Here is a 57671-nt window from a genome sequence, read left to right as displayed (position 1 = left end):
GGATGACAAATGCACTCCTGGAAAAAGAAACTTGTAGTCTCACAATTAGCACTGGCCTGCACTCTGGCAATCACCTCTCAGGCAAATGCTTCTACGGATATTTCTGGAACCACCTACACAACATTCAACCACTATAACGACGCAACCTACGCTGATGGTGTTTATTATGATGGTTACGTAGGCTGGAACAACTACGCGACCGATAGCGTTTATAACGGTGATATTTATCCGGTTATCAACAACGCTACCGTTAACGGCGTAATCTCAACCTACTATCTGGATGATGGTCTTTCTACCAACACCAACAGTAATAGTCTGACAATCAAAAACAGCACCATTCACGGGATGATCACCTCTGAGTGCATGACCACTGATTGCGTGGGTCGTGATGCGACCGGTTATGTTTATGACCGTCTGGCGCTGACTGTTGATAACTCAACCATCGATGATAATTACGAGCATTATACCTATAATGGCACGTACACTGATGGTACGGCGGATACGCATGTTGTTGACGTTTACAACCTGGGTACTGCGATTACGCTGGATCAGGAAGTTGACCTGGTCATCAAAAATAATTCCCACGTTGCGGGTATTACGCTGACTCAGGGTTATGAGTGGGAAGACATTGACGATAATACCGTTAGCACCGGCGTCAACAGCGCTGAAGTGTTCAACAACACCGTCACGGTGACTGACTCTACGGTGACCTCTGGCTCATGGTCAGATGAAGGGACTTCCGGTTGGTTCGGTAATACCAACAACGCGAGCGATTACAGCGATTCTTATACTGCTGATGACGTGGCGATTGCGGCGATTGCGCATCCGAATGCGGATAACGCAATGCAGACCACTGTTAACCTCAGCAATTCTACCCTGATGGGCGACGTTGTTTTCTCCAGCAACTTTGACGAAAACTTCTTCCCGAACGGGGCGGATACTTATCGCGATACGGACGCTGACCTGGACACCAACGGCTGGGATGGCACTGACCGTATGGATGTTACGCTGAACAACGGCAGCAAGTGGGTTGGCGCGGCAATGTCCGTACATCAGGTCGATTCTGATGGTGACGGCGTGTACGACAGCTTTGCTGCGGGCACCGATGCCACTGCGACGCTGATCGACATTGCGGCTAACAGCCTGTGGCCTTCCTCTACTTACGGCATTGACAATAATGACACCGCGTATGGCGAAGATGGTCATGTTGTTGGTAACGAAGTCTATCAAAGCGGCCTGTTCAATGTGACGCTGAACGGTGGTTCACAGTGGGATACCACGAAAACCTCGCTGATTGATACGCTGAGCATCAACAGCGGTTCCGTCGTGAATGTGGCAGACTCTGATCTGGTTTCTGACAGCATCTCCCTGACCGGCGGTGCGGCCCTGAATATCAATGAAGATGGTCATGTTGCAACTGATGAACTGACAATCAACAACAGTACCGTCACGATTGCTGATGATGTGTCTGCTGGCTGGGGCGTGTACGATGCCGCACTGTATGCAAACACCATCAACATCACCAACAACGGCGTTCTGGATGTGGGCAACAGCACCGCGTATGCGCTGCAAGCTGATACCCTGAATCTGACCAGCTACACCGATGCTAACGGTAACGTGAATGCCGGTGTCTTCAACGTTCACAGCAACAGCTTTGTGCTGGATGCCGATCTGACCAACGATCGTACTAACGACATCACTAAGTCTAACTACGGCTACGGTGTGATCGCGATGAACTCTGATGGCCACCTGACCATCAACGGTAATGGCGATGCCTGGACTGGCGATCAATCTGAAGTCGATAACGCGGGTGATAACGTTGCTGCGGCAACCGGTAACTACAAAGTGCGTATCGATAACGCGACCGGTGAAGGTTCTGTCGCTGATTACAAAGGCAAAGAGCTGATCTACGTTAACGACAAGAACAGCAAAGCCACCTTCTCCGCAGCGAACAAAGCTGACCTGGGGGCATACACCTATCAGGCTCAGCAGGAAGGCAACACTGTTGTTATGCAACAGATGGAACTGACCGACTACGCGAACATGGCGCTGAGCATCCCGTCTGCAAACACCAATATCTGGAACCTGGAACAAGACACCGTTGGTACTCGTCTGACCAACTCTCGTCATGGTCTGGCTGATAACGGCGGCGCATGGGTGAGCTACTTTGGCGGCAGCTTTGATGGCGACAACGGCACCATTAACTACGATCAGGATGTGAACGGCATCATGATCGGTGTTGATACCAAAATTGACGGTAACAACGCTAAGTGGATTGTCGGTGCGGCGGCTGGCTTTGCGAAAGGCGACATGAGTGACCGTACCGGTCAGGTGGATCAGGACAGCCAGTCTGCCTATATCTACTCTTCCGCTCGCTTTGCCAACAATGTCTTTGTTGATGGTAGCCTGAGCTACTCTCACTTCAACAACGATCTGTCTGCCAACATGAGCAACGGCCAGTACGTTGATGGCAACACCTCTGCGGATGCGTGGGGCTTTGGTCTGAAACTGGGTTATGACTGGAAACTGGGCGACGCTGGCTATGTCACGCCGTACGGTAGCGTATCCGGCCTGTTCCAGTCCGGCGACGATTATCAGCTCAGCAACGACATGAAAGTTGACGGTCAGTCTTATGACAGCATGCGTTATGAACTGGGTGTTGATGCAGGTTATACCTTCACCTACAGCGAAGATCAGGCGCTGACGCCTTACTTCAAACTGGCCTATGTTTATGACGACGCAAATAACGACGCCGACGTAAATGGTGATTCCATCGATAACGGCGTAGAAGGTTCTGCGGTACGTGTTGGTCTGGGCACTCAGTTCAGCTTCACCAAAAACTTCAGCGCTTATACCGATGCCAACTACCTCGGTGGTGGTGATGTCGATCAAGACTGGTCCGCGAATGTGGGCGTTAAATATACCTGGTAATTGTTTTTCATGATGAAAACGCAGGTGATTTAATCAAAGGAAATGCCCGTCATGGATATGGCGGGCATTAATGCAAGGATGCGCATATGCTGTCTCTGAATAAACCACTTCAGGAATTTAGTAAGCTCGATAAGTGCCTGTCTAAATACGGCACGTACTTTGAATACGCCGATGAAAAGCAGGTTGTCTATTCGAATGATGCCAATCAAGGCGATACGTTTGTCATTCTAGACGGTCTCATCTCTTTGCGCAGAGGGGAGAACGTGCTTATGGGGATAACGCAGGCTCCCTTTATTATGGGGATTGCTGATGGCGTGATGAAAAATGATATCGAATATAAATTAGTCACGGAAAGTCGTTGTACCGGTTATTTTCTTCCTTCTTCCCACGCGATAAAAATCCTTGAGCAACACCAGTTATGGCGTGAAGCCTTTTGCTGGCTGGCATGGGAAAACAGAACTCTGGAACTGCGCGATCTGCAATTAATTGGCAACAACTCGTATGATCAAATTCGGGCGACGTTGATCGCGATGGTTGACTGGGATGAAGGGTTGCGAGCGCGTATTGGCGTGATGAACTACATTCATCAGAGAACGCGAATTTCCCGTTCCGTAGTGGCTGAAGTGCTCGCCGCGTTACGCAAAGGGAACTACATCGAAATGAAAAAAGGCAAACTGGTCAATATCAACCATTTGCCTTCAGAGTATTGATCAGGACGCTGGCACGATCAGCGGTTTATTTCCGCTCAATTCTGTTACCAGGTCGTTGATGCCATCGCTCATATTAGTAAATCGCGTAAGCGGTGAGCGAGTGACGACCACAAAAGCGCCAACGTTGTGTTGCGGAATCATCGCCATATAGGTGATGAAACCACCGCCGCCGCCGGTTTTTTGAATAATCCCCGGACGTCCGTTTTTAGGCGCCATATAGACCCAGCCTAAGCCCAGCGCATCGGCTTTGCCCGGCACGTCCATACCTGTCACCCGTGTGAGCTGAGTTCGCTGATAAATCAGCGTCTGCATACGATCGGCCTGATTACTGCGATGATAAAAGTCGGATGAGAGATATTGCTGCATCCAGCGCATCATATCTCCCGGCGTGGAATAGACGCCGCCGCTGCCAATTGCCGCCAGCGTGTTGTTACAGGGACTGGCCCCTTTCTCCGCCACCATCAGGCGCTTGCACTGATCGGGGGAGGGGGTAAAGGTTGTGTCTTTCATCCCCAATGGGCGCGTAATCTGTTCTTCAAATAACTGCGTGTAGGGTTTGCCGGATGCGGTTGCCAGCGCGTCAGCCAACAGATCAAACGCAAGGTTGGAATAAGACGCCTGCGAGCCAGGAGCCGCTTTTAGCGTTGCGGTAGAGAGGTAGCTCCAGCGCTGTTCGCGGGTTGGCCAGACAAATACCGGGCGATGCGGCGCGCCGCCGGGTTGCTCACGCGGCAGGGCGCTGGTATGGGTCGCCAGATTCACCAGGGTGATAGGCGTTCCGTTGTAGGTCGGTACACGCGCACCGGGCGGGGCATACTTGCTCAGCGGGTCGTGTAATTTCACCGTCCCCTGATCGAGCAGTTTGACCAGCATCTCGCTGGTCATGAGTTTCGTGATAGACGCAATGCGAATAACGGAGTCCAGTTGAGGATGTACGTTATTGCCGGGGCGAGTCTCCCCGAAACTGCGGAACACGCGTTGATTACCATCAATCACCACCAGCGCCATTCCCGTCGCGCCGCTGCCGTAAAAGATATGGTTGGCATAACGATCAACGATATCGGAAGCGAAAACCGGATCGGTGATTGGCTGTGCCGCCTGGACAGATGTCAATGACGCCGCGCACAGCACGGCAGAAAAAAGCAGACTACGTTTCAACGGTTGTGTCCATCAGTTAAATGAAAAAACTATGCGTATTTATACTACCTGGCGGCGCGTTGCAAAGCGCTAAAAAGACAATAATAGTGTGAAAAACGTAACGACGAGTAAACAGGGCATTTTTTCCCAATCGCGAATGTCCGCTTTTGTGATCCCGCGCTTGTGGTAACCTTGGTCGGTTTTTGGGTTTCGCCTTCCTGTTGTCGTTGAAGAGAGCCGAAACTCGCTGAAACAATTCTGAAAAAATGATGTGCGAACTAAGCTGGCGAATACGGGTCACAATGCTCGGTTTCCGTCGCGGTTTTGTTGGGCCAGGCCCGTCTTGTCGCGCTCAGCGCTGCGGCAAAAGCACAGCAGTCGTCATAACGATAAGAAGTTAGCAGGAGAGCATCATGTTTAAGTCTTTTTTCCCAAAGCCGGGGCCGTTTTTTATCTCGGCGTTTTTTTGGGCGCTTGTCGCCGTCATTTTCTGGCAAGCGGGCGGAGGCGCCTGGGTTGCGCATCTTACTGGCGCTTCCGGTGATGTTCCCATCAGTGCCGCACGCTTCTGGTCGCTGGACTACCTGATTTTCTACGCGTATTACGTCCTTTGCGTCGGATTGTTTGCGATGTTCTGGTTTATTTATAGCCCGCATCGCTGGCAATACTGGTCGATTCTGGGCACCTCGTTGATCATCTTTGTGACCTGGTTTTTGGTGGAAGTGGGCGTAGCGGTCAACGCCTGGTACGCGCCGTTTTACGACCTGATCCAGACGGCGCTTAGCTCGCCGCATAAGGTCACTATCGAACAGTTTTACCGTGAAGTCGGCGTGTTCCTCGGGATAGCGCTGATTGCCGTAGTGATTGGCGTGATGAACAATTTCTTCGTCAGCCATTATGTGTTTCGCTGGCGTACCGCGATGAACGAGCACTACATGGCGCACTGGCAGCATTTGCGCCATATTGAAGGCGCCGCGCAGCGTGTGCAGGAAGATACGATGCGTTTTGCCTCTACGCTGGAGAATATGGGCGTAAGCTTTATCAATGCCATCATGACGTTGATCGCCTTTTTACCCGTACTGGTTACGCTGTCTGCGCACGTACCGGATCTGCCGATCGTCGGGCATATTCCTTATGGGCTTGTTATCGCGGCTATCATCTGGTCGCTGATGGGAACAGGATTGCTGGCCGTGGTGGGGATCAAACTGCCGGGGCTGGAGTTTAAAAACCAGCGGGTTGAGGCCGCTTACCGTAAGGAGCTGGTCTACGGTGAAGACGACGCCAGCCGCGCTACGCCGCCCACCGTGCGTGAGTTGTTCAGCGCGGTGCGCCAGAACTATTTCCGCCTCTACTTCCACTATATGTACTTCAACATTGCGCGCATTCTCTATCTACAGGTGGATAACGTTTTCGGTCTGTTCCTGCTGTTTCCGTCGATTGTTGCCGGTACGATTACGCTGGGCCTGATGACGCAGATTACCAACGTGTTTGGTCAGGTGCGCGGTTCCTTCCAGTATCTGATTAACTCCTGGACCACGCTGGTGGAACTGATGTCCATCTATAAACGTCTGCGCAGCTTTGAGCGCGAACTGGATGGGCAGGATATACAGGAAGTGACGAATACATTTAGCTAACAAACAAAAGGAAACGTTATGTCGGCGGCGTCCCGTCTTTACCCTTTATCATTCCTGGCTGCGTTGGTGCTGGCAGGGTGTAGTAGCCAGCCTTCGCAACCGCTGAAAAAAGGGGAAAAACCTGTCGATGTGGCAAGCGTGGTGCGCCAGAAAATGCCCGCCAGCGTAAAAGACAGGGACGCGTGGGCGCAGGACATCGCAAAGACCTTCGAAAGCCAGGGGCTGGCGCCAACGGTTGAGAATGTTTGCTCGGTGCTGGCGGTGGCGCAGCAGGAGTCTAACTATCAGGCGGACCCGGTGGTGCCGGGGTTGAGCAAAATCGCCTGGCAGGAGATCGACAGGCGTGCTGAGCGGATGCATATCCCCGTTTTTCTGGTGCATACCGCGCTGAAAATTAACTCCCCGAATGGAAAAAGCTACAGCGAACGTCTGGACGCGGTGAAAACGGAAAAACAGCTCAGCGCGATTTTTGATGATTTTATTAATATGGTGCCGATGGGGCAGACGCTGTTCGGTTCGCTTAATCCGGTGCATACCGGCGGGCCGATGCAGGTCAGCATCGCCTTTGCCGAACAGCACACAAAAGGTTATCCGTGGACCATGAACGGGACGGTTCGCCAGGAGGTCTTTAGCCGCCGTGGCGGACTGTGGTTTGGAACCTGGCATCTGTTGAACTATCCGGCGAATTACAGCGCGCCTGTATTCCGTTTTGCTGATTTTAATGCCGGTTGGTACGCCAGTCGTAATGCGGCATTTCAGAATGCGGTCAGTAAAGCCAGCGGCGTTAAGCTGGCGCTGGACGGCGACTTGATTCGTTATGACAGCAAAGAAGCCGGGAAAACGGAACAGGCAATCCGTAAGCTGGCGGGCAAGCTGGACATGAGCGACAGCGCGATTCGACGTCAACTGGAAAAGGGAGACAGCCTCGCTTTTGAGGAGACGGCGTTGTACGAGAAAGTGTATAAGCTGGCGGAAGCCAAAACCGGTAAGGCATTACCGCGCGAGATGTTGCCGGGTATTCAGCTGGAAAGTCCGAAGATCACCCGTAATCTCACTACCGCGTGGTTTGCTAAACGTGTGGATGAGCGTCGGGCGCGTTGTATGAATTTGTAGGCCGGATAAACCTGGCGTCATCCGGCACAGGGAGGGTTACTGATGACGGTGACGCCAGCGCAAAATTACGGCAATGACGCCAAAAATCAGGCAACCTGTCAGGAAAGGCACCAGTCCGAAAATGGTGCCGACGCCTAATCCAATTTCCACGCGGGGGCGTCCGGTCTCTTGCATCTGTATCAGATGTTCATAAACGCCAGGCGCGTGAACCAGAAGGTTCAGGATCTGCGCCCCTGCCCAAAAGCAAAACAGCACAAACACGGCATAGGCGATATTACCTGGCGTGGAGGAGGTATCTCGATGTTTCCCGCTAAACAGGGATTTTGAGAGGGTAAAGTCAGCCATAAAGACCTCCGGGATAGTCTTCTGCACGAATCTGGCGTCATGCCAGCGGCTTATCGTGAAGTCTGACAGGTCATCGTGTTTGTCAATATCAGAATGATGGTAATTTCACTCAGGGATGACTCCTGGATTGCGGATTTTTTGTTTGATGTCACAATTTTGTTACCTTAATCTAAATTGATTAACATTTGAGAAATTCCGCACAGGCCACAGACGCTCAGGCAGAAATGTGCGAGGATGATTTTTTATTGTTTTAGCGTCGGAGCTGTCATGAACCTGCCTGTAAAAATTCGCCGTGACTGGCACTATTATGCTTTCGCCATTGGGCTGATCTTTATTTTGAATGGCGTGGTGGGGTTGTTGGGCTTTGAAGCAAAAGGATGGCAAACCTACGCGGTAGGCCTGGTGACGTGGGTATTCAGTTTCTGGCTTGCCGGGCTGATTATTCGTCGCCGTGAGGATGATAAAACCGAAGAAGCTTAATGCGGTAGTGTGCCGGATGGCGGCATCGGCCTACGGGCGTAAAACGTCGTAGGCCTGATAAGCCACAGCGCCATCAGGCGATCAACACCAGATGGCGCATCGTCATCATGACATGCTGGTTTTCAGGGCGTTATCCGCCGCATGACGTTCCAGCGCCAGTTCAATCAGACGGGTAATCAAATCGGTATACCCTAAACCACTTGCCTGCCAGAGTTTCGGGTACATGCTGATGTTGGTGAATCCCGGCAGCGTATTGATCTCGTTAATCACCACCTCGTTTTCCGCCGTTAAGAAGACGTCCACGCGCGCCATTCCCGCACAACCTAACGTCTGGTACGCCTGAATGGCGATCTGGCGGATCTTGTCGTTCACCTCTTGCGGGATTTGGGCGGGAACCACGACCTGCGCCCCGTTGTCGTCGATATATTTGGTGTCGTAAGCGTAAAAATCGCTGTTCAGGACGATCTCGCCGCAGGTGCTGGCCTGCGGGTGATCGTTGCCCAGCACGGCGCACTCGATCTCACGGCCTTTTATCCCTTGCTCAACAACCACTTTGTGATCGAATTCGAACGCCAGCGCAACGGCCTGTTCATATTGCGCTTCGCTGGTGACTTTGCTGACGCCCACAGAGGAGCCCTGATTTGCGGGTTTCACAAACAGCGGCAGACCCAGCCGGGACGCCACTTCCGCAAAACGGATCGCATCACGATTCGCGCGAGTCAGCGTAATAAACGGCGCGATGTTCAGCCCGGCATCGCGCAGCAGACGTTTGGTGACGTCTTTATCCATGCAGGCGGCGGAACCCAGCACATCGGAGCCGACAAACGGTAAATTCGCTACGCGCAGCATCCCTTGCAGCGAGCCGTCTTCCCCCAGCGTGCCGTGTACGATCGGGAAAATGACGTCCACCGTCGGCAACGGCTGGCCGTTCTGTGCGTCAATTAACTGGTGTTCGTGTTTGCCCGGAACCTGCGCCAGGCTGGTAGAAGAGGGGCGCAGCGTAATGTGCGCGGGGTCGTTTGCATTCAGCAGATAGTTTTCGGCATCGCTGACATGCCATTGCCCTTGTTTATCAATGCCTAACAGCACAACGTCAAAGCGGGCTTTGTCGATGGCATCGACAATATTTTTTGCCGATTGCAAAGACACTTCATGTTCCGCTGATTTACCACCAAATACGATACCTACCCGCAATTTTGCCATCTTAAAAACCCATTCCATCGAACGCAAAGCGTATACATTACCACGACAAAACGTCGGATTCGCGGGCTTCTGCCATAATGTTTAAGGGAATCAGAGAGGAGGGGGCGTGAAAGGTAAGGGTTGGCTTGCGATTGTGCTGCTGGGGGCCGTGGGTGTGGTGGGTTACCGCTCTCTTCCGTCGCATTACAATCCTTTTGTTCCCCTGCAACTGTCCGATCCTCCGGGCTGGCTCACCAAATTCAAACTACAGCGTCTGACGCCGCAACAGTGCCAGGGATTACTTGAGCAGGCCAATCGCCAGGGAATGATCTCGTCGCAACCCGTTGCCGACAGCGCGGGCGAATGTCCGCTGTCAGACGTGGTACGGGTCAGGCATTTTGGCTCCGTGGCGTTGAGCAGCAGTTTCCTGGCCTCTTGCCCGCTGGCGCTGAGTTCTGCGCTGTTTGTGGCGCGCCAGGCGAAACCGCTAACCCAGTCGTTTATGGGCAGTCAACTGACCCGTATTGAGCACCTTGGCAGCTATGCCTGTCGCAATATCTATCACCGGGCGGATGCGCGTCGCAGTGAACATGCCAGCGCGCAGGCGTGGGATATCAGCGGTTTTCAACTGGCGGACGGTCGAAAAGTTACGGTTCTGCGGGGATGGAAGGATGAGAAAACCGCCCCCTGGCTGCGCGCGATGCTTAACGCCAGTTGCACTTATTATGGCAATGGACTGGGGCCGGAGTACAACGCCGCGCACGCCAACCATTTCCATCTCGGTATGCGCGGATACGGGCTTTGTCGTTGAAGCATAAATCCCTGTTCTGAGCGGGTATATAATGTGACATATTTCACAAATCTGATGAACGGGGAGATAAAATAGCAAAATAGAGGTTACCGCATCTCTGGAACCGCTTCTGCTGGCGCAACTTGCTAAGCTGGTGAGCGTTTTCAGCTATTTATCGTTATGAGCACTTATGGAATCCTGGAAGGTTAATCTTATCTCCGTCTGGTTCGGCTGCTTTTTTACCGGGCTGGCGATCAGTCAGATCCTGCCATTTTTACCGCTATATATCTCGCAAATGGGCGTCACTTCGCATGAAGCGCTCTCCATGTGGTCTGGCTTAACCTTCAGTATCACCTTTCTCATCTCCGCGATTGTTTCGCCCATGTGGGGCAGTCTGGCTGACCGTAAAGGCCGCAAACTGATGCTACTGCGCGCATCGCTCGGCATGGCGATCGCGATTTTACTTCAGGCGTTTGCGACCAATGTCTGGCAACTGTTTCTTTTGCGCGGCGTCATGGGGCTTACCTCCGGGTACATTCCTAACGCGATGGCGCTGGTGGCTTCGCAGGTGCCGAGAGAGCGTAGCGGCTGGGCGCTCAGCACGCTTTCCACCGCCCAGATCAGCGGGGTGATCGGCGGGCCGTTAATGGGCGGAGTTATTGCCGATCATATCGGGCTGCGGGCGGTCTTTTTTATTACCGCCACGCTGTTGATGGTGAGCTTTCTGGTAACGCTGTTTTTAATTAAAGAGGGCGTTCGTCCGACTCTCAAAAAGAGTGAACGACTGAGCGGCAAAGCGGTTTTTGCCTCATTGCCCTATCCGGGTCTGGTGATTAGCCTGTTTTTTACGACGATGGTGATCCAGCTCTGTAACGGTTCGATCAGCCCCATCCTGGCGCTGTTTATCAAATCCATGCTGCCGGACAGCACGAACATTGCCTTTTTGAGCGGGTTAATTGCGTCGGTGCCCGGCGTTTCAGCGCTCATTTCCGCCCCCCGCCTTGGCAAACTTGGCGACAGGATCGGGACGGAAAGGATTCTGATGGCGACGCTGGTCTGTGCCGTGGTGCTGTTTTTCGCCATGTCGTGGGTGACGACGCCGTTCCAGTTGGGGGTTCTGCGTTTTCTGTTAGGTTTTGCCGATGGCGCGATGCTGCCTGCCGTACAGACCTTATTGGTGAAGTATTCCAGCGATCGAATAACCGGCCGTATCTTTGGTTATAACCAGTCGTTTATGTATCTCGGAAATGTGGCCGGGCCGCTGATGGGGGCGTCCGTATCGGCGATGGCGGGCTTTCGCTGGGTATTTGTCGCGACGGCGCTCATTGTGCTGGTGAATATCTGGCAACTGGCGATTGCGTTGCGCCGCCGTCACGCTGCCTGAGATCCGCTGCTAATCGTGATCATGTGCAGAAAGCATTCTGTACATGATCCTTTCTTTGCTGCCAAATCCAATGTAGATCACAAATTGACCATTGGTTGTGTAAGAGAACTTCTTTTTTCTACTGTTACGCGTATACAGTTACGCGTAACAGCTATCGAAAAAGAGGTTTTTGATGAAAAGTATTTTTAGTCTTGCAGGTAAACGCGCATTGATTACGGGGTCAGCGCAGGGAATCGGTAATTTGCTGGCAAGGGGGCTGGCAGAGCATGGCGCCAGCCTGGTGATTAACGACATTACGCAGCAGCGGGCGGAACAGGCCGCGAGCACACTGACGGCTCTGGGTTATGACGCCGTGGGTTATGGGTTTGATGTCACTCACGCGGCGGAGGTGGAAAAAGCGATTGCGCATATTGAGCAGGAAATTGGGGCGATTGATATTCTCATCAATAATGCCGGTATCCAGCGTCGTTACCCCCTGACGGAATTTCCTGAAGCAGAGTGGGATCGCGTTATTGATGTCAATCAGAAATCCGTATTCCTTGTTTCTCAACAGGTAGCCAAATATATGATGGCGCGCCGGGAAGGGAAGATTATTAATATTTGTTCCATGCAGAGTGAATTAGGCCGGAAAACAATTACACCCTACGCTGCTTCAAAAGGTGCGGTGAAAATGTTGACGCGAGGAATGTGCGTGGAACTGGCGGAATATAATATTCAGGTTAACGGTATTGCACCGGGCTATTTTGCCACAGAGATGACGGAAGCGCTGGTGAACGACGACGCCTTTTCCGCCTGGCTGTACCAGCGCACGCCTGCCGCGCGCTGGGGAAAGCCGGAGGAGTTGATTGGCGCGGCGGTTTATCTTGCGGCCCCGGCCTCGAATTTTGTTAACGGTCATATTCTCTTCGTCGACGGCGGAATGTTAGCTGCGGTATAGACTCATTATCAAAAGGAATGTGTATGAACGCTCTTGCTAAATTACCAGCCCGGCGCTGGTGGTATTTAATGCCGATTATTTTTATTACTTACAGCTTAGCGTATCTCGATCGCGCCAATTATGGTTTTGCCGCCGCGGCAGGTATTGAAACCGATCTGGGTATTACGAAAGGAACTGCATCCTTAATTGGCGCGCTTTTTTTCCTCGGGTATTTCTTTTTTCAGGTGCCGGGGGCCTTGTACGCCGTTAAACGCAGCGTACGGAAAATGATCTTTTTCAGCCTGATCCTGTGGGGAATATGTGCCGCCGCGACGGGGTTTGTCAGTAATATTCCCATGCTGATGGCGATCCGTTTTACTCTTGGCGTGGTTGAGGCGGCGGTGATGCCAGCCATGCTGATTTATATCAGCAACTGGTTTACGAAAACCGAACGCTCGCGGGCGAATACCTTTTTGATTCTGGGTAATCCGGTCACCGTGTTGTGGATGTCGATTGTCTCCGGTTATCTGATTCAGGCCTGGGGATGGCGCGAGATGTTCATTATTGAGGGCATCCCGGCGGTACTGTGGGCATTTTGTTGGTGGGTGCTGGTTCGTGATAAACCGGCCGATGCCAGCTGGCTGACGGCGGAGGAAAAAGAGACGCTGCAACAGGCGATGGATCGTGAGCAAACCCATATTAAACCGGTACGTAACTACGGCGAAGCCATGCGCTCGCGTAACGTTGTCATGCTGTGCGCGGTACATGCTTTGTGGAGTATCGGCGTGTACGGATTCATGATGTGGATGCCATCCATCCTGAAATCAGCGGCTCAAATGGATATTGTATCCGTCGGCTGGCTGGCCGCCGTGCCCTATCTGGCGGCGATCTGTCTGATGCTTACCGTGTCGTGGTTATCGGATAAGTTTCAAAACCGTAAGCTGTTTATCTGGCCGTTGCTGCTGATTGCCGCCATCGCTTTCTTATGTTCCTGGCTGTTGGGGAGCAACGCTTTCTGGCTCTCTTATGGATTGCTGGTGGTTGCCGCAGCCTGCATGTACGCACCTTACGGCCCGTTTTTTGCCTTAATTCCTGAACTGTTGCCGCGCAATGTGGCGGGCGTGTCGATGGGCTTAATCAACAGTTTCGGTGCGTTAGGGGCATTCCTCGGCGCATGGCTGGTGGGGTATCTTAATGGCCTGACGGGCGGGCCGGGCGTTTCGTACACCTTTATGGCGATTTCCCTGCTGGCCTCGGTGGTATTGATGTATAACGTGCGCGCTAATCAGGCACCGTCGTCCACATCCTTACAAACCGGGAAAGCGGTGGGCTAATCCGGTCGGATAAGATGCAGTCCCTCGCTGGCTGTGTTAAGGTTCTCTGCGAATTGATCACGCTGTCTTTCGCAGAGAACTTCATGAAAAACAATCGGATGACCTTGCAGGATATCGCCACGCTGGCTGGGCTAAATAAGATGACGGTAAGCCGTTATCTTCGCGATCCCAATCAGGTCTCGCAGCGTAGCCGCGAGCTGATTTCGAAGATCATGGAGGAGAATAATTATATTCCCAATCGCGCCCCCGAGATTTTGCTTAATGCGCGCAGTAAAACGATCGGGGTGCTGATTCCCTCCTTTCGCAACCAGATTTTTGCCGATGTCCTGGCGGGGATTGAGTCGGTGACTTCCGCTCACCAATACCAGACGCTGATCGCTAACTATGAATATGACCCGGAGCGGGAAGAACGCGAAGTGCTTAACCTGCTCTCCTACAACATTGATGCGCTGATTCTGACCGGAAAACAACATACTGAACGTATGGTGCAGTATGTGCGCGCCAGCGGTATCCCCGTGGCGGAGTTAATGGATATCACCGAGCATTGTCTGGATATGCAGGTTGGTATTGATAACGAAAAAGCCGCGTGGGATATGACTCAGGCGTTTCTGGAGGCGGGAAAACGCGCCGTGGCGTTTTTCGGCTCAATGGACGACCCGCGTGATGTCAGTCGCTATCGCGGCGTTGAGCGTGCGCTGAGCGAGCAGGGGTTACAGCCTTACCATGTGGTGCCCAAAGCCATTTCGTCACTGGCCTTAGGTCGTCAGTTGTTTTTGCAGACGATGCGCGACAGACCGGATATTAACGCGATTTTTTGCACCAATGACGACTTAGCCGTTGGCGCGCTACTGGAGTGTCAGTCGCAGCAGATCCCCGTTCCGCAACAGGTTGCTATTGCCGGATTTCATGGCCTGGAAATCGGCCGCGCACGTTTGCAAAAAATAGCGAGCGTGATTACCCCCCGCTACGATATGGGAAGCGTAGCCGCAGATATGCTGATTAAACGTCTGGGCGGAAAAGAGACGCTGGACAGGGTCAATCTGGGATATCAAATATATTATGGCGATACGCTTTAAGTTAAATTTTGGCGTATTTACCATAACTTTAATTTATGCAATGGCGTGACTATATATACCCTGATTTTTTACGGTTGAATTATTTTCTTGCGAGAAACGTTTCGCTCCATTTTGTCAGCGCATTATTTACAGAAAGTCTTTCCTTTATCATAAAAATACTACTTTTACCCTCTAGGCAGTCGTGAACCATAATGATAACGTCAGCATTCCTCGGATAAGGAAATACGGTCATGAAAAATCTCATTTCAGAGTTGTTGCTGAGGCTCGCCCAAAAAGAAGAAGAGTCGAAAGAACTGGTTGCTCAGGTAGAAGCGTTAGAGATTATTGTCACGGCGATGCTGCGTAATATGGCGCAAAATGAGCAGCAGAAGCTCATTCATCAGGTTGAGGATGCGCTCGACGGCGTAAAGCCGGATGCCAGCGTTCCAGATTACGATACGGAATTGCTGCGCCAGTATGTAAAAAAGTTACTGAGGCATCCTCGTAGCTGATCGTATTCAGAGTAAACACTGTCATAACCTTGTCACGTCAGTTACCTATAGTCGCTTTGTTTTTATTTTACTGTATTTATACCCGTTGTACTTCAGGTTGCATATGTATTGGCTTTCTGTAACCCGAATTATTTAGGGTAGGCACATGGAGAAAATAAAGTGAAACAAAGCGCTATTGCTATTGCCCTGTTACCTCTGCTGTTTACCCCCATTACGCATGCCAGGACGTCCGCGATGACGGTGCTGGATAATCGTGCCGCACAGGGAGATATTACCACGCCAGGCGGGGCGCGCCGATTAGCGGGCGATCAAACGGCGGCGCTGCGAGATTCGCTGAGCGATAAACCGGCCAAAAATATTATCCTGCTGATTGGCGACGGTATGGGGGATTCTGAAATCACTGCGGCGCGAAATTATGCGCAAGGGGCCGGCGGCTTTTTTAAAGGAATTGATGCTTTACCGTTGACCGGGCAATACACCCATTACGCGCTGGATAAAGAAACGGGCAAACCGGATTACGTCACAGATTCCGCCGCGTCGGCAACGGCGTGGTCGACGGGAGTTAAAACCTATAACGGCGCGTTAGGCGTCGATATCCACGAAAAAGATCACACCACGATCCTGGAGATGGCCAAAGCGGCAGGTCTGGCGACGGGCAACGTCTCGACCGCAGAATTACAGGATGCGACACCCGCCGCGTTAGTCTCCCATGTAACCTCACGCAAATGCTACGGCCCCAGCCTTACCAGCACTCTTTGCCCGACAAACGCGCTGGAGAAGGGTGGAAAAGGGTCGATCACCGAGCAACTGCTGAATGCGCGGGCGGACGTTACGCTTGGCGGCGGCGCGGCCACCTTTGCTGAAATGGCGACAGCAGGCGAATGGCAGGGGAAAACGTTGCGTGAGCAGGCGCTGGAGCGGGGATATCAGTTGGTGAACGATGCCGCCTCGCTGAAGGCGGTAACGGCGGCAAATCAGGATAAGCCGCTGCTGGGCTTGTTCTCCGACGGCAACATGCCGGTTCGCTGGGAAGGCCCGAAAGCCTCTTATCACGGCAACCTTGAACAACCTGCGGTGACCTGCAAGGCAAACCCGCAGCGCGATGATACCGTGCCTACGCTGGCGCAAATGACGGACAAAGCGATTGAGCTGTTGAGTAAGAATGAAAAAGGTTTCTTCTTGCAGGTTGAAGGCGCGTCCATCGATAAACAGGATCACGCCGCCAACCCATGCGGGCAGATTGGTGAAACGGTCGATCTGGACGAAGCCGTGCAGCGTGCGCTGGCATTCGCTAAAAAAGAGGGCAATACCCTGGTTGTGGTGACTGCCGATCATGCGCATTCCAGCCAGATTATCGCGCCGGAAAGCAAAGCGCCGGGACTGACGCAGGCGTTAAATACCAAAGATGGCGCGGTGATGGTCATCAGCTACGGCAACTCGGAAGAGGAGTCGCAGGAACATACCGGCAGCCAGTTGCGCATTGCCGCATACGGCCCGCATGCGGCGAATGTCGTCGGATTAACGGACCAGACCGATCTGTTCTACACCATGAAAGCGGCGTTGGGACTGAAGTAAACGGACTCCTGACGGCAATACTTTTGCCGTCAGGTGGTATTTTCGTCGTCAGCAGCCAGACTTAGAGTTAGCCTCCTTCGGTTACGGCGCACGTAACCAGAAGGATGACGTGTAGTGTCAACACTCACAGAAGGATGGTGCTATGAAAATAACATTACTGGTTACCCTGCTGTTTGGGCTGGTTTTTTTAACCGCCGTCGGCGCTGCCGAGAAGACATTAACCCCGCAACAACAGCGTATGACGAGCTGCAATCAGCAGGCGACGGCGCAGGCGTTAAAAGGGGATGCGCGTAAGACCTACATGAGCGATTGCCTGAAAAACAGTAAATCCGCCCCAGGTGAGAAAAGCCTGACGCCGCAGCAACAGAGAATGCGTGAGTGCAACCAGCAGGCGACGGACCAGTCGCTGAAAGGCGACGATCGCAGCAAGTTTATGAGTGCCTGTCTGAAAAAATCCGCATAGTGCTAACGGGTGAGCTGAGAAAATCACTCACCCGAAATTTCATACTTCCTTCACAATCCCCCTCTCTATAATTTGGGAAAATTGTTTCAGAATGTTCCCAAAAAATAATGAATGATGAAAACTTTTACAAAAAAGCGGTCGCACAGAGTGAGCCACCTCACTCTCCTCAAAATGACCATCAACGCTCCGGGCTGCGATTCGCCAGGCGGGTGAGACTGCCGCGTGCGGTAGGACTGGGATGGATGTTTCTCCCGATCGCCGCTGTACTGGCTTCACAACCGATTGCGGGAGGATGGTGGTTGTTTCTGGTCGGCTGGTCTTTCGTCTGGCCGCACCTGGCGTGGCAACTGGCGAGTAAAGCCATCGATCCTTTAAGCCGGGAAATATACAACTTAAAGGCGGACGCCATTCTTGCTGGCGTCTGGGTTGGGGTGATGGGCGTCAACGTGCTGCCCTCCACGGCTCTGCTGATGATGATGTGTATGAATTTGATGGGCGCGGGAGGGCTGCGGCTCTTTATTGCCGGTATGGTGTTAATGGTTGTGTCATGTCTGGTGACGTTACAGCTAACCGGAATTACCGTGGCTTTTCGCAGCGCGCCGCTGGAGTGGTGGTTCTCCCTGCCGGTGATTGTGATTTATCCCTTACTGTTTGCCTGGGTGAGTTACCAGACGGCGACCAAACTGGCGGAACATAAACGCAGGCTACAGGTGATGAGCATGCGGGATGGCATGACCGGCGTCTATAACCGGCGTCACTGGGAAATATTGTTGCGTAATGAATTTGATAACTGTCGCCGCTACCACCGGGACGCCACGTTGCTCATCATCGATATCGATCACTTTAAGAGCATTAACGATACCTGGGGGCACGATGTCGGAGATGAGGCGATTATTGCCCTGACGCGCCAGTTGCAGATGACGCTGCGCGGCAGCGATGTGATAGGACGTTTTGGCGGCGACGAGTTTGCGGTGATCATGTGCGGTACGCCAGCGGATAACGCGATTGCCGCGATGTCGCGGGTTCATGAGCGATTAAACGCGTTACGCCTGCCGTGCGCGCCACAGGTTATTTTGCGCATCAGCGTGGGCGTTGCGCCATTGACCACGCAAATCGGACACTACCGGGAATGGCTGAAATCGGCGGATATGGCGCTTTATAAAGCAAAGAACGCCGGACGTAACCGTACCGAAGTGGCGGCCTGACGTCCGGCAACTGGCTCAGGATTTACTGAGTTTCTCTGATTTTTCCATACACTTCGCCATCGCTTCAATAATCGACGCCCGGAACCCTCGTTCCTCCAGCACCCGAACGGCTTCAATGGTCGTCCCGCCAGGCGAGCACACCATATCTTTCAGTTCACCCGGATGTTTACCCGTTTCGAGCACCATTTTGGCGGAGCCCATTACGGCCTGCGCGGCGAATTTATAGGCCTGCGCGCGAGGCATTCCGCCCAGCACCGCGGCATCGGCCATCGCCTCAATAAACATGAAGACATAAGCCGGAGCGGAACCGCTGACCCCAACGACGGGGTGGATCATCGACTCGGCAATCACTTCCGCTTCGCCAAAGCAGCGGAAAATGTTCAGCACGTCAGCGGTATCTTCCGGCGTGACCAGCGCATTTGGCGTTATGGAGGTCATGCCCGCGTTGACTAAAGACGGCGTGTTTGGCATCGCGCGAACAATTTTGCGATCGTGCCCCAGCGCGCGCGCCAGCTGATCGAGCGTGACCCCCGCAGCGATAGAGACGACTAATGAGTCCTTGTTCAGGCTGGAGCTGATTTCGCTCAGCACTTTAATCATGATGCCCGGCTTCACGGCGCCGAAAACGATATCCGCAACCTGCGCGACGTCCTGCGCACTCTGCGCCGCATTGATGCCGTACCGATCGTGCAGCGCGGCGACGTTATCCGGGGACGGGGTATAGACCCAGATTTGCCCGGGGAGAACCTGACCGCTGGCAATCAGGCCGCCCAGAATGGCTTTTCCCATATTACCGCAACCGATAAAACCGATTTTCTTCTCCATTTCGTCACTCCCTATGCGTATTTTTAGTTGGGGTTATTAGCTTAACGTGGATTGAAAGTCTCATGAAGGAGAAACAGCACTTTGACGGAAGACAAAAGCACGAGACAATAGACGATTGCACATGAGCCTGGAGCGGTTATGACAATATGGGTGGATGCGGATGCGTGTCCGAATGTGATTAAAGAGATTCTGTACCGTGCGTCTGAACGTATGCAGATGCCGCTTATTCTGGTGGCAAACCAGAATTTACGCGTACCGCCTTCGCGTTTTATCCGTACACTGCGCGTACCCGCCGGATTTGATGTCGCTGACAACGAGATTGTGCGTCAGTGCGAAGCCGGAGATTTGGTCATTACGGCGGATATCCCGCTGGCCTCTGAAGTGCTGGAAAAAGGGGCGGCGGCGCTGAATCCACGCGGCGAACGCTATACGGAGTCAACGATCCGCGAACGCCTGACAATGCGTGACTTTATGGATACCCTGCGCGCCAGCGGGATTCAGACGGGCGGGCCGGACAGCCTTTCTCCGCGCGATCGCCAGCATTTCGCCGCCGAGCTGGATAAGTGGTGGCTGGAAGTCCAGCGCAGAACGCGCTAAATGTAATGTTATTTTTACACTTTGCTGCTGATGATTTCTTGTTATAGTAAGCGCGTACAATCTTTCACGGTTTTTGTGGAATGATTTATTTACATTTAACGATGTACTAGTTTGGTGGTATGATTATTACTTTGATGACATCAGATCCCGCACCTTTGCGGCTCTCTGGGGAAAGCCCGCTATGACGCAACCTCTCTTTCTTGTTGGCCCTCGCGGCTGTGGTAAAACAACAACCGGTATGGCGCTTGCGCAGGCAGTGGATTTCCAGTTTGTTGATACCGATCGGTGGTTGCAATCGCACGTCCAGATGACGGTTGCGGAGATTGTTGACCGGGAAGGGTGGGACAGCTTTCGCGCCAGAGAAACAGCAGCGCTGAAGGCGGTTACCGCGCCGTCAACGGTGGTTGCGACGGGGGGAGGGATCATCCTCACCGAATACAATCGTCGTTATATGCGCGAAAATGGCATTGTGATTTATTTAAGCGCGCCAGTGTCCACGCTGGTGAACCGGCTGGAGGCCGCGCCAGAAGAGGGACTGCGCCCGACGCTAACCGGCAAGCCCTTAAGTGAAGAGGTGCAGGAAGTGCTCGAACAGCGCGACGCGCTGTATCGTGAAGCCGCGCATTACATCATCGATGCGAGCCATACCCCTGACCAGGTTGTTTCTGAAATTCTTGCGGCGTTGTCGCAGGCGGCGCAACGATTGCAGGGCGGCGTCTATAATTAAAGTTCATCCAGTAAAAAGGAAGAACTATGCCAACAAAACCGCCTTATCCCCGGGAAGCGTATATCGTCACCGTTGAGAAAGGAACGCCAGGTCAGACGGTGACCTGGTATCAGCTCCGCGCCGACTATCCCGAACCTAACGCACTGATCAGCGAGCATCCTTCCGCGCAGGAAGCGATGGACGCCAAAACGCGCTATGAAGATCCCGATAAAAGCTGATAAATCCTGACGTGTGGAACGCCCGGCAAGGCGCCTGAGTCACGTCACAACGTACTTGCATCACACTTTTCACTCATTGCCGCATTCTGCTAAAACTGAAAATTAAGCGATAACAATATACTACTGGAGTGATTTGGAATCTTTACACAATGCATTGCCGATCTCCTGCTACGCTTTTCTGCATTTGTAGCGCAGGGCAGGTAAGTGTTCAGGCATTTACCCGGGAATTAACGACGAAGTAAAAAGAAGGTGGAACAGAAAATGAGTGCGTCGTTGGCTATCCTCACGATCGGCGTTGTGCCAATGAGCGAAGTGCTGCCGCTTCTGACGGAGTATATCGATGAGCAACATATTACCCATCATAGTCTGTTGGGTGAGATCAGCCGTGAAGAGGTGTTGGCGGAGTACGCCGTCGAGGCCGGAGACGATCCGCTATTAACGTTGCTCAGTGATAACCAAATCGTCCATGTTTCGCGCCAGAAAGTAGAGCGCGACCTGCAAAGTATTATCGAAGTGCTGGATAACCAGGGCTACGATGTCATTTTATTGATGAATACCGCCGCGATTAACAGTATGACCGCGCGTAACACGATCCTGCTGGAGCCGTTGCGTATTATCCCGCCGTTAGTGGCGTCGATTGTTGATGGCCACCAGGTGGGCGTGATTGTGCCGGTTGAAGAGTTACTGGATGTGCAGGCGAGAAAATGGCAGGTCTTACAACGTCCTCCGGTCTTTTCTTTGGCGAATCCCGTGCAGGGATCGGAACAACAACTGATTGATGCCGGTAAAGATTTGCTGGAACAGGGCGCGGATGTGATCATGCTGGATTCCATTGGATTTAATCAGCGTCATCGTGATTTATTGCAAAGAGCGCTGGATGTTCCGGTCTTGCTCTCTAATGTATTGATTGCACGGCTGGCTTCGGAATTACTCGGTTAATTTTGCGTGACAGGCAGAAGGTCGCGACCCTATATTGGTGCTTAACGTAACCATGAGAAAGGGCCAGTTTATGCTACAAAGTAACGAATACTTTTCCGGCAAAGTGAAATCGATCGGCTTTACCAGCAGCAGTACTGGTCGCGCCAGTGTCGGCGTGATGGCGGAAGGCGAATATGCCTTTAGCACTGCCGCGCCGGAGGAGATGACGGTGGTCAGTGGCGCGTTGAACGTACTGCTTCCGGGGGAAACCGAGTGGAAAGTCTACGCGGCGGGCGAGGTGTTTAACGTCCCTGGCCAAAGTGAGTTCCATTTGCAGGTGGCTGAACCGACGTCCTATCTTTGCCGCTATTTATAATGGCGCTTCCCTCTCCCGGCGGAGAGGGAATATTCACTTAGCGTTGCGCTTCGCCGCCCAGACCTTCAACCAGGCTTTGAATTAACGCCGCCAGCTCACCCGTCATCAGAATGAAATCGGCATCAAAACGCTGAGCGTAGTCTTCGCGATCGATATCTTCGTTTTGATCGCGCAGTTCATCGCTGAACTTCAGGCGTTTGATCGAACCGTCATCGCAGATCAAGAACTGAATGCGCTGCTGCCAGTCGAGCGCCAGTTTCGTGACCACTTTACCCGCTTCAATGTGCACGGCGATCTCGTCGCTGACCAGATCCTGTTTCTTCGCGCGGATCACGCCGCCGTCTTCCAGCATTGCTTTCAGCTCTGCTTCGTCCAGCAACTGGAATCCCTGCGCCACCGTACCGGAACGCACCCATTCGGTGAGCGTCAGCTCGATAGGATTTTCCAGCGCCAGCGGAACCACCGGCAGCGAGCCGAGGCTTTTACGCAGCAGCGCCAGCGTATCTTCCGCTTTTTTAGCGCTTGCGCAATCGACCATGATCAGACCGTTAACGGTGTCGATCCACATCATTGTCTGACTAAAACGGCTAAAGGCGCGCGGCAGCAGTGAGTGCAGCACTTCATCTTTCAGTGAGTCTTTTTCCGTTTTTTTCAGCTTGCGCCCCTGGTCAGCTTCCAGTTTGGCGATTTTCGCTTCCAGCGCTTGCTTGATCACCGGCGACGGCAGAATTTTCTCTTCTTTGCGCGCGCAGATAATAATTTGGCCATTGGCAGTATGCGTTAACGCATCGCTGTGCGAGCCCATTGGCGGAACCCAGCCCGTTTTTGCCATATCCTGGCTGCCGCAAGGGGTAAACGTCATCGAGGCTAGCTGTTTTTCCATCTCCTCGGCGCGCAACGAAATATCGCGGCTAAGACGGTAAACCATTAAATTTTTGAACCACAGCATGATAATTTCCACGGCCTTGTCGTTAAATCCAGCGGGTATAATAACGAATTGTCGGCGGGCTTGCATTGCCAACCAGAACACCCGCCTCTACTCTGTTGATATTCCCTAAAAATGAGGAGCGATGTGTGCGTATAGGTATCGATTTAGGCGGCACGAAAACGGAAGTGATTGCGCTCGGCGATGCGGGGGAACAGCTGTTTCGCCATCGTCTGCCTACGCCGCGGGATGATTATCGACAAACGATAGAGACCATCGCTTCGCTGGTCGAGATGGCGGAAAAGGCGACGGGCCAGACGGGTACGGTAGGGATGGGTATTCCAGGTTCGATCTCGCCCTATACCGGCGTGGTAAAGAACGCCAACTCAACCTGGCTTAACGGTCAGCCGTTCGATAAAGATTTGAGTGCGCGTTTGCAGCGGGAAGTGCGCCTGGCGAACGACGCTAACTGTCTGGCGGTGTCCGAAGCGGTGGATGGCGCGGCGGCCGGAGCGCAGACCGTTTTTGCGGTGATCATCGGCACCGGGTGCGGGGCTGGCGTGGCGCTGAACGGTCGGGCGCATACCGGCGGCAACGGTACGGCAGGCGAGTGGGGACACAATCCCTTGCCGTGGATGGATGAAGATGAACTGCGCTACCGTGAAGAAGTGCCCTGCTACTGTGGCAAACAAGGCTGCATTGAAACCTTTATCTCAGGAACCGGGTTTGCCACGGATTACCATCGTCTGAGTGGTCATCCGCTGAAAGGGAATGACATTATCCGTCTGGTTAACGAGCAGGACGCGCTGGCGGAACGGGCGCTTAGCCGTTATGAACTGCGCCTGGCGAAATCGTTAGCCCATGTGGTCAACATCCTCGACCCGGACGTTATCGTGTTAGGCGGCGGGATGAGCAATGTCGATCGGTTGTACAACACCGTGCCATCATTGATTAAACCGTTTGTTTTTGGCGGCGAATGCGAAACGCCGGTTCGTAAGGCGTTACATGGCGATTCCAGCGGTGTTCGCGGCGCGGCATGGTTGTGGCCGCAGGAGTAAATCGTTTTTTGCCGGATAAGGCATAATGCCCGGTGGCGCTACGCTTACCGGGCCTACAACGTGCTCCCTGTAGGCCGGATAAGGCGTTTACGCCGCCATCCGGCAAAACAACAGTCATTCCACAGCAAACATCTTATCCAGTTTGCTGTAACCCAGCCCGTTGATTTTCTTCACCTTAATTTGCACAGGAATGCGTTCTTTCATCGCTTCCACATGGCTTATTACGCCAATCGTCTTACCGGTGGCATTCAGCGCGTCCAGGGCATCCAGCGCGGTATCCAGCGTCTCGCTGTCCAGCGTACCGAACCCTTCATCAAGGAACAGAGAGTCGATGCGCGTTTTGTGGCTGACCAGATCGGACAACGCCAGCGCCAGCGCCAGACTGACCAGGAAACTTTCGCCGCCCGACAGCGTGCGGGTATCGCGAACGGCATCCGCTTGCCAGGTATCGACCACCTCCAGTTCCAGCGCTTCGCTGGCCTTGCGCTGGAGCAGGTAACGACCATGCAGGCGAGTCAGCTGATTGTTCGCCAGCCAGACCAGGTTATCCAGCGTCAGTCCCTGAGCAAATTTGCGGAATTTATCGCCCTCTTTAGAGCCGATTAACGCGTTCAGATAACCCCAGTCCTCCACCTGCTGCGAGGCGTTTTCAATCTCCAGCATCAGAGACTGCTGCTGTTGGCGGTTATCCGCATCCTGTTTGAGTTGCTGGCGGATCTCCCCCTGACGCGTCGTATTGTCCCGCAGTTGTCCGGTTAATTGCGTCACGGCCTGCTGAATGTGTTCAGGTGTGAGCGTGAGATCCAGCCCTTCGGGCGGATGTTGTTGATGTTCTGCCAGAGCCTGGCTCGCCTGAGCGGCTAAGGCCTGCGCCTGCTGTAACTGGTTTTCCAGCGCCTGGCGATGTTGTTCGAGGCGGGCGATGGTCTCATCGTCCAGCAGCGCGGCAAGGAAGGCGGCGCGATCGTCAAATACGCTGGCCTTGAGCGCGGCGTCAAAGTGCGCCTGCGCCTGTGCTACCCGCTGCATTTCCTGCGCTTCCTGCTGCTGCAAGGTCTGCCACTGGCTCTGTAGCGAAACGCAATCATCATGTACCTGCCGCCAGTTATCCAGCGCCACGCGCTCGTTGCTCTCCGGGAGAATATCTGTTTCCGGTAGTGTTTCCAGCAGGGGAGCCAACTGCGCGATGCGCGTTTGTAGCTCGCCCAGTTCCGTTTGGCGCTGTTGCCATGTTTGCGCGTCATCCGCGCGGGCGTTTAACCACGACGCTTCTTCTCCGTCGGCGGGCAGGGATAACCCGTAGCGGCGCAGTTCAGACAGCAGCGTAGTTTGACGCTGGTCGATTTGCTGCTGAAATTGCGTAACCTGCCCGGTATGGGCGGCGATCTGCGCCTGCAACATATGGCGCTGGCTGAGCTGATACAGCTGTTGTTCATAGTCCTGCCGGGCGGTCAGCCACGGTGAAATATCGTCCTGAGGGTGCAGCGTAACTTTTAGCGCGCCACACAGCGTCTGCCATTCTTGAGTGAGCGCTTGCTCCTCTTTTACCAGTGCTTGCGCTTCGCTTTCGTCGCGGTGTAGCTGCTGCGTTAATGTTTCCAGTTGCCCGCGTAAGGCGGCGCCTTCTTCCGCCAGCGTCTTGACCTCTTTTTCCAGTGCATCTCGCCGCGCCTGATTCACGCCGGGTTCGAGTGCCTGATAGGATGCAATCGCCGGATGCGAGGTCGAGCCGCAGAGCGGGCATGGCTGGCCGGATTGCAGCAGCGCTCGCTGGCTTTCCAGATCTTTGATGCGCGCCTCCTGCTCGCAAATCGTTTTTACATCCATGAACTGCTGATTTTTTTCTTTATATTTCTGCCGCTTATCCTCCAGCGCCGCACTGCGTCGGGCCAACTCCTGCTGACTATTCTGGATCGCGGTTTGCAGTTGTTCCCGTCGTTTTTGCTTAGGCGCTATCTGCCCATGCAGGCTGGCGAGCCGCTGACGCAGCGGCTGCTGCTGCGTATGCTGCGCCAGCGCTGCCGTGGCCTCTTCTGGCGTAAGCGTCAGAGGATTCGGTGGAAGCGCGTCACGCTTGCGGATATCGCTTGCACACTGCTGCTGCCATTTAAGCAACTGCGCTTTATCGCTGGACTGTTGAGCAAACAGCGCACGCCAGCCTGCCAGTTCACTGCTCCACAAGCGGAAGCGTTCATGCTCGGTGAGCCACCCGGTCAGCGTCTGCATGGTGGCGCGCAGTTCGGCGGATTGTTGTTGAGCGCTGTGTCGAATGCGGCTGCGCAGGTGTAATACGCTTTGTAAGCGAGCATTCACTTCCTGAATTTGCTGACGTGTGCGCCCGGCGGCAGCGGTTTGTTCCTCAATGCGTTCCCAGTGTGGGCGTAACTGCCGGGCAGGATGCGCCAGGTTCAGCGCGGCCAGCTGCGGCTGCGCGTTTTCCTGTTCTTCCTGGGCGACCCGCAGCGCCTGCTGGCGGCGATTCATTTCAGCCTGCAACTCATTCTGACGGGTCAGCCAGTGCAGATGTTGCTGGTGAAGCTGCTGGCGGGCGAGCAGCTGTTTTTCTTCGTCAGTGAGCGCCTGCAAACTTTCATTGAGGGAATGCTGCTGCTCCGGCGCTAACAGCGAGACGCCGCTGGCCTGCGCCTGAAGCTTTTCCAGGTCGGTGCGGGCGGTCTTGTGCTTTTCAAACACCAGCGCGGAGATCTGCCCGTAGATTTCGGTTCCGGTCAGCTCTTCCAGAAGCTCGGCGCGCTCTTTTGGCTTCGCATTGAGAAACGCAGCGAACTGCCCCTGCGACAGCAGCATGGAGCGGGTAAAACGTCCGTAATCCAGCCCGGTAAGCGATGCCGTCATCTCCAGCTTATCTTTGACCTTATCGGCGAGGATTTTTCCGTCGGCGCAGCGCGCCAGCTCCACGCGCGGCACTTGCAGGTTTCCATCCGGCTGATTGCGGGCGCGGTTCTGGCTCCAGAAAGCGCGGTAAGACTCGCCTTTAACCTCGAACTCCACTTCAGCAAGGCATTCGGCCGTATCGCGGGTCATCAGATCGTTTTGCGATTGCGAAACGGTGCTCAGGCGTGGCGTCTCGTGATAGAGCGCAAGACAGATGGCGTCGAGCAGCGTGGTTTTCCCCGCGCCGGTCGGCCCGGTGATGGCAAACAGCCCGTTGCTGGCAAAAGGTTCTGCCGTGAAATCGACTTTCCATTCTCCCTTCAGGGAGTTGAGGTTTTTCAGGCGCAGGCTGAGAATCTTCATGCATCATGCTCCCCGGCCAGCGAATGTAGGGTGGTGGTAAAAAGCTGCGTCAGACGTTCACGCTGGGGCTCATCCAGCTCTTCCAGCGCCAGACGGCGGGTAAAAACGTCTTCCACGCGCAGTTCGCTCAGGGTTTCACGTCGTTCGTTAGCCATAATGCGTTCGCGATTTTCCCGACTGCGGCGCACCAGTAAAACCTCAACGGGCAGCGACTCCGTTAATGCCTGAATTTTGCGCTGCATATCGTGAAGGTATTCGTCGGTGGTGATTTCAATATCCAGCCAGACAGGGGGCTCCTGGTGAGCATCGCGCCATTGCTCAAGTTGTTCGGTGATGGAGGCCAGATCGCCTTTCAGCACCGCCAGCGGTTGAGTGACGGGAACGGTGAGGTTCTCTACTTGATGTAATTTGCCGTTTGCAAAACTGACCAGATGGACGCATTTGCTTTTGCCGCACTCATCAAAGCTCAGCGCGATCGGAGAGCCGCAGTAGCGGATGTGTTCCGTGCCGCCAATGATCTGCGCCCGGTGAATGTGTCCCAGCGCGATATAATCGGCAGGAGGGAAGTTTTGCGCCGGGAAGGCATCCAGCGTGCCAATATAGATGTCACGTACCGCGTCACTTTTACTGGCGCCAACGGTGGTCAGGTGCCCGGTGGCGATAACCGGCAGAGTTTGATCGCCGTCGCCGCGCAGCTTACAGGCTTCCTGATACTGTTGTTGGTAATAATCCGTGATCGCCCCGAGCAGATGCTGCTGTTTTTCATTGCCCGAAAGCCCCGCCTGGCTGGTGATGATGTCGCGCGGGCGTAAAAACGGAATCGGGCAAAGCACGGCGCCCGGCGTGCCGTCGCGACGGTAAAGGTACTGCGGCGCGTGGCCTGCGCTGGCGACCACGGTGGTGTTGAGAAACGCCAGAATATCGCGGGATTCGTTGAGCGTGGCGACGGAGTCATGGTTTCCGGCCAGCACCACCAGATGACAGCCGGTTTGCTGTAAATTGACAACAAACCGGTTATACAACTCGCGGGCATAGCTTGGCGGCGATCCTGTATCAAAAATGTCACCCGCGACAATAATCGCATCCACCTGGTGAGATTGCGCGGTTTCCAGCAGCCAGTCGAGAAACGCCTGGTGCTCGGCGGCGCGGCTTTTGCTGTAGAAGTTTTGTCCCAGATGCCAGTCAGAGGTGTGAAGGATGCGCATAACGGTTCCATGACGAAAAAGCGTGGGCAGGATTATAACCCGTCGGGAACGGTAATATCTTGTTTCGTGACTGTCATAAATCAATAACCTGAGCCGAATGTCGACTATCTTTTTCATAAATCTGTCATAAATCTGACGCATAATGGCGCCGCATTGATGACAACGACTTATTTAAACAGGGCAAATCATGGCGAGACGTATTCTGGTCGTAGAAGATGAAGCTCCAATTCGTGAAATGGTCTGCTTCGTGCTCGAGCAAAATGGCTTTCAGCCAGTAGAAGCCGAAGATTATGACAGTGCTGTGAACCAACTGAATGAACCCTGGCCGGATTTAATCCTCCTTGACTGGATGTTGCCCGGCGGGTCGGGCCTTCAGTTTATTAAACACCTCAAGCGTGAAGCGATGACCCGGGATATCCCTGTGGTTATGCTGACGGCAAGAGGCGAAGAGGAAGACCGCGTGCGCGGGCTGGAAACCGGGGCGGATGACTATGTCACCAAGCCGTTTTCCCCTAAAGAGCTGGTGGCGCGTATCAAAGCTGTGATGCGCCGCATTTCGCCGATGGCGGTAGAAGAGGTGATTGAGATGCAGGGGCTTAGCCTCGATCCAACCTCGCACCGCGTGATGACCGGGGAAAATCCGCTCGATATGGGGCCGACCGAATTTAAATTGTTACACTTCTTTATGACGCACCCTGAGCGCGTCTACAGTCGCGAGCAGCTCCTCAACCATGTCTGGGGAACGAATGTGTATGTTGAAGACCGTACGGTCGATGTGCATATTCGTCGTTTGCGTAAAGCGCTGGAGCACAGCGGTCACGATCGTATGGTGCAAACGGTACGCGGAACCGGGTATCGCTTTTCGACCCGTTTTTAATACCTTGCCGCCAGACCGGCATCTCGGTGTGGCGGGCGGGTTTACTATTCTGAAGGGAGTGTGACGCGTGCTGGAACGGCTGTCATGGAAAAGGCTGGTGCTGGAGCTGATCCTCTGCTGCATCCCCGCTTTTATCCTCAGTGCTTTTTTTGGTTATCTGCCCTGGTTTTTACTGGCGTCGGTAACGGGATTGCTGATCTGGCATTTCTGGAATTTATTGCGCCTCTCCTGGTGGCTGTGGGTCGATATGAGTATGACGCCGCCGCCGGGACGCGGGAGCTGGGAGCCGCTGCTGTACGGTCTGCACCAGATGCAGTTGCGTAATAAAAAGCGGCGTCGCGAACTGGGAAACCTGATTAAACGCTTTCGCAGCGGGGCGGAATCCCTCCCCGACGCGGTGGTGCTGACAACCGAAGACGGCGGGATTTTCTGGTGTAACGGGCTGGCGCAACAGGTGCTTGGGCTGCGCTGGCCGGACGACAACGGGCAAAATATTCTGAACCTGCTGCGCTACCCGGAATTTACGCAGTATCTCAAAACACGCGATTTTATCCGGCCGCTCAATCTGGTGCTCAACACCGGGCGGCATCTGGAGATCCGCGTGATGCCCTATACCGATCAGCAACTGTTGATGGTCGCGCGCGACGTGACGCAGATGCACCAGCTTGAAGGCGCGCGGCGCAATTTCTTCGCGAACGTCAGCCATGAACTACGCACGCCGCTCACCGTCTTGCAGGGCTATCTGGAGATGATGCAGGAGCAGCCTCTGGAAGGCGCGACGCGGGAGAAGGCGCTGCATACGATGCGTGAGCAAACGCACCGGATGGAAGGGCTGGTGAAACAACTGCTGACGCTGTCGAAAATTGAGGCGGCGCCCGCGCTGTTGTTGAACGAAAGGGTGGATGTGCCGATGATGCTGCGCGTTGTTGAGCGTGAGGCGCAGGCGCTCAGCCAGCAGAAACACACCTTTACGTTTGAAGTGGATGCCCGGCTGAGCGTATTGGGCAACGAAGAACAGTTGCGCAGTGCGATTTCGAACCTGGTCTATAACGCGGTGAATCACACGCCTGCGGGAACGCATATTACCGTGCGCTGGCAGCATGTGACCCACGGTGCGGAGTTCAGCGTGGAAGATAACGGGCCGGGGATTGCGCCTGAGCATATTCCGCGTCTGACGGAGCGTTTCTACCGTGTGGACAAAGCGCGGTCGCGGCAAACCGGGGGAAGCGGATTAGGTCTGGCGATTGTGAAACATGCGCTGAATCATCACGAGAGTCGATTGATTATCGACAGTTCGCCGGGTAAAGGGACGCGCTTCAGCTTTGTGCTGCCGGAACGATTAATTGCCAAAAATTGCGCTTAATTGTGGTTCGTAAGGTTAGCTTTCCATAAGCCAGCGGATGCTGGCTTATTTTCTTTGCAGTAAAGAAGACTCCGCTGAATTTTTCAACGTCTGATGCTTTTTTGTTCGCATGATTAGCCATGACTTTTTCTTATGGATAGCGTTTTGTACTGGTTGCTAATTTCATATCGCTATATTCTTCTGGTTTTTGGATCTCACCTTGCTTTAAAACGTTATAAGCGTTTAAATTGCGCTCCAGATGCTGTCATACCGACTGCATTTACGCGGTAAATCGAAAAACTATTCTTCGCCGCGCCAGCCCAGGAGCATATCCCGCTGGAATTGCTTAAAAATGCCGCTGTATCGTCCCGCAGGGAAGGGCAGAAAATTTAACGTTTTCAACACCACATCCACAGGCAGTAAAACTTTATGACCCATCAGTTAAAATCGCGCGATATTATCGCTCTGGGCTTTATGACATTTGCGCTGTTCGTTGGCGCAGGCAATATTATCTTTCCGCCGATGGTCGGTTTGCAGGCAGGCGAACACGTCTGGACTGCGGCGTTCGGCTTTCTGATTACTGCCGTTGGTCTTCCGGTACTTACCGTTGTGGCGCTGGCGAAAGTCGGCGGTGGCGTTGATAGCCTGAGCACCCCGATTGGTAAAGTGGCTGGCGTTCTGCTGGCGACCGTCTGTTATCTGGCGGTGGGGCCGTTATTCGCAACGCCGCGTACGGCGACCGTCTCCTTTGAAGTCGGGATTGCGCCGCTGACCGGCGATTCCGCACTGCCGCTGTTTATCTACAGCCTGGTGTATTTCGCCATTGTGATTCTGGTATCGCTCTATCCGGGCAAACTGCTGGACACGGTGGGTAATTTCCTGGCGCCGCTGAAAATCATCGCGCTGATTATTCTCTCCGTTGCGGCAATCATCTGGCCTGCCGGTCCGATTAGCGACGCGATGGACGCCTACCAGAACGCGGCGTTCTCTAATGGCTTTGTGAATGGCTATCTGACGATGGATACGCTGGGCGCAATGGTGTTTGGTATCGTTATCGTCAATGCGGCGCGCTCGCGCGGCGTTAAAGAAGCGCGTCTGCTGACCCGTTATACCGTCTGGGCGGGCCTGATGGCGGGTGTGGGTTTGACGCTGCTGTACCTTGCGCTGTTCCGTCTGGGATCGGATAGCGCGACGCTGGTCGATCAGTCTGCTAACGGCGCGGCAATCCTGCACGCTTACGTTCAGCATACCTTCGGCGGCGCGGGTAGCCTGCTGCTGGCGGCGCTGATTTTCATCGCCTGTCTGGTGACGGCGGTTGGCCTGACCTGCGCATGTGCGGAGTTCTTTGCGCAGTACGTCCCACTCTCTTATCGCACGCTGGTGTTTATTCTGGGCGGCTTCTCAATGGTGGTATCGAATCTGGGTCTGAGCCATCTGATTCAGATTTCTATTCCGGTGCTGACAGCCATCTATCCGCCGTGTATCGCACTGGTTGTATTAAGCTTTACCCGCTCATGGTGGCATAATTCTTCCCGCGTCATTGCTCCGGCGATGTTTATCAGCCTGGTTTTTGGTATCCTTGACGGGATTAAAGCCTCTGCGATTGGTGACATCTTACCGGCCTGGACCCAGCGTTTACCGCTGGCGGAACAGGGGCTGGCGTGGTTGATGCCAACAGTGGTGATGGTTGTTCTGGCAATTATCTGGGATCGCGCCGCAGGTCGACAAGTGACCTCCAGCGCTCACTAAGATCACTGACAGTATGTTTTAACCACGGGGCTACAGGCCCCGTGGTTTTTTTATTATTTTGATGGGTTCGGAATTGATGGAAAGCAATAACAAGCTAAAGCGTGGGCTGAGCACCCGGCACATTCGCTTTATGGCATTGGGCTCGGCAATTGGCACCGGATTATTTTATGGCTCGGCAGACGCCATCAAAATGGCCGGGCCAAGCGTGTTGCTGGCCTACATTATCGGCGGGGTCGCGGCGTACATTATTATGCGCGCGCTGGGCGAAATGTCCGTGCATAACCCCGCCGCCAGCTCGTTCTCGCGCTATGCGCAGGAAAACCTCGGCCCGCTCGCCGGTTACATTACCGGCTGGACTTACTGTTTTGAAATTCTGATTGTCGCCATTGCCGACGTGACCGCCTTCGGTATCTATATGGGGGTCTGGTTCCCTACGGTGCCGCACTGGATCTGGGTGCTGAGCGTGGTGCTGCTTATCTGCGCCATCAACCTGATGAGCGTGAAGGTATTCGGCGAACTGGAATTCTGGTTCTCGTTCTTTAAAGTCGCCACTATCATCATCATGATTGTCGCCGGCTTCGGCATCATTATCTGGGGGATTGGCAACGGCGGGCAGCCGACCGGGGTCCACAACCTGTGGAGCAACGGTGGGTTCTTCAGCAACGGCTGGCTGGGGATGGTGATGTCGCTGCAAATGGTGATGTTCGCTTATGGCGGGATTGAAATTATCGGCATCACCGCCGGAGAAGCGAAAGACCCGGAGAAATCTATTCCGCGCGCCATCAATTCCGTGCCGATGCGTATTCTGGTGTTCTACGTGGGCACGCTGTTCGTCATCATGTCTATCTACCCGTGGAACCAGGTTGGCACCAGCGGCAGTCCGTTCGTCCTGACCTTCCAGCATCTTGGCATTACGTTTGCCGCCAGCATCCTGAACTTTGTGGTGCTGACCGCTTCGCTGTCGGCGATTAACTCCGACGTGTTCGGCGTGGGGCGTATGCTGCACGGTATGGCGGAGCAGGGCAGTGCGCCGAAAGTGTTCGCTAAAACGTCGCGTCGCGGTATTCCGTGGGTGACGGTTATGGTGATGACCATTGCGCTGCTGTTCGCGGTTTACCTGAACTACATCATGCCGGAAAACGTCTTCCTGGTGATTGCTTCGCTGGCGACCTTCGCCACGGTATGGGTATGGATTATGATCCTGCTGTCGCAGATTGCGTTCCGCCGCCGTCTGCCGCCGGATGAGGTGAAGGCGCTGAAATTTAAAGTGCCGGGCGGCGTGGCGACAACCGTTACGGGCCTGATCTTCCTGGTCTTTATTATCGCGCTTATCGGCTACCATCCAGATACCCGTATTTCGCTGTACGTCGGTTTCGCCTGGATCGCACTGCTGTTGGTCGGCTGGATGTTTAAACGCCGCCGCGACCGCCAACTGGCTGAAGTGGGGTGATTCCCCGCCGGATGGCGCTAACGCTTATCCGGCCTACAGGCAACCGTAGGCCGGATAAGCGTTAGCGCCATCCGGCAGTATCAAACAATATCCTCCCCCGGACTCCTCCCCCAATAAACATTAAGATGATGAGTTATCCTTGATGTCGCTATGGCAAGGTGGCTTCATTTTCATCAAAGGGGATACGTGATGTTGAACGCCTGGCACCTTCCGGTTGCCCCATTTGTTAAGCAAAACAAAGAACAACTGACCATTACGTTATGGCTGAGCGGGGAAAACCCGCCCCAGCGTGTGACGCTACGCGCTGAGAACGATAATGAAGAAATCTCGCTGGCGATGCATCGGCTGCGCAGTCAACCGCAACCGGGCGTCACGGCATGGCGGGCGGCGATCGATCTCGCCAGCGGACAGCCGCGCCGTCGCTACAGCTTTAAGCTGCTCTGGCACGATCGCCAGCTGTGGTTCACGCCGCAGGGATTTAGCCGTTTCCCGCCCGCGCGGCTGGAGCAGTTTGCCGTCGATGTGCCGGACAATGGCCCGCAATGGGTCGCCGATCAGATTTTCTATCAAATCTTCCCGGATCGCTTTGCCCGCAGCCAGCCGCGCGAAGCGGAACAGGATAATGTCTATTACCATCATGCCGCCGGTCAGGATATCGTCTTGCACGACTGGGACGATCCGGTGACTGCGCAGGCCGGGGGATCGACGTTCTACGGCGGCGATCTGGACGGGATCAGCGAGAAACTGCCGTACCTGAAAAAACTGGGGGTGACGGCGCTGTACCTGAACCCGGTCTTTAGCGCGCCAAGCGTCCATAAATACGATACGGAAGATTATCGTCACGTTGATCCGCAGTTTGGCGGCGATCGGGCGCTGCTGCGCCTGCGGCAGCATACGCAGCAGCAGGGAATGCGCCTGGTGCTGGACGGCGTCTTTAACCATAGCGGCGACTCGCACGCCTGGTTTGACAGGCATAATCGGGGAAGCGGCGGCGCATGCCACAACCCGGATTCGCCCTGGCGTGACTGGTACTCTTTCTCCCCGGAGGGCGTGGCGCTGGACTGGCTGGGGTATCCGAGTCTGCCCAAGCTGGATTTCCAGTCGGAAAGCCTGGTCAATGAAATCTACCGCGGTGAAGACAGCATTGTGCGTCACTGGCTGAAAGCGCCGTGGCATATGGACGGCTGGCGGCTTGATGTGGTGCATATGCTGGGCGAGGCCGGAGGCGCGCGCAATAACCTGCAACACGTTGCCGGTATTACGCAGGCGGCAAAAGAGACGCAGCCTGACGCCTATATCGTTGGCGAGCATTTTGGCGATGCGCGGCAATGGCTCCAGGCGGATGCGGAAGATGCCGCCATGAACTATCGCGGCTTCACTTTCCCGCTGTGGGGATTTCTCGCCAATACCGATATCTCTTACGATCCGCAGCACATTGACGCGCAAACCTGCATCGCCTGGATGGATAACTACCGTGCTGGCCTGTCGCATCAGCAGCAGTTGCGGATGTTTAACCAACTGGACAGCCACGATACCGCCCGTTTCAAATCGCTGCTGGGCAAAGACGTGGCGCGTTTGCCGCTGGCGGTTGTCTGGCTGTTTACCTGGCCTGGCGTTCCCTGCATCTATTACGGCGATGAAGTGGGGCTGGACGGCAATAACGATCCGTTCTGTCGTAAGCCGTTCCCGTGGCAGGTTGAAAAACAGGATGCCACGCTGTTGGCGCTGTACCAGCGTCTGGGGAAACTTCGCCAGCGCACGCAGGCGCTACGTCATGGCGGTTGCCAGGTGATTTATGCCGAAGAAGATGTGGTGGTCTTTGTGCGAGTCTATCACCAGCAGCGCGTACTGGTGGCGATCAACCGGGGCGAGGCCTGTGAGGTCGTATTGCCTGACTCACCGTTGCTTAACGTCAGCGAATGGCGAGGCAAAGAGGGGAAAGGCCAACTGGCTGAGGGCGTTCTCAGCCTGCCCGCCATTTCCGCTACGGTCTGGGTGAATCACTGATAGAGCTGCGCGACTTCCGGGCTGGCGAGCAGGGCTTCTCGCCACCAGCGCTGCGCCAGACCGTCGCTGTGGTTGCGCCATGCCATATAGGCGACATCTTTCTGCCGAAAAGAGATGACGGATTTTTCCACCAGCTCGCCGGTGGCAAGCCACGGTCTGACAATATGGCGGGGGAGGAATCCGCACCCTAAACCGGCGCGCAGCAGCGTCACTTTGCTGTCGAAGTCATCCACGCGAATTTGCGGCTGCTCATCCATTAAATTGGATTGCAGGGGATGGCAGAAGCGGGCGCTGTCGCTGATCACCACCGCCCGATGCAGACAGAGTTGCTCATTGGTCAGACCGTCCGTGGCGGCGGCCAGCGGGTGCGAAGGCGCGACCACAAATACGTTGTCCAGGGTGCCGAGCATTTTATATGACCAGGCGGCGGAGGTCGGAGGCTCGTTAATTGCGCCGAGAATGATGTCTGCGCCGTTGTGCGTCAGCTCTTCCCACGATCCCGCCAGCGTATGGTGTGTAAAATTGAGGCGCGTTTGCTTATTCAGCGCATAAAACGCATCAATAACGGGCAGCAGCGTCTCGAAAGGGAAGGAATCATCCAGTGCTATCGCCAGCTCTTTTTCCCAGCCAGAGCTTAACTGCACGGCTTGTTTCTCCAGGTCTTTTGCGGCGTTGAGCAGCAGACGCCCTTTTTCCAGCATCATCCGTCCGGTATCGGTAAATTTCGCCCGGTGGCCGGAGCGATCGAGAAGCTCAATATCGAGATCGTTTTCCAGTTTCTGAATCATATAGCTAAGCGCCGCGGGGGTTTTAAACAGCGACCCGGCCGCAGCGGCAAACGAGCCGTGTTTGTCGATAGCATCAAGAATGAGCAGAACGTCCAGATTGATTCGCATGATCTGAAAATATCCTGAAAATGAAATAAGTACGTTGTACAGACTGTCGAAAAACAATGCCAGTGAATAATTTAGACCAAAGCATGGCATTTTTTTGAGGGTGTCTGTTATGCAAAATAAGATGAAATAACCACGTTATTAGCATGGTTCATTTCCTCAATAATGCATTCAAAATGGTCGGCTCTATTCGCCCCGAAGCCGCGTTCTGGTTTACGCTGCGATCCGGCATTTTCACCTTCAGGGATGGCAAAAATGTAATAATCTATGTCATTCTGGTCTGTCCTTGTACAGTGAAGGTGGAAACATGGATGAGCTTTTAATCCTTGGCTGCATTGTTTTATTCTTCGCGCTGGTGGTGGTTCCCATTCTCGCGATTGTCGCGCTCAACCGCAGCGCGTCGGTTCGCTTTGAGCTGGCGGTGTTGCGCCGACGGGTTGAGCAACTTGAACAGCAGCGTGCGGGAGAAGCGCCAGCGGTACAGGTGACGGCGGAACCTTCGCTATCTGCGAAAGAGCGTGTCGCGCCATCGCCGCCTGATGCCATCGAAGCGGCCATATCTGAGCCGGAAAATCCCTGGGCTGCGCAGGAAACCCTCGCAAAACCGCTCCCGGCGCCTGCGAAAACGGCGAAACCTTCCGCGTTCGGCGGCGTTTTCACCTCGCTGGCGCGCTGGTTTATGCAGGGAAATCCGCTGGCGAAGCTGGGCATTCTGCTCCTCTTTTTCGGTTTATCTTTCCTGTTGCGTTATACGGTTGAACACGCGCTGTTTCCGCTTGAACTGCGTCTTGTCACTGCGGCGCTGTGTGCCGTAGTGCTGCTCGCGACAGGCTGGCGTTTGCGACGCAAACAGCCGGTCTATGCGCTGATCCTGCAAGGCGGCGCGACAGGCGTGCTCTATCTGACCGTCTTTGGCGCATTCCGGCTGTGGCAAATGCTGCCGATGACGCTGGCGTTTGCGCTGCTGGTGCTGATTTGCGCCGCAAGCGTAGGGCTGGCTATTTTGCAAAAAGCGCTTAGCCTGGCGATGCTGGCCAGCCTGGGCGGTTATCTTGCGCCGCTGCTGCTGTCGACGGGCAGCGGGAACTATGTGGCGTTGTTCTCGTTCTATCTCCTGCTGTCGGCAGGCATTCTTGCCATAAGCGTCTGGCAGCACTGGCGTGAGCTTAATCTGCTGGGGTTATTATTCACTTTCGGGGTCGGCGGCCTGTGGGGCGTCAGCGACTACCGGCCTGAATACTGGCTCAACTGCCAGCTTTTCCTGATTGCCAATATCATTATTTTCGGCGTGCTGAGCGTGGCGCTGTCGCTGCGGGCGCAGGAAAAAGGCAAACATATTGTTGATGGCGTGCTGTTGTTTGCGCCGCCGCTGGTTGGGTTTGGCATGCAGTACGCCATTACCCAACATATGGATTATGGTCCGGCGCTCAGTGCGCTGGGCTACGGCGCGTTCTATATGGCGCTGGCGTGGCTGGCGCTGCGCCGCTACCCGTCGATGGGAAGGCCGCTGGTGCTGGCGGCGCTCGCGTTGGGCGGCGCGTTTACTACCCTCGCCATCCCGCTGGCGCTTTCGGCGCGCTGGACGGCAATGGCCTGGGCGCTGGAGGGGCTTGGCGTATTGTGGCTGGGTATGCAGCAACAGCAGCGGCGGATGAGCTATAGCGGCACTGCGCTCATGCTACTGGCTGTGGGCAGCGCGTTGTGGGCGCTGGCCGATGACGCCGCGCCGCTGACGGTGATGATGATCTTCGCCGTGCTGAGTTTGTGCTGGCTGGGCGGCGCGTGGCTGTGGCGCAGCGAGAAGAAGGAGGTCGGTTGGGCGCTGCTGGCGGGCGGCATCGCCTTCTGGATCGTCGCGCTGACGGGGGCCTCGCAACTGGCGCTGGCGCGTTATGCTGCCGAATGGTCTGGCGTGCTGGCGCTACTCGCCGCGTCCGCCTGGCTCTGGCGTTATCTGAGCGGGCGGCTCGCCTGGCAGGCGTTAGGTTACAGCCCCTGGCTGCTGTGGCCTGCGATGCTGCTGGCATTACTGTACCAGATTGAAGAACGGCAGATTTTCGCCGCAGGCTGGCAAAATCTGGCGTGGTGCGTGGCGCTGCCTTGTGCGGTGCTCATGCTTTATCGTGATGATGCGCATCTGCCGCCGCGCATCTCCCGGACGCTGCATTTATCCTTGTTCTGGATGGTGCTTTTAGCGCTCGGGATGGAGTTGTTCTGGTTTGTGCAGTCGTTGCCGTGGGGAATGGACGCCTGGCGCAGCGGGTTGATGATGGCGGCGGGCGGAATCGTCATACTGCTGGTACACGCCGCGCTGCGCCGCGATTTGTGGCCGTTCAAATGCTGGCCTGCGTTGTACGGCGCGCTGGCGCTGGCGCCCGTGGCAGTGATCCTGCTGTTGCTTCTGGTGCTGGCGAATTTACAGGATGGCGTGGTTTTCCAACAGCGCTATCTGCCAGTGGTGAACCCGCTTGAGGAGGGAGCCGCTTTCGCCTTGCTGGGATTGTTCCTCCTTGCGCGTTTCTCTCGTCGTTTTCTGCCGTCGCCGTTAGTGAAATATCACGCATGGGCGCCTGTGGTGCTGGCGGCGCTCGCATTCTGGTGGTTGAACGGAGGGCTGATGCGGGCGCTGGCGTGGTATGGCGAGGTGGCGTGGAGCATGGAGACATTGTGGCATTCGCGGTTGATCCAGACCTGTTTCGCCCTGTTCTGGATGCTGACGGCGTTAATTATGATGTTGCTCGCGACCCGTCGCCGTTCGCGGCGGGAATGGTTATGCGGCGCGGTGCTTTTGGGGATCGTCATTGTTAAGCTGATGCTGGTGGATAGCGCGCGCGGCGGCGGGCTGGCGCGCGCCATCGCTTTTATCGGCGTGGCGATCCTGGTACTTATCGTCGGGTATTTTTCACCGTTACCGCCCAAAGCAGGAGAAGAAAAATGAAATGGATGAAAGCGGTAGTCTGGAGCGCGTTGCTGAGTACGGCGTGGCCGGCGTTCAGCCGTGACAAAGCCCCGGAAACGCCGCAGGATTACGCCACCGGCATGATGCTGGAAGCGACGGGTTCATCGCCGTGGTATCGCGTTTCGCTGCCGCTGGCGCTTTACCAACAAAGCGCCTGGCCGGATTTACGCGATGTGCGGGTTTTTAACCGCCAGGGCGATACGGTGCCCTTTGCGCTGACGGCGCAGAAAACGCCGTCTGTCACGCCAGAGACGGTGGCGCTGCGGCTTTTTCCTCTGGATATGTCGCCAGTATCACCGCGGGAAGGGGAGCGCCGTGGAAGCGAATCCTTTGTCTTGCGTTCAAAGACCGGCGTGGAAATTCATCTGGAAAGCGATGACGTTAACGCGGTTGGGCAGAGCTATTTACTGACTCTGCCGGAAGAGATGACGGCGGCCTTTTCGCTGGCGCAACTGCGCCTGAACTGGAACACGCCTGCGGGCAACTGGCAGGGGAAGGCGTCCGTTTATGCCAGCCGTGATTTACGTTACTGGCAACCCGTGCAAGAAGACGCGCCGCTGATGGATCTGACGCGCGATAGCGATCGGCTGAAAATGGACACCATCAGCGCCAGCCTGACGCTCTCTGCGGAAGGCCGTCGCTACCTGCTGGTGATTCTCGATTCGCAAAGTCCGCCGCTGACGTTAAACAGCGTAAGCGCCATTGCGGACAGCGGAGAACCGGCGGCGGAGCGTATTGCGCTGGAGGCCCACGCAAAGAAAGTGTCGGAAACAGAAGCCGTATGGCGCTGGAATCAGCCGCAGCCGCTGACGTCGCTCAGAATTGCGCTGGAAAACGAGGGCGTTTTACCGGTTGAGCTGGCATGGCGCGGCGGGGAAAAAGAGGCGTGGCGTCCACTGACGAAAACGATCCTGTACCGCCTCGACGGGAAGCGTTCGGAGGATATTCTTCTTTCAGGTCAACAGGTTGAAGCTATCCGTATGACCACCATCAACGCCCGATTGCCGGAAACGCTGCCTGCGCTGAGCGGCGCGCGGGACAGTTATCAACTGGTGTTCAATACTCAGGGGAAAGGCCCGTATATGCTGGCCTGGGGAAACCGGGCGGCGGAAAAAGCCGATGTTGAGCTGGATATGCTGATCCCGGCGTCGCTGCGCAAAACGCAGGATGTTAACGACCTGCCCTGGGCGATGACGCAGCAGCGCGTAACGCTGGGCGGTGAGGCGCGGCTGACGGCAACGTCGGCTGCGGAGCAGCAAAGCCGCTGGAAAACGTTACTGGTGTGGGGGGCGTTGATTGCTGGCGTCGCGGTACTGTTGGTGATGGCGTGGCGAATCTGGCGCGAGGTGAAAAAGGACGGCGCGGCGTAAACGCGACATGTTTGTAGGCCCGGGAAACGGCGTGCCACCGGGCACTACGCCGGATGGCGGCGGAACGCCTTATCCGGCCTACAAAAATCCATAGGCCTGATAAGCGCAATAAAAAAGCTCGCCATAGCGAGCTTTTTTCAATTCGAGCCGATTACAGGCTGGCGACGTTTTCAGTCAGGTATTTTGCCACGCCGTCTGGAGAGGCGTTCATCCCTTCTTTGCCTTTTTCCCACTGTGCCGGGCACACTTCGCCGTGCTCTTCGTGGAACTGCAACGCGTCAACCATACGCAGCATTTCGTCGATGTTACGGCCCAGCGGCAGGTCGTTAACCACCTGGTGACGAACCACGCCGTTGGCGTCGATCAGGAAAGAACCGCGCAGGGCAACGCCCGCTTCCGGGTGTTCGATACCGTAGGCTTTCTGGATTTCACGCTTCACGTCAGCAACCATTGCGTATTTCACTGCACCGATGCCGCCTTTATCGACAGGGGTGTTACGCCATGCGTTGTGGACGAATTCAGAGTCAAAAGAAACGCCGACAACTTCTACGCCACGCGCCTGGAACTCTTCATAACGTTTGTCGAAAGCAATCAGTTCAGACGGGCAAACGAAGGTGAAATCCATCGGCCAGAAGAACAGAACGGTTGCTTTGCCGTTGGTGTGCTGTTTGAAGTTGAAGTTTTCAACGATCTCACCGCTACCCAGTACGGCGGCTGCTGTGAAGTCCGGGGCCTGACGAGTAACCAGTACCATATAAATACTCCTGCAAAGTTAAGGGGTTTGGAACGCAACGCGGGCAAGTATAGGGAGGGGAAGAGGGCAACTCAACGCGGTGCTGACAATCAATGAGACAGGTTTCACCTATCAATTTTTTGCCTGATGGCGTTACGCTTATCAGGCAGCTAAAGCGACTTCTGACGCGCCTGCGCCATCATGCGCGGGTAGAAGCGCCAGAAACGTGCTTCTAACGCATCGTAGTGCGCATCCAGATCGTACCAGGAATCGCGCAGGGCATCGAGGCGTGGGCGGCGATTCGCCATCCCGTTGAGGACATTCTGGATAAAATCCATATCGCGATAACGCTCCAGCCACTTTTCCGACCACAGATAATCGTTCAGATTCACAAAACGCGGCGGCGAGTCGGGCAAAATAGTGCTGACCTGCGCATGGGCGTAGCCCACGAATGCCTGCAACGGGAAATCGGGAGATATTGTCGCCCAGTGGCGCGACAGGAAGTGGTCCCACATCACATCCAGAGTGATGGGGGCTACACGACGGGTTTCGCTGCGAAACCATTCCCGCGCTTCACGCACTTCCGGCAGATTATCGGTCATGACGTCAATCCGCCGATGCATATAAATCCCTTCCACCACGTCAGGGGGAAAATTAGCCTCCGGGTTTCCCCGAACAAAATCGGCCAGTAAATTGCCGGAAAGCGAGCTGTCGGCGAGATGCGCTAAGTGCAGGTGTGCAAGAAAATTCATATCCACTTCATCCTTCAAACTGCCTCTTTGTTGGCTGCGAGTTACTCGGCCCATCCCCGGGCCTCACCCCTGCGACTTACTTGAGTAAGCGCCTGGGGACTTATTCAGTTGCCGCCTCGATGCATCCTGAATGATTTTGTCTATAGCTTATATCTCTTAACTTGAGGGGTAACGGTTGCAGGGAGCGCGCCCCGGCACTAGACTACCCGCCTCTTATTTTAGTCTGAGTCAGTGTCATGCGCGTTACCGATTTTTCCTTTGAATTACCCGAATCCCTGATTGCCCACTATCCGCAGCCTGAGCGCAGCCGTTGCCGCTTGCTGTCACTGGACGGGCCGACGGGCGCGCTGACGCACGGTACTTTCACCGATCTGCTCGATAAGCTCAACCCAGGCGATCTGCTGGTCTTTAATAATACCCGCGTCATCCCGGCGCGTCTGTTTGGCCGTAAAGCCAGCGGCGGCAAGATTGAAGTACTGGTTGAGCGGATGCTGGATGACAAACGCATTCTGGCGCATATTCGCGCTTCCAAAGCGCCGAAACCGGGCGCGGAACTGCTGTTGGGCGATGACGAAAGCATTAACGCCACCATGACCGCACGTCATGGCGCGCTGTTTGAAGTTGAGTTCAACGACGCGCGCCCGGTTCTGGAGATTCTCAACGCGATCGGCCATATGCCGCTGCCGCCATACATCGACCGCCCGGATGAAGACGCCGACCGTGAGTTGTATCAGACGGTCTACAGTGAAAAACCGGGGGCCGTTGCCGCGCCAACCGCAGGTTTGCACTTTGACGATCCGCTGCTGGCCGCGCTGCGCGAAAAAGGCATTGAGATGGTGTTTGTGACGCTGCACGTCGGCGCGGGGACGTTCCAGCCGGTGCGTGTGGAGACCATTGAAGATCACATCATGCACTCGGAGTACGCCGAAGTCCCGCAGGAGGTGGTTGATGCGGTGCTGGCGGCAAAAGCGCGGGGCAATCGGATCATCGCGGTAGGCACCACCTCGGTACGCTCGCTGGAGAGTGCGGCGCAGGCGGCGAAAAACGACCTGATCGAACCGTTCTTCGGCGATACGCAAATCTTCATCTACCCAGGTTATCAATACAAAGTGATTGATGCGCTGGTGACCAATTTCCATCTGCCGGAATCGACGCTGATTATGCTGGTGTCCGCTTTTGCGGGTTATCAGCACACGATGAATGCGTACAAGGCTGCGGTAGAACAAAATTATCGCTTTTTTAGCTACGGGGACGCGATGTTTATCACGTACAATCCGCAGGCTTTGAATGAGCGTGTCGGGAAGTAGGTTCGCGGCACAGGTTTAAACGTCAGACTGTTTTTCTGGCGTATGGAGAGAAAATGAAATTCGAACTGGATACTACCGACGGACGCGCTCGCCGTGGCCGCCTGGTGTTTGATCGTGGCGTAGTGGAAACGCCTGCTTTTATGCCTGTCGGTACGTATGGCACCGTTAAAGGCATGACGCCGGAAGAAGTTGAAGCCACCGGCGCACAAATTATTCTCGGCAACACCTTCCACCTGTGGCTGCGCCCGGGTCAGGAAATCATGAAACTGCATGGCGATCTGCATGATTTCATGCAGTGGAAAGGCCCGATCCTGACGGACTCCGGCGGTTTCCAGGTATTCAGCCTCGGCGATATTCGCAAGATCACCGAGCAGGGCGTGCATTTCCGCAACCCGATCAACGGCGATCCGATTTTCCTCGATCCTGAAAAATCCATGGAGATTCAGTACGATCTCGGTTCCGATATCGTCATGATTTTCGACGAATGTACGCCGTATCCGGCGGACTGGGACTATGCTAAACGCTCTATGGAGATGTCTTTACGCTGGGCGAAGCGCAGCCGCGACCGTTTTGATGGTTTGGGCAACAAAAATGCGCTTTTTGGCATCATTCAGGGCAGCGTTTACGAAGATTTACGCGATATCTCTGTCAAAGGTCTGGTAGAGATTGGCTTTGATGGCTACGCTGTCGGCGGTCTGGCTGTGGGTGAGCCGAAGGAAGACATGCAGCGCATTCTGGAGCATGTCTGCCCGCAAATCCCGGCGGACAAACCTCGTTACCTGATGGGCGTCGGCAAACCGGAAGATCTGGTGGAAGGCGTGCGTCGCGGTATCGATATGTTTGACTGCGTTATGCCAACACGCAATGCCCGTAATGGTCACCTGTTCGTGACTGACGGCGTGGTGAAAATTCGTAATGCGAAGCATAAAAGCGACACCAGCCCGCTCGATGCCGAGTGTGATTGCTACACCTGTCGCAATTATTCGCGTGCCTACTTGCATCATCTCGACCGTTGCAACGAAATATTGGGCGCGCGACTCAACACGATTCATAACCTGCGTTACTACCAGCGTTTGATGGCGGGTTTACGCAAGGCTATTGAAGAGGGTAAATTAGAGAGCTTCGTGACCGATTTTTACCAACGTCAGGGTCGACCTGTTCCACCTTTGAACGTTGATTAATTTTAATAATGAGGGAAATTTAATGAGCTTTTTTATTTCTGATGCGGTAGCGGCAACAGGTGCTCCGGCGCAGGGCAGCCCGATGTCTCTGATTTTGATGCTGGTGGTGTTTGGTCTGATTTTTTACTTCATGATCCTGCGTCCACAGCAGAAGCGCACCAAAGAACACAAAAACCTGATGAGCTCCATCGCAAAAGGCGATGAAGTGCTGACTAACGGTGGCCTGGTGGGTCGTGTAACGAAAGTAGCGGAATCCGGCTACATCGTTATCGCGCTGAATGACACCACTGAAGTGGTTATCAAACGTGACTTCGTAGCTGCCGTTCTGCCGAAAGGCACTATGAAGGCGCTGTAATCTATTGTTTTCCCAAAGGGAACTGCCGTGTTAAACCGTTATCCTTTGTGGAAGTACATCATGCTGGTCGTCGTGATTGTCGTCGGCCTGCTTTACGCACTTCCCAACCTGTATGGTGAGGATCCGGCTGTTCAAATCACTGGCGCGCGCGGCGTCGCCGCCAGTGAGCAAACGCTGATCCAGGTCCAGAAAACGTTACAAGAAGAAAAAATTACCGCTAAGTCTGTGGCTCTGGAAGAGGGCGCTATTCTTGCGCGCTTCGACACCACCGACATCCAGCTGCGCGCCCGTGAAGCGCTGGTTGGCGTGCTGGGTGATAAATACGTCGTGGCGCTTAACCTTGCTCCGGCAACGCCTCGTTGGCTGGCGGCCATTAAAGCCGAGCCGATGAAACTTGGCCTTGACCTGCGTGGCGGCGTTCACTTCCTGATGGAAGTGGATATGGACACCGCGTTAGGTAAGCTTCAGGAGCAAAATATCGATAGCCTGCGCAGCGACCTGCGTGAAAAAGGCATTCCTTATACCACTGTTCGCAAAGAAGATAACTACGGTCTGAGCATCACGTTCCGCGATAACAAAGCGCGTGATGAAGCGATCTCTTATCTGAGCGGGCGTCACCGCGATCTGGTGATTACCAGCCAGGGCAATACGGTGCTGCGTGCGGTCATGTCTGATGCGCGTCTGAGCGAAGCGCGTGAATATGCCGTTCAGCAGAACATCAACATTCTGCGTAACCGTGTAAACCAATTGGGCGTGGCTGAGCCGGTTGTCCAGCGTCAGGGTGCGGATCGCATCGTCGTTGAGCTGCCGGGTATTCAGGATACCGCGCGTGCGAAAGAGATTCTGGGCGCTACCGCGACCCTCGAATTCCGTCTGGTAAACACCAATGTTGACCAGTCTGCGGCGGCATCCGGGCGCGTACCGGGTGACTCGGAAGTGAAACAGACGCGCGAAGGCCAGCCGGTTGTGCTGTACAAACGCGTGATCCTGACCGGTGACCATATCACCGACTCCACTTCCAGCCAGGACGAATACAACCAACCGCAGGTTAACATCTCGCTGGATAGCGCAGGTGGCAACATCATGTCTAACTTCACCAAAGACAATATCGGCAAGCCGATGGCGACCTTGTTTGTGGAGTACAAAGACAGCGGTAAGAAAGATGCCAACGGCCGTGCGGTACTGGTGAAGCAGGAAGAGGTGATTAACATCGCCAACATCCAGTCTCGCCTGGGCAACAGCTTCCGTATTACCGGTATCAACAACCCGAACGAAGCCCGCCAGCTCTCTCTGCTGCTGCGCGCCGGTGCGCTGATTGCGCCGATTCAGATTGTTGAAGAACGGACTATCGGCCCGACGCTGGGTATGCAGAACATCAAACAGGGCCTGGAAGCGTGTCTGGCCGGTCTGGTGGTCTCCATCCTGTTCATGATCTTCTTCTACAAGAAGTTCGGTCTGATTGCGACAAGCGCGCTGGTGGCCAACCTGGTATTGATTGTCGGTATCATGTCGCTGCTGCCGGGGGCCACGCTGAGTATGCCGGGGATTGCCGGTATCGTGCTAACCCTTGCGGTGGCGGTCGACGCCAACGTACTGATCAACGAACGTATTAAAGAAGAGTTGAGCAACGGGCGTACGGTTCAGCAGGCGATTGATGAAGGTTATAAAGGCGCGTTCAGTTCCATCTTCGATGCGAACATCACCACGCTGATTAAAGTCATCATCCTGTACGCAGTCGGCACCGGGGCAATTAAAGGGTTCGCGATTACTACCGGTATCGGTGTGGCGACGTCGATGTTTACCGCGATTGTCGGTACGCGTGCCATCGTAAACCTGTTGTATGGCGGCAAACGCATCAACAAGCTGTCAATCTGAGGAGTGCGATGTGGCACAGGAATATACTGTTGAACAATTGAACCACGGCCGTAAAGTCTATGACTTTATGCGCTGGGACTACTGGGCTTTCGGCATCTCTGGTTTCCTGCTGATTGCGGCCATCGTGGTGATGGGCGTGCGCGGTTTTAACTGGGGTCTCGATTTTACCGGTGGTACGGTTATCGAAATCACGCTGGAAAAACCGGCCGAAATGGACGTGATGCGCGATGCGCTGGAAAAAGCGGGCTTTGCTGAGCCGCTGTTGCAGAACTTCGGTAGCAGCCACGACATTATGGTGCGTATGCCGCCGACGGAAGGTGAAGACGGCGGTCAGGTGCTGGGTAGCAAAGTGCTGAGTGTCATTAACGAAGCCACCAGCCAGAACGCCGCCGTGAAGCGTATTGAGTTTGTCGGGCCGAGCGTGGGCGCCGATCTGGCGCAAACCGGTGCGATGGCGCTGATTGTCGCGCTGATCTCTATCCTTATTTATGTCGGTTTCCGCTTTGAGTGGCGACTGGCGGCGGGGGTGGTTATCGCGCTGGCGCACGACGTGATTATCACCTTAGGGATTCTGTCGTTGTTCCATATTGAGATCGACCTGACGATCGTTGCATCGTTGATGTCGGTTATCGGTTACTCGCTGAACGACAGTATCGTGGTATCTGACCGTATTCGTGAAAACTTCCGCAAAATTCGTCGCGGGACGCCTTACGAAATCTTTAACGTGTCGTTGACCCAGACGCTGCACCGTACGTTGATCACCTCCGGGACGACGTTAGTGGTGATTCTGATGCTGTACCTCTTCGGTGGTCCGGTACTGGAAGGCTTCTCTCTGACCATGCTGATCGGTGTTTCTATCGGTACGGCATCGTCGATCTACGTGGCCTCGGCGTTGGCGCTGAAGCTGGGCATGAAGCGCGAGCATATGTTGCAGCAGAAAGTTGAGAAAGAAGGGGCGGATCAGCCGTCTATTCTGCCTTAATCACGCAGTCACGTTATTACTGGAATCCCGGTCGTATGGCCGGGATTTTTTTATCGCTAAAAAAGCCTGCGGTTAAGCGGGCTTCTGCATCCTTCACGGGCAATGGGGTACGCAGAGTGTTAAACTTGCTCATAACCCTACATTCAACGCAGATACAGAGTCACTATGGCGATTATCCCTAAAAACTATACGCGGCTGGAAAACGGCTATCGTGAAAAGGCGCTCAAATTATTTCCGTGGGTATGCGGGCGATGCTCTCGCGAATTTGTTTATTCTAACCTGCGCGAATTAACCGTCCATCATATCGATCACGACCACACCAATAACCCGGAAGACGGCAGTAACTGGGAGTTGCTGTGTCTGTACTGTCACGATCATGAGCATTCGAAATATACCGAAGCCGATCAGTATGGCTCAACCGTTATTGCCGGGGAGGATGCGCAGAAAGATGTCGGTGCTGCGATGCATAACCCTTTCGCTAATTTGAAAGCGATGATGGATCAGAAGAAATAAAAAAGCACCGGCGCGTTGCGCGTTCGGTGCTCTTTCTGTGCCCGGCGTTGTACTGGCCGGGCGGCAAATAAACAGCTTAGAAGTTGTAACCGACAACCAGGTAGCCACCCCAACCGGTAGCTTTAACCGTTTCGGATTGCCATACCGGCTGAGCGCCGTTTTCCCACTGTCCGCCGTTATGGAAGTAACGAGCCACCACAGAGTAGTGCCAGTGATCGTAGTTCAGCGCCAGGATGTGGCTGGATGCGATAGAGTTGCTGGTACGGTACTGAGAGTCGCCCAGATCGGAGCCCCAGTCAAAGTTAGTGAAACCGATGTAGCTCAGGTTACCGCCCCACAGATCGGTGAGTGGCACGAAGTATTTCACTTTGAAACGGTAGCCGTCCCACTCGTTTTCGTTATCAGCCAGGTAGTTCTGCCACTGGTACTTCGCATAGACGTTCAGGGACAGGCTCATCGGCAGACCGGTTTCGATGTCAGTACCCAGACCCATGTACCAGGTGCTCTGACGGCCAGACTTGTTACGACCCATGTCATAGATGTAGTTGTTAGCGAAATACCACTCTTTGAACGGGCCAAAGCTCAGGTCGGCTCCGGTCAGTTTGTCGATAGAGAAACGCGGTTCAATTTCCATGAACAGCGGGGAACCGTGGTTCCAGATACCCTTCGCGTTGGTGTTACCGCCGAAGAATACCGGCGCATCCATATAGCCGTAGAAATCGAACCAGTCTTTTTTCGCGAATGCTTCATATTCCAGATAGGTATCGTTACGGAGCTGCGGCCCGAAACGGGTATGGTAGCTGCCTACGACGTTAACGCTCTGGTGCCACCAGTCTGAAAGGTATTGCGGTTTGTCATTTTCTGCTGCGTTAACAGTAAAGGACGATGAGAGCGCCAGCACTGCACCGGCTGCAAGTAATGTTTTTTTCATATTGTATGCCACTGTTTGAAATCCCTTGAAGGGAATGAAAAAGGCGCAATTTGCGTTTCTAAATATTTCGTGTTTCTGCGGAGCCTATTATAGAAATCATTGCTCACAAAAATATGTCTTGTTTCACAGATCTATCATCTACGTAATCGATTGCGTTCACGTTTGCGTACTTTAAGCGCGGCGATTGTACTGACTTTCATGAATGTTGCCAACTTTTAGCAAAAATTGCGGTGATGTCAGGGGAGTAACAAAAAGCCGGGGAGGGATGTTGCGGAACGCACAAAACGCTCCGCCGGAGGTTTATTGATTAACAGGCTGGATATCGTGAATGCGGACAAAACCTAACTGGTCGGGCGTCAATCCGTTTAATTGTAACGGGATGTCCACATCGCTCGGCGCCAGGATGCTGGCCGGGGCGTTAATCAGTTGATTCTGGACATTCACTTCCTGATAGTTATCCGTGGTGCCCTGAATCTGCCCGTATTCGACAGTACCGCTAAACGCCGGTAACGGATCGTTGGATTCTCCCTGAATGCGCAGCGTCACGCGTGTGCCGTCGGCATTGGGTGCGATATTCACCAGGGACATACGCAACGTACCGATCTGACTGTTCAGGCGGGCAGGCGTTTTTGAACCCGGCAGCAGATAGACCCCGCTGGTGGATTTCGCATTCAACATATTTTGCTGAGTAATCTTCACGGTTTCCTGGTTTAACTGCGCCATTTCCGTATTCAGCGTGCTGACGCTTTGGTTCATCTGGCGAACTTCGCTCTGCTGCGCGCAGGCGCTCAGGCTAAAGAGGCTTCCCACCAGGAGAATTCTTAGGTAACGTCTTGTCATGTAGATTATTTCCTTCATGGTCGCGATACCCTAATGGTAGATCGCAAAGGGGCGTAAGGTATCGATCCTTTGTCTCAAAAGTGCTCCGCCTTTGTTGTCGCGCCAGTTCAGGGTAAAATAGATTTCTGTTAACCACCTGGTCAGGACGCCGTATGCATTGCCCATTCTGTTTCGCCGTAGACACTAAGGTTATTGACTCTCGTCTCGTGGGTGAGGGCTCTTCCGTACGCCGCCGTCGGCAGTGTCTGGTCTGTAATGAACGTTTCACTACCTTTGAAGTGGCAGAGCTTGTTATGCCGCGCGTAGTGAAAAGTAACGATGTGCGTGAACCTTTCAACGAAGAGAAGTTGCGCAGCGGTATGCTAAGAGCGCTGGAAAAACGCCCTGTCAGCTCTGATGACGTCGAAATGGCGTTGAATCACATCAAATCACAGCTGCGAGCCACCGGGGAACGCGAAGTTCCCAGCAAAATGATTGGCAACCTGGTGATGGAGCAACTGAAAAAGCTCGATAAAGTGGCTTACATCCGCTTTGCCTCCGTCTATCGGAGTTTCGAAGACATCAAAGAATTCGGCGAAGAGATTGCTCGCCTACAGGATTAAGCCATGCTGGATGAGTTTTACATGGCGCGTGCGCTGAAGCTGGCGCAGCGCGGGCGTTTCACCACGCACCCGAACCCGAATGTAGGCTGTGTGATCGTCAAAGATGGTGAAATCGTTGGCGAAGGCTACCATCATCGCGCGGGTGAACCGCATGCTGAAGTCCATGCGCTGCGTATGGCGGGAGACAAAGCCAAAGGCGCGACCGCGTATGTCACGCTTGAACCGTGTAGCCATCATGGCCGTACGCCGCCGTGCTGCGATGCGTTGATTGCCGCTGGCGTGACGCGGGTCGTTGCGGCGATGCAGGACCCCAATCCGCAGGTCGCGGGACGTGGGCTGTACCGTTTGCAGCAGGCGGGGATCGACGTCAGCCACGGGCTGATGATGAGCGAAACGGAACAGTTGAACAAAGGTTTCCTCAAGCGGATGCGCACCGGCTTCCCGTATGTGCAGCTCAAGCTCGGCGCATCGCTGGATGGCCGCACGGCGATGGCCAGCGGTGAAAGCCAGTGGATTACCTCCCCGCAGGCGCGGCGCGATGTGCAGCGTTTACGGGCGCAAAGCCATGCGATTCTGACCAGCAGCGCGACGGTGCTGGCCGACGACCCGGCGTTAACGGTTCGCTGGCCTGAACTGGATGCCTCAACCCAGACTCTCTATCCGCAGGAAAACCTGCGTCAGCCGATTCGCATTGTCCTCGACAGCCAAAACCGCGTGACGCCGGAGCACCGTATTGTGCAGCAGCCGGGAGAAACCTGGTTTGCCCGCACACAGGACGATTCCCGCATCTGGCCTGAGACGGTTCGCAGCCTGCGGGTGCCGGAGCATAACGGTCATCTGGATCTGGTGGTGCTGATGATGCTGTTGGGTAAACAGCAGATTAACAGCATCTGGGTGGAGGCCGGGCCAGTGCTTGCGGGCGCGTTGTTGCAGGCGGGCGTGGTGGACGAGCTTATCGTCTATGTTGCGCCTAAACTGTTAGGAAGTGATGCGCGAGGATTATGTGTGCTGCCGGGGCTTGAGAAACTGAGCGAGGCACCCCATTTTAAATTCAACGAGATACGCCATGTAGGCCCGGATGTTTGCCTGCATTTGATTCCCGCGTAAAGGCTTCGAAATAGAGAAGCGGCGCGTCGAGTATTATGATAAAATCCGCCCCCCTGCGGGGCCATATCGAACCCGAAGGAAGAATATGAACATTATTGAAGCTAACGTTGCTACCCCGGACGCTCGTGTCGCCATCACCATTGCGCGTTTCAACAATTTTATCAATGACAGCCTGCTGGAAGGCGCGATTGACGCCCTGAAGCGTATTGGTCAGGTAAAAGATGAAAATATTACCGTGGTTTGGGTTCCTGGCGCGTATGAACTGCCGCTGGCGGCTGGCGCATTGGCAAAAACCGGTAAATATGACGCGGTGATTGCGCTGGGTACAGTGATTCGTGGCGGTACCGCGCACTTTGAATATGTGGCTGGCGGTGCAAGCAACGGCCTGGCGCACGTCGCCCAGGACAGCGAAATCCCGGTAGCCTTTGGTGTTCTGACCACTGAAAGTATTGAACAAGCCATCGAACGTGCTGGCACTAAAGCTGGCAACAAAGGTGCGGAAGCCGCACTGACCGCGCTTGAAATGATTAATGTATTGAAAGCCATCAAGGCCTGATTTTTGTAAGGGGAAATCCGTGAAACCTGCTGCTCGTCGCCGCGCTCGTGAGTGTGCCGTTCAGGCGCTCTACTCCTGGCAGTTGTCCCAGAACGACATCGCTGATGTTGAATACCAGTTCCTGGCGGAACAGGACGTAAAAGATGTCGACGTTCTGTATTTCCGTGAACTGCTGTCCGGGGTGGCGACTAACAGCGCGTACCTGGACGGATTGATGAAACCGTACCTGTCTCGTCTGCTGGAAGAGCTGGGTCAGGTAGAAAAAGCTGTGCTGCGTATTGCGCTGTTTGAACTGTCTAAACGTAGCGATGTGCCATATAAAGTGGCCATCAACGAAGCGATTGAACTGGCGAAGACCTTCGGCGCCGAAGACAGCCACAAGTTCGTCAACGGCGTACTGGACAAAGCAGCACCTGTGATTCGCCCCAACAAAAAGTAATCTCCAGGTCGGATGGTGGCGGGATATATTCCCGCTATCTCCGGCCTTTTCTTTTTTTCTGCTGAGGCATAACGTATGGCATGCGGCGAGTTCTCCCTGATTGCCCGTTATTTTGACCGTGTTAGAAGCTCTCGTCTCGACGTCGAAACCGGTATCGGTGACGATTGCGCTCTCCTGAATATTCCTGAAAAACAGACGCTGGCGATCAGTACCGATACGCTGGTGGCGGGCAACCATTTCCTGACTGATATCGATCCTGCCGATCTGGCCTGGAAAGCGCTGGCGGTTAACTTAAGCGATCTGGCGGCGATGGGGGCCGATCCGGCCTGGCTGACGCTGGCCCTGACGTTGCCGGACGTTGACGAAGCGTGGCTGGAAGCGTTTAGCGACAGCCTGTTTGACCTGCTGAATTACTACGATATGCAGCTGATTGGCGGCGACACCACGCGTGGGCCGCTGTCGATGACGCTGGGTATTCATGGCTATGTGCCCGTGGGACGCGCGCTCAAGCGTTCCGGGGCAAAACCTGGCGACAGGATTTACATCACCGGCACGCCGGGGGACAGCGCCGCTGGGCTGGCGATTTTACAACATCGCTTACAGGTGGCGGATGCGAAAGACGCAGACTACTTGATTAAGCGGCACCTGCGCCCGACGCCGCGTATTTTGCAGGGGCAAGCTCTGCGCGACCTGGCGAATGCGGCGATCGATCTTTCCGATGGCCTGATTTCTGATTTGCGGCATATCGTTAACGCCAGCGGCTGTGGCGCGCGGGTGGATGTGGATGCGCTGCGGTATTCTGAGGCGGTTACCCGTCATGTTGATCCCGGGCAGGCGCTGCGCTGGGCGCTTTCCGGCGGTGAAGATTATGAATTATGCTTCACTGTACCGGAGTTGAACCGTGGCGCGCTGGATGTGGCGCTGGGGAATCTTGGCGTACCGTTTACCTGCATCGGACAAATGAGTGCGGATGTGGAAGGCATCAGCTTCATGCGTGACGGAAAGCCTGTCACTTTTGACTGGAAAGGATATGACCATTTTGCCACGCCATAAAGATGTTGCCAAAAGTCGGCTAAGCCTGCGTAATCCGTGGCACTTGCTGGCTACCGGGTTTGGCAGCGGCCTCAGCCCGATTATTCCGGGAACAATGGGGTCGTTAGCGGCGATCCCATTCTGGTATCTGATGACATTTCTGCCCTGGCAGCTCTACTCGCTGGTGGTGATGTTGGGGATCTGTATTGGCGTTTATCTTTGCCACCGAACGGCGAAGGATATGGGCGTTCACGATCACGGTAGCATTGTCTGGGATGAGTTTATCGGGATGTGGATCACCCTGATGGCGCTCCCTACGATGGACTGGCAGTGGGTTGCCGCCGGATTTGTGATTTTCCGTATTCTGGATATGTGGAAACCCTGGCCGATTCGCTGGTTCGACCGTAACGTACACGGCGGAATGGGGATAATGGTTGACGATATCGTCGCAGGGGTTATTTCCGCCGGTCTGCTTTATTTCATCGGGCACCATTGGCCCATCGGGTTGTTTTAAACCTGTAGGCCCGATAAGCCTAGCGCCATCGGGCGTGGTATGGCCGGATGGCGGCATACATGCCTTATCCGGCCTACATGCTCATCGGGCAATATTATTTAAATCCGACCACCGGGTGCTGTTTATACGGCGTTTCCAGCTCGGCAATCTGCTCTGGCTTCAACGTCAAATCCACCGCGCCGAGCAACTCATCCAGCTGTTCTTCCCGCGATGTACCGATAATCGGCGCAGCGATGCCTGGTTTACTCAATAGCCATGCCAGCGCCACCTGCGCACGCGTTGCGCCAAGATCCTCACTGACGCCCGTCAGACGCTCTGCAATCCGTGCGTCATTCTCATCGCTCTCGCTGTACAGCGTCTTGCCGAACTCATCGGATACCGAACGTGCGGTGGTTTCTCCCCACGGGCGCGTCAGTCGTCCTCGTGCCAGCGGGCTCCACGGAATCACCGCGATCCCTTCGTGATAGCACAGCGGCAGCATCTCGCGCTCTTCTTCGCGATAGATGAGATTGTAATGATCCTGCATACTGACAAACTGCGCCCAGCCGTGCTGTTTTTGCAGCGCCAGCGCCTGGGCAAACTGCGCGGCGTGCATGGAGGAGGCGCCGATATAGCGCGCCTTACCGGCTTTCACCACATCATTCAGCGCTTCCAGCGTCTCTTCTATCGGCGTGTTGTAATCCCAGCGATGAATTTGCAGGATATCCACATAGTCCATACCCAGACGTTTCAGACTGTCATCAATGGAACGCAGGATTTGCGCGCGGGATAATCCTTCTGGCAGGTCGCCGACGCGATGAAAAACTTTGGTGGCGACCACCACTTCTTCGCGGCGGGCGAAATCACGCAGCGCGCGACCCACAATCTCTTCGCTGCTGCCTGCGGAATAGCTATTGGCGGTATCAAAAAAGTTAATACCGCCTTCAAGCGCGCGCTTAATGATGGGGCGGCTGCTTTCTTCCGGTAGCGTCCAGGCGTGATTGCCGCGATCCGGTTCACCGAACGTCATGCAGCCCAGACAAAGGCGAGAAACCCGTAGATCTGTTTTTCCTAAGGTGTTGTATTGCATTGTTCCGCTCCTGTTATACCCGTTATTGATTAAGCATAGCAGGAGCGGGGAGGGGATTATGCCAGCCAGTCCTTGATTTTGGCCTCAATTCCGGCGGCATCCAGACCGAGTTCCGCGCGGGCCTCGTCCTGTGTACCCTGCGGGATAAAGAAGTCTGGCAGGCCGATATTCAGTACCGGAACGACTTTACGATGCGCCATCAGCACTTCGTTAACGCCACTGCCCGCGCCGCCCATAATGGCGTTCTCTTCAAGCGTGATCAGCACTTCGTGACGTTCAGCCATCTCCAGAATCAACGTTTCATCCAGCGGCTTCACAAAGCGCATATCGACTAAGGTCGCGTTCAGGGATTCGGCGACTTTTGCCGCTTCCGGCAGTAGCGTACCAAAGTTCAGAATTGCCAGTTTTTCACCCTGACGTTTGACGAGTCCTTTGCCGATCGGCAGTTTTTCCAGCGGCGTCAGTTCCACGCCAACGGCGTTGCCACGCGGATAACGCACTGCCGTTGGGCCATCGTTATAGTGATAGCCGGTGTACAGCATCTGGCGGCACTCGTTTTCATCGCTCGGCGTCATAATGACCATTTCCGGGATGCAGCGCAGGTAAGAAAGATCGAACGCGCCCTGGTGCGTCTGCCCGTCAGCGCCGACGATACCGGCGCGGTCGATAGCAAACATCACCGGCAGTTTTTGGATCGCGACGTCATGCAGCACCTGATCGTAGGCGCGTTGCAGGAAGGTGGAGTAGATCGCCACGATCGGCTTATAACCACCGATTGCCAGACCGGCGGCAAAGGTCACTGCATGCTGCTCGGCAATCGCCACGTCAAAATAGCGGTCGGGGAATTTACGTGAAAACTCCACCATGCCGGAACCTTCGCGCATTGCCGGGGTGATTGCCATCAGCTTGCTGTCTTTGGCGGCGGTTTCGCACAGCCAGTCGCCAAAGATCTTTGAATAGCTCGGCAGGCCGCCGCTGCTTTTTGGCAGGCAGCCGCTGGACGGGTCGAATTTTGGCACCGCGTGGAAGGTGATTGGATCTTTTTCCGCCGGTTCATAGCCACGACCTTTTTTGGTCATGATATGCAGGAACTGCGGGCCTTTCAGATCGCGCATGTTCTTCAGCGTGGTAATCAGCCCCAGCACGTCGTGACCATCGACCGGGCCGATATAGTTAAAGCCCAGTTCTTCAAACAGCGTGCCTGGCACGACCATGCCTTTGATATGTTCTTCGGTGCGTTTGAGCAGCTCTTTGATTGGCGGCACGCCGGAGAACACTTTCTTCCCGCCTTCACGCAGGGACGAGTAGAGCTTGCCGGAAAGCAGCTGCGCCAGGTGGTTGTTCAGCGCGCCGACGTTTTCCG

Annotated in this window: 53 protein-coding genes (1 of these 53 only partly in view); 39 read left to right on the top strand and 14 right to left on the bottom strand. The window is 54.7% G+C overall.

The window, feature by feature from the left end:
- Window positions 1-9 precede the first annotated feature (9 nt).
- Window positions 10-2931 (top strand): autotransporter adhesin EhaB, encoded by a 2922-nt coding sequence (gene ehaB, locus OGW17_RS16330; RefSeq protein WP_071259934.1) that lies wholly within the window; start codon window positions 10-12, stop codon window positions 2929-2931.
- An 86-nt stretch (window positions 2932-3017) separates the two neighbouring features.
- A complete protein-coding gene (gene iprA, locus OGW17_RS16325) occupies window positions 3018-3641 on the top strand; it encodes a hydrogen peroxide resistance inhibitor IprA (RefSeq protein ID WP_047458555.1) in 624 nt (207 codons plus the stop codon).
- Here the strand turns inward: iprA and ampH are convergent, their stop codons facing one another.
- Window positions 3642-4799, bottom strand: coding sequence for a D-alanyl-D-alanine-carboxypeptidase/endopeptidase AmpH (gene ampH, locus OGW17_RS16320; protein ID WP_049011959.1), 1158 nt, complete (start codon window positions 4797-4799; stop codon window positions 3642-3644). It lies immediately after the preceding gene.
- Between the two features lie 392 nt (window positions 4800-5191).
- Here ampH and sbmA point away from each other — a divergent pair, with 392 nt between their 5' ends.
- Together sbmA and OGW17_RS16310 are read left to right on the top strand one after the other, a co-directional pair.
- Window positions 5192-6412: a peptide antibiotic transporter SbmA gene (gene sbmA / locus OGW17_RS16315; protein WP_047458548.1), complete on the top strand. Its 1221-nt coding sequence runs from the start codon at window positions 5192-5194 to the stop codon at window positions 6410-6412.
- Window positions 6413-6430: 18 nt separating this feature from the next.
- Window positions 6431-7525 carry a DUF1615 domain-containing protein gene (locus OGW17_RS16310; protein WP_012133619.1) on the top strand — a complete coding sequence of 365 codons (1095 nt, stop codon included), beginning with the start codon at window positions 6431-6433 and terminating at the stop codon, window positions 7523-7525.
- Between the two features lie 36 nt (window positions 7526-7561).
- Here OGW17_RS16310 and OGW17_RS16305 read toward each other — a convergent pair whose 3' ends face one another.
- Window positions 7562-7870, bottom strand: a complete 309-nt coding sequence (locus OGW17_RS16305; protein WP_286452250.1) for a YaiY family protein — start codon at window positions 7868-7870, stop codon at window positions 7562-7564.
- A gap of 267 nt (window positions 7871-8137) precedes the next feature.
- Between OGW17_RS16305 and OGW17_RS16300 the strand changes: the two genes are divergently transcribed.
- On the top strand, window positions 8138-8350 hold the full coding sequence (locus OGW17_RS16300; protein ID WP_024130610.1) for a DUF2754 family protein: 213 nt from the start codon (window positions 8138-8140) through the stop codon (window positions 8348-8350).
- A gap of 105 nt (window positions 8351-8455) precedes the next feature.
- Here the strand turns inward: OGW17_RS16300 and ddlA are convergent, their stop codons facing one another.
- Window positions 8456-9553, bottom strand: coding sequence for a D-alanine--D-alanine ligase (gene ddlA / locus OGW17_RS16295; RefSeq protein ID WP_047458545.1), 1098 nt, complete (start codon window positions 9551-9553; stop codon window positions 8456-8458).
- A 106-nt stretch (window positions 9554-9659) separates the two neighbouring features.
- On the opposite strand from ddlA, the gene OGW17_RS16290 reads away from it, so the two are divergent.
- From OGW17_RS16290 to adrA, 9 genes are all read left to right on the top strand, one after another.
- Window positions 9660-10343 carry an extensin-like domain-containing protein gene (locus tag OGW17_RS16290; RefSeq protein ID WP_012133615.1) on the top strand — a complete coding sequence of 228 codons (684 nt, stop codon included), beginning with the start codon at window positions 9660-9662 and terminating at the stop codon, window positions 10341-10343.
- A 169-nt stretch (window positions 10344-10512) separates the two neighbouring features.
- Window positions 10513-11706, top strand: coding sequence for a multidrug efflux MFS transporter (locus OGW17_RS16285; RefSeq protein WP_012133614.1), 1194 nt, complete (start codon window positions 10513-10515; stop codon window positions 11704-11706).
- A gap of 172 nt (window positions 11707-11878) precedes the next feature.
- Window positions 11879-12643, top strand: a complete 765-nt coding sequence (gene idnO / locus OGW17_RS16280) for a gluconate 5-dehydrogenase (RefSeq protein ID WP_012133612.1) — start codon at window positions 11879-11881, stop codon at window positions 12641-12643.
- 23 nt (window positions 12644-12666) lie between these two features.
- On the top strand, window positions 12667-13956 hold the full coding sequence (locus OGW17_RS16275; RefSeq protein ID WP_024130608.1) for an MFS transporter: 1290 nt from the start codon (window positions 12667-12669) through the stop codon (window positions 13954-13956).
- A gap of 83 nt (window positions 13957-14039) precedes the next feature.
- Window positions 14040-15032, top strand: a complete 993-nt coding sequence (gene idnR / locus OGW17_RS16270; RefSeq protein WP_058668690.1) for a DNA-binding transcriptional regulator IdnR — start codon at window positions 14040-14042, stop codon at window positions 15030-15032.
- Window positions 15033-15262: 230 nt separating this feature from the next.
- Window positions 15263-15523, top strand: a complete 261-nt coding sequence (gene iraP / locus OGW17_RS16265; protein WP_012133608.1) for an anti-adapter protein IraP — start codon at window positions 15263-15265, stop codon at window positions 15521-15523.
- A 159-nt stretch (window positions 15524-15682) separates the two neighbouring features.
- Window positions 15683-17098, top strand: a complete 1416-nt coding sequence (gene phoA / locus OGW17_RS16260) for an alkaline phosphatase (RefSeq protein WP_071259932.1) — start codon at window positions 15683-15685, stop codon at window positions 17096-17098.
- Window positions 17099-17240: 142 nt separating this feature from the next.
- Window positions 17241-17561 (top strand): phosphate starvation-inducible protein PsiF, encoded by a 321-nt coding sequence (psiF, locus tag OGW17_RS16255; RefSeq protein WP_012133606.1) that lies wholly within the window; start codon window positions 17241-17243, stop codon window positions 17559-17561.
- A 107-nt stretch (window positions 17562-17668) separates the two neighbouring features.
- Window positions 17669-18766, top strand: coding sequence for a diguanylate cyclase AdrA (gene adrA / locus OGW17_RS16250; RefSeq protein WP_012133605.1), 1098 nt, complete (start codon window positions 17669-17671; stop codon window positions 18764-18766).
- A gap of 15 nt (window positions 18767-18781) precedes the next feature.
- On the opposite strand, the gene proC is transcribed toward adrA, so the two are convergent.
- Complete coding sequence (proC, locus tag OGW17_RS16245) at window positions 18782-19591, bottom strand: pyrroline-5-carboxylate reductase (protein ID WP_047458533.1); 810 nt, start codon at window positions 19589-19591, stop codon at window positions 18782-18784.
- Between the two features lie 138 nt (window positions 19592-19729).
- Here proC and OGW17_RS16240 point away from each other — a divergent pair, with 138 nt between their 5' ends.
- The 5 genes from OGW17_RS16240 to ppnP all read left to right on the top strand — a co-directional run bounded on the left by OGW17_RS16240 (window position 19730) and on the right by ppnP (window position 22427).
- Window positions 19730-20188: a YaiI/YqxD family protein gene (locus OGW17_RS16240; protein WP_012133603.1), complete on the top strand. Its 459-nt coding sequence runs from the start codon at window positions 19730-19732 to the stop codon at window positions 20186-20188.
- 181 nt (window positions 20189-20369) lie between these two features.
- The gene (gene aroL / locus OGW17_RS16235; RefSeq protein WP_071259930.1) at window positions 20370-20915 is read left to right on the top strand and encodes a shikimate kinase AroL; all 546 of its coding nucleotides are present in this window, start codon (window positions 20370-20372) and stop codon (window positions 20913-20915) included.
- Window positions 20916-20941: 26 nt separating this feature from the next.
- Window positions 20942-21133: a protein YaiA gene (gene yaiA, locus OGW17_RS16230; protein WP_012133601.1), complete on the top strand. Its 192-nt coding sequence runs from the start codon at window positions 20942-20944 to the stop codon at window positions 21131-21133.
- 261 nt (window positions 21134-21394) lie between these two features.
- Window positions 21395-22072 carry an AroM family protein gene (locus OGW17_RS16225; protein ID WP_012133600.1) on the top strand — a complete coding sequence of 226 codons (678 nt, stop codon included), beginning with the start codon at window positions 21395-21397 and terminating at the stop codon, window positions 22070-22072.
- Window positions 22073-22142: 70 nt separating this feature from the next.
- On the top strand, window positions 22143-22427 hold the full coding sequence (ppnP, locus tag OGW17_RS16220; RefSeq protein WP_024130605.1) for a pyrimidine/purine nucleoside phosphorylase: 285 nt from the start codon (window positions 22143-22145) through the stop codon (window positions 22425-22427).
- 37 nt (window positions 22428-22464) lie between these two features.
- On the opposite strand, the gene rdgC is transcribed toward ppnP, so the two are convergent.
- Entirely contained in the window at window positions 22465-23376 is a 912-nt protein-coding gene (gene rdgC, locus OGW17_RS16215; protein WP_071259928.1) for a recombination-associated protein RdgC, read from the bottom strand.
- Between the two features lie 125 nt (window positions 23377-23501).
- Here rdgC and mak point away from each other — a divergent pair, with 125 nt between their 5' ends.
- Window positions 23502-24410 carry a fructokinase gene (gene mak, locus OGW17_RS16210; RefSeq protein ID WP_047458524.1) on the top strand — a complete coding sequence of 303 codons (909 nt, stop codon included), beginning with the start codon at window positions 23502-23504 and terminating at the stop codon, window positions 24408-24410.
- Window positions 24411-24524: 114 nt separating this feature from the next.
- On the opposite strand, the gene sbcC is transcribed toward mak, so the two are convergent.
- Both sbcC and sbcD read right to left on the bottom strand, forming a co-directional pair.
- The gene (gene sbcC, locus OGW17_RS16205; RefSeq protein WP_071259925.1) at window positions 24525-27668 is read right to left on the bottom strand and encodes an exonuclease subunit SbcC; all 3144 of its coding nucleotides are present in this window, start codon (window positions 27666-27668) and stop codon (window positions 24525-24527) included.
- The gene (gene sbcD, locus OGW17_RS16200) at window positions 27665-28873 is read right to left on the bottom strand and encodes an exonuclease subunit SbcD (protein ID WP_058669151.1); all 1209 of its coding nucleotides are present in this window, start codon (window positions 28871-28873) and stop codon (window positions 27665-27667) included. The genes sbcC and sbcD overlap by 4 nt, the downstream gene beginning before the upstream one ends.
- Before the next feature lie 187 nt (window positions 28874-29060).
- On the opposite strand from sbcD, the gene phoB reads away from it, so the two are divergent.
- The 5 genes from phoB to malZ all read left to right on the top strand — a co-directional run bounded on the left by phoB (window position 29061) and on the right by malZ (window position 36298).
- Window positions 29061-29750, top strand: a complete 690-nt coding sequence (gene phoB / locus OGW17_RS16195) for a phosphate response regulator transcription factor PhoB (RefSeq protein ID WP_012133591.1) — start codon at window positions 29061-29063, stop codon at window positions 29748-29750.
- A 67-nt stretch (window positions 29751-29817) separates the two neighbouring features.
- Window positions 29818-31113 carry a phosphate regulon sensor histidine kinase PhoR gene (gene phoR / locus OGW17_RS16190; RefSeq protein WP_012133590.1) on the top strand — a complete coding sequence of 432 codons (1296 nt, stop codon included), beginning with the start codon at window positions 29818-29820 and terminating at the stop codon, window positions 31111-31113.
- 408 nt (window positions 31114-31521) lie between these two features.
- A complete protein-coding gene (brnQ, locus tag OGW17_RS16185) occupies window positions 31522-32841 on the top strand; it encodes a branched-chain amino acid transporter carrier protein BrnQ (protein WP_012133587.1) in 1320 nt (439 codons plus the stop codon).
- A 76-nt stretch (window positions 32842-32917) separates the two neighbouring features.
- Window positions 32918-34291, top strand: coding sequence for a proline-specific permease ProY (gene proY, locus OGW17_RS16180; RefSeq protein WP_071259923.1), 1374 nt, complete (start codon window positions 32918-32920; stop codon window positions 34289-34291).
- Between the two features lie 189 nt (window positions 34292-34480).
- Complete coding sequence (malZ, locus tag OGW17_RS16175; RefSeq protein ID WP_071259920.1) at window positions 34481-36298, top strand: maltodextrin glucosidase; 1818 nt, start codon at window positions 34481-34483, stop codon at window positions 36296-36298.
- Here the strand turns inward: malZ and OGW17_RS16170 are convergent.
- The gene (locus tag OGW17_RS16170) at window positions 36292-37194 is read right to left on the bottom strand and encodes a LysR family transcriptional regulator (protein ID WP_024130600.1); all 903 of its coding nucleotides are present in this window, start codon (window positions 37192-37194) and stop codon (window positions 36292-36294) included. The two genes, malZ and OGW17_RS16170, sit on opposite strands and share 7 nt — an antisense overlap.
- Window positions 37195-37498: 304 nt before the next feature.
- Between OGW17_RS16170 and OGW17_RS16165 the strand changes: the two genes are divergently transcribed.
- Window positions 37499-40129 carry a DUF2339 domain-containing protein gene (locus tag OGW17_RS16165; protein ID WP_071259917.1) on the top strand — a complete coding sequence of 877 codons (2631 nt, stop codon included), beginning with the start codon at window positions 37499-37501 and terminating at the stop codon, window positions 40127-40129.
- Window positions 40126-41520 (top strand): DUF3999 domain-containing protein, encoded by a 1395-nt coding sequence (locus OGW17_RS16160; protein ID WP_071259914.1) that lies wholly within the window; start codon window positions 40126-40128, stop codon window positions 41518-41520. The genes OGW17_RS16165 and OGW17_RS16160 overlap by 4 nt, the downstream gene beginning before the upstream one ends.
- Window positions 41521-41671: 151 nt before the next feature.
- Here the strand turns inward: OGW17_RS16160 and OGW17_RS16155 are convergent, their stop codons facing one another.
- Both OGW17_RS16155 and acpH read right to left on the bottom strand, forming a co-directional pair.
- Entirely contained in the window at window positions 41672-42274 is a 603-nt protein-coding gene (locus OGW17_RS16155; RefSeq protein ID WP_012133577.1) for a peroxiredoxin, read from the bottom strand.
- Window positions 42275-42423: 149 nt separating this feature from the next.
- A complete protein-coding gene (gene acpH, locus OGW17_RS16150; protein WP_049009713.1) occupies window positions 42424-43005 on the bottom strand; it encodes an ACP phosphodiesterase in 582 nt (193 codons plus the stop codon).
- Window positions 43006-43241: 236 nt separating this feature from the next.
- Here acpH and queA point away from each other — a divergent pair, with 236 nt between their 5' ends.
- From queA to yajD, 6 genes are all read left to right on the top strand, one after another.
- Window positions 43242-44312: a tRNA preQ1(34) S-adenosylmethionine ribosyltransferase-isomerase QueA gene (gene queA / locus OGW17_RS16145; protein WP_071259912.1), complete on the top strand. Its 1071-nt coding sequence runs from the start codon at window positions 43242-43244 to the stop codon at window positions 44310-44312.
- Between the two features lie 53 nt (window positions 44313-44365).
- Window positions 44366-45493: a tRNA guanosine(34) transglycosylase Tgt gene (gene tgt / locus OGW17_RS16140; RefSeq protein WP_071259910.1), complete on the top strand. Its 1128-nt coding sequence runs from the start codon at window positions 44366-44368 to the stop codon at window positions 45491-45493.
- Between the two features lie 22 nt (window positions 45494-45515).
- Complete coding sequence (gene yajC, locus OGW17_RS16135; protein WP_012133573.1) at window positions 45516-45848, top strand: preprotein translocase subunit YajC; 333 nt, start codon at window positions 45516-45518, stop codon at window positions 45846-45848.
- A 27-nt stretch (window positions 45849-45875) separates the two neighbouring features.
- The gene (gene secD / locus OGW17_RS16130) at window positions 45876-47723 is read left to right on the top strand and encodes a protein translocase subunit SecD (RefSeq protein WP_048902403.1); all 1848 of its coding nucleotides are present in this window, start codon (window positions 45876-45878) and stop codon (window positions 47721-47723) included.
- A gap of 10 nt (window positions 47724-47733) precedes the next feature.
- On the top strand, window positions 47734-48705 hold the full coding sequence (gene secF, locus OGW17_RS16125; protein ID WP_024130598.1) for a protein translocase subunit SecF: 972 nt from the start codon (window positions 47734-47736) through the stop codon (window positions 48703-48705).
- Between the two features lie 165 nt (window positions 48706-48870).
- Window positions 48871-49218: an HNH nuclease YajD gene (yajD, locus tag OGW17_RS16120; RefSeq protein WP_047458501.1), complete on the top strand. Its 348-nt coding sequence runs from the start codon at window positions 48871-48873 to the stop codon at window positions 49216-49218.
- A gap of 76 nt (window positions 49219-49294) precedes the next feature.
- Here yajD and OGW17_RS16115 read toward each other — a convergent pair whose 3' ends face one another.
- Together OGW17_RS16115 and OGW17_RS16110 are read right to left on the bottom strand one after the other, a co-directional pair.
- Entirely contained in the window at window positions 49295-50149 is an 855-nt protein-coding gene (locus tag OGW17_RS16115; RefSeq protein WP_071259908.1) for a nucleoside-specific channel-forming protein Tsx, read from the bottom strand.
- 300 nt (window positions 50150-50449) lie between these two features.
- Window positions 50450-50989, bottom strand: coding sequence for a SadB/YajI family lipoprotein (locus tag OGW17_RS16110; RefSeq protein ID WP_071259906.1), 540 nt, complete (start codon window positions 50987-50989; stop codon window positions 50450-50452).
- 152 nt (window positions 50990-51141) lie between these two features.
- Between OGW17_RS16110 and nrdR the strand changes: the two genes are divergently transcribed.
- The 6 genes from nrdR to pgpA all read left to right on the top strand — a co-directional run bounded on the left by nrdR (window position 51142) and on the right by pgpA (window position 55239).
- Window positions 51142-51591 carry a transcriptional regulator NrdR gene (nrdR, locus tag OGW17_RS16105; RefSeq protein ID WP_012904816.1) on the top strand — a complete coding sequence of 150 codons (450 nt, stop codon included), beginning with the start codon at window positions 51142-51144 and terminating at the stop codon, window positions 51589-51591.
- A 3-nt stretch (window positions 51592-51594) separates the two neighbouring features.
- Complete coding sequence (ribD, locus tag OGW17_RS16100) at window positions 51595-52698, top strand: bifunctional diaminohydroxyphosphoribosylaminopyrimidine deaminase/5-amino-6-(5-phosphoribosylamino)uracil reductase RibD (RefSeq protein WP_047458495.1); 1104 nt, start codon at window positions 51595-51597, stop codon at window positions 52696-52698.
- A gap of 85 nt (window positions 52699-52783) precedes the next feature.
- Entirely contained in the window at window positions 52784-53254 is a 471-nt protein-coding gene (gene ribH, locus OGW17_RS16095; protein WP_001021161.1) for a 6,7-dimethyl-8-ribityllumazine synthase, read from the top strand.
- Window positions 53255-53273: 19 nt separating this feature from the next.
- Entirely contained in the window at window positions 53274-53693 is a 420-nt protein-coding gene (nusB, locus tag OGW17_RS16090) for a transcription antitermination factor NusB (protein WP_000801129.1), read from the top strand.
- Between the two features lie 75 nt (window positions 53694-53768).
- Window positions 53769-54746, top strand: coding sequence for a thiamine-phosphate kinase (thiL, locus tag OGW17_RS16085; protein ID WP_012133565.1), 978 nt, complete (start codon window positions 53769-53771; stop codon window positions 54744-54746).
- Window positions 54724-55239, top strand: a complete 516-nt coding sequence (gene pgpA, locus OGW17_RS16080; RefSeq protein WP_012133564.1) for a phosphatidylglycerophosphatase A — start codon at window positions 54724-54726, stop codon at window positions 55237-55239. The genes thiL and pgpA overlap by 23 nt, the downstream gene beginning before the upstream one ends.
- Window positions 55240-55333: 94 nt before the next feature.
- Here pgpA and yajO read toward each other — a convergent pair whose 3' ends face one another.
- Both yajO and dxs read right to left on the bottom strand, forming a co-directional pair.
- On the bottom strand, window positions 55334-56308 hold the full coding sequence (gene yajO, locus OGW17_RS16075) for a 1-deoxyxylulose-5-phosphate synthase YajO (protein ID WP_024130596.1): 975 nt from the start codon (window positions 56306-56308) through the stop codon (window positions 55334-55336).
- 56 nt (window positions 56309-56364) lie between these two features.
- On the bottom strand, window positions 56365-57671 hold the 3' portion of the coding sequence (gene dxs / locus OGW17_RS16070) for a 1-deoxy-D-xylulose-5-phosphate synthase (protein WP_060815853.1). Its footprint extends 556 nt past the window's final position; only the last 1307 of its 1863 coding nucleotides appear in the window; its start codon lies off the right edge, out of view; it ends in the stop codon at window positions 56365-56367.

Source organism: Citrobacter sp. CK181, assembly GCF_030333595.1.
Taxonomy (GTDB): domain Bacteria; phylum Pseudomonadota; class Gammaproteobacteria; order Enterobacterales; family Enterobacteriaceae; genus Citrobacter_B; species Citrobacter_B koseri.
Note: the sequence above shows the minus strand (reverse complement) of the source record. Positions and strands in the feature narration are given on the sequence as shown.

Excerpts from the sequence above, each read along its gene's own strand:
- ddlA (WP_047458545.1), bottom strand. The coding sequence starts at position 9,553 with ATGGCAAAATTGCGGGTAGGTATCGTATTTGGTGGTAAATCAGCGGAA.
- OGW17_RS16115 (WP_071259908.1), bottom strand. The coding sequence starts at position 50,149 with ATGAAAAAAACATTACTTGCAGCCGGTGCAGTGCTGGCGCTCTCATCG.
- ribH (WP_001021161.1), top strand. The coding sequence starts at position 52,784 with ATGAACATTATTGAAGCTAACGTTGCTACCCCGGACGCTCGTGTCGCC.
- yajO (WP_024130596.1), bottom strand. The coding sequence starts at position 56,308 with ATGCAATACAACACCTTAGGAAAAACAGATCTACGGGTTTCTCGCCTT.
- OGW17_RS16160 (WP_071259914.1), top strand. The coding sequence starts at position 40,126 with ATGAAATGGATGAAAGCGGTAGTCTGGAGCGCGTTGCTGAGTACGGCG.
- queA (WP_071259912.1), top strand. The coding sequence starts at position 43,242 with ATGCGCGTTACCGATTTTTCCTTTGAATTACCCGAATCCCTGATTGCC.
- OGW17_RS16305 (WP_286452250.1), bottom strand. The coding sequence starts at position 7,870 with ATGGCTGACTTTACCCTCTCAAAATCCCTGTTTAGCGGGAAACATCGA.
- brnQ (WP_012133587.1), top strand. The coding sequence starts at position 31,522 with ATGACCCATCAGTTAAAATCGCGCGATATTATCGCTCTGGGCTTTATG.
- OGW17_RS16310 (WP_012133619.1), top strand. The coding sequence starts at position 6,431 with ATGTCGGCGGCGTCCCGTCTTTACCCTTTATCATTCCTGGCTGCGTTG.
- proY (WP_071259923.1), top strand. The coding sequence starts at position 32,918 with ATGGAAAGCAATAACAAGCTAAAGCGTGGGCTGAGCACCCGGCACATT.
- proC (WP_047458533.1), bottom strand. The coding sequence starts at position 19,591 with ATGGAGAAGAAAATCGGTTTTATCGGTTGCGGTAATATGGGAAAAGCC.
- rdgC (WP_071259928.1), bottom strand. The coding sequence starts at position 23,376 with ATGCTGTGGTTCAAAAATTTAATGGTTTACCGTCTTAGCCGCGATATT.
- OGW17_RS16240 (WP_012133603.1), top strand. The coding sequence starts at position 19,730 with ATGACAATATGGGTGGATGCGGATGCGTGTCCGAATGTGATTAAAGAG.
- OGW17_RS16110 (WP_071259906.1), bottom strand. The coding sequence starts at position 50,989 with ATGACAAGACGTTACCTAAGAATTCTCCTGGTGGGAAGCCTCTTTAGC.
- OGW17_RS16155 (WP_012133577.1), bottom strand. The coding sequence starts at position 42,274 with ATGGTACTGGTTACTCGTCAGGCCCCGGACTTCACAGCAGCCGCCGTA.
- adrA (WP_012133605.1), top strand. The coding sequence starts at position 17,669 with ATGAATGATGAAAACTTTTACAAAAAAGCGGTCGCACAGAGTGAGCCA.
- ribD (WP_047458495.1), top strand. The coding sequence starts at position 51,595 with ATGCTGGATGAGTTTTACATGGCGCGTGCGCTGAAGCTGGCGCAGCGC.
- idnR (WP_058668690.1), top strand. The coding sequence starts at position 14,040 with ATGAAAAACAATCGGATGACCTTGCAGGATATCGCCACGCTGGCTGGG.
- OGW17_RS16285 (WP_012133614.1), top strand. The coding sequence starts at position 10,513 with ATGGAATCCTGGAAGGTTAATCTTATCTCCGTCTGGTTCGGCTGCTTT.
- tgt (WP_071259910.1), top strand. The coding sequence starts at position 44,366 with ATGAAATTCGAACTGGATACTACCGACGGACGCGCTCGCCGTGGCCGC.
- ppnP (WP_024130605.1), top strand. The coding sequence starts at position 22,143 with ATGCTACAAAGTAACGAATACTTTTCCGGCAAAGTGAAATCGATCGGC.
- yajD (WP_047458501.1), top strand. The coding sequence starts at position 48,871 with ATGGCGATTATCCCTAAAAACTATACGCGGCTGGAAAACGGCTATCGT.
- phoB (WP_012133591.1), top strand. The coding sequence starts at position 29,061 with ATGGCGAGACGTATTCTGGTCGTAGAAGATGAAGCTCCAATTCGTGAA.
- thiL (WP_012133565.1), top strand. The coding sequence starts at position 53,769 with ATGGCATGCGGCGAGTTCTCCCTGATTGCCCGTTATTTTGACCGTGTT.
- idnO (WP_012133612.1), top strand. The coding sequence starts at position 11,879 with ATGAAAAGTATTTTTAGTCTTGCAGGTAAACGCGCATTGATTACGGGG.
- OGW17_RS16300 (WP_024130610.1), top strand. The coding sequence starts at position 8,138 with ATGAACCTGCCTGTAAAAATTCGCCGTGACTGGCACTATTATGCTTTC.
- acpH (WP_049009713.1), bottom strand. The coding sequence starts at position 43,005 with ATGAATTTTCTTGCACACCTGCACTTAGCGCATCTCGCCGACAGCTCG.
- sbmA (WP_047458548.1), top strand. The coding sequence starts at position 5,192 with ATGTTTAAGTCTTTTTTCCCAAAGCCGGGGCCGTTTTTTATCTCGGCG.
- malZ (WP_071259920.1), top strand. The coding sequence starts at position 34,481 with ATGTTGAACGCCTGGCACCTTCCGGTTGCCCCATTTGTTAAGCAAAAC.
- aroL (WP_071259930.1), top strand. The coding sequence starts at position 20,370 with ATGACGCAACCTCTCTTTCTTGTTGGCCCTCGCGGCTGTGGTAAAACA.
- iraP (WP_012133608.1), top strand. The coding sequence starts at position 15,263 with ATGAAAAATCTCATTTCAGAGTTGTTGCTGAGGCTCGCCCAAAAAGAA.
- OGW17_RS16165 (WP_071259917.1), top strand. The coding sequence starts at position 37,499 with ATGGATGAGCTTTTAATCCTTGGCTGCATTGTTTTATTCTTCGCGCTG.
- yaiA (WP_012133601.1), top strand. The coding sequence starts at position 20,942 with ATGCCAACAAAACCGCCTTATCCCCGGGAAGCGTATATCGTCACCGTT.
- sbcD (WP_058669151.1), bottom strand. The coding sequence starts at position 28,873 with ATGCGCATCCTTCACACCTCTGACTGGCATCTGGGACAAAACTTCTAC.
- yajC (WP_012133573.1), top strand. The coding sequence starts at position 45,516 with ATGAGCTTTTTTATTTCTGATGCGGTAGCGGCAACAGGTGCTCCGGCG.
- nrdR (WP_012904816.1), top strand. The coding sequence starts at position 51,142 with ATGCATTGCCCATTCTGTTTCGCCGTAGACACTAAGGTTATTGACTCT.
- OGW17_RS16170 (WP_024130600.1), bottom strand. The coding sequence starts at position 37,194 with ATGCGAATCAATCTGGACGTTCTGCTCATTCTTGATGCTATCGACAAA.
- pgpA (WP_012133564.1), top strand. The coding sequence starts at position 54,724 with ATGACCATTTTGCCACGCCATAAAGATGTTGCCAAAAGTCGGCTAAGC.
- ehaB (WP_071259934.1), top strand. The coding sequence starts at position 10 with ATGCACTCCTGGAAAAAGAAACTTGTAGTCTCACAATTAGCACTGGCC.
- iprA (WP_047458555.1), top strand. The coding sequence starts at position 3,018 with ATGCTGTCTCTGAATAAACCACTTCAGGAATTTAGTAAGCTCGATAAG.
- sbcC (WP_071259925.1), bottom strand. The coding sequence starts at position 27,668 with ATGAAGATTCTCAGCCTGCGCCTGAAAAACCTCAACTCCCTGAAGGGA.
- OGW17_RS16275 (WP_024130608.1), top strand. The coding sequence starts at position 12,667 with ATGAACGCTCTTGCTAAATTACCAGCCCGGCGCTGGTGGTATTTAATG.
- psiF (WP_012133606.1), top strand. The coding sequence starts at position 17,241 with ATGAAAATAACATTACTGGTTACCCTGCTGTTTGGGCTGGTTTTTTTA.
- OGW17_RS16225 (WP_012133600.1), top strand. The coding sequence starts at position 21,395 with ATGAGTGCGTCGTTGGCTATCCTCACGATCGGCGTTGTGCCAATGAGC.